Origin of the sequence: Nonomuraea indica, from assembly GCF_002850745.1 — a bacterium.
Taxonomy (GTDB): domain Bacteria; phylum Actinomycetota; class Actinomycetes; order Streptosporangiales; family Streptosporangiaceae; genus Nonomuraea; species Nonomuraea indica.
Map to the genome: position 1 here is coordinate 492,868 of NZ_KZ559467.1, position 54,787 is coordinate 547,654.

52 protein-coding genes and 1 tRNA gene (1 of these 53 cut by a window edge) are annotated in these 54,787 nt (G+C 74.0%); 26 read left to right on the top strand and 27 right to left on the bottom strand.

The features are described from left to right. Window positions 1-92, bottom strand: the 5' portion of a protein-coding gene (locus CXR44_RS06345; protein ID WP_101783926.1) for a LysE family translocator. The gene continues 535 nt to the left of window position 1, outside the view; only the first 92 of its 627 coding nucleotides appear in the window; the start codon lies at window positions 90-92; its stop codon lies beyond the left edge, outside the window. Between the two features lie 33 nt (window positions 93-125). Then, window positions 126-1,004 carry a LysR family transcriptional regulator gene (locus tag CXR44_RS06350; RefSeq protein WP_101783927.1) on the bottom strand — a complete coding sequence of 293 codons (879 nt, stop codon included), beginning with the start codon at window positions 1,002-1,004 and terminating at the stop codon, window positions 126-128. A 110-nt stretch (window positions 1,005-1,114) separates the two neighbouring features. Between CXR44_RS06350 and CXR44_RS06355 the strand changes: the two genes are divergently transcribed. Further along, window positions 1,115-1,636, top strand: a complete 522-nt coding sequence (locus CXR44_RS06355) for a cysteine dioxygenase family protein (RefSeq protein WP_101783928.1) — start codon at window positions 1,115-1,117, stop codon at window positions 1,634-1,636. On the opposite strand, the gene CXR44_RS06360 is transcribed toward CXR44_RS06355, so the two are convergent. Then, window positions 1,615-2,274: an alpha/beta fold hydrolase gene (locus CXR44_RS06360; RefSeq protein WP_101783929.1), complete on the bottom strand. Its 660-nt coding sequence runs from the start codon at window positions 2,272-2,274 to the stop codon at window positions 1,615-1,617. The genes CXR44_RS06355 and CXR44_RS06360 overlap by 22 nt on opposite strands. A gap of 112 nt (window positions 2,275-2,386) precedes the next feature. Between CXR44_RS06360 and CXR44_RS06365 the strand changes: the two genes are divergently transcribed. Continuing rightward, entirely contained in the window at window positions 2,387-2,899 is a 513-nt protein-coding gene (locus tag CXR44_RS06365; protein ID WP_101783930.1) for a pyridoxamine 5'-phosphate oxidase family protein, read from the top strand. Between the two features lie 12 nt (window positions 2,900-2,911). Here CXR44_RS06365 and CXR44_RS06370 read toward each other — a convergent pair whose 3' ends face one another. Further along, window positions 2,912-3,418 carry a DinB family protein gene (locus tag CXR44_RS06370; RefSeq protein ID WP_101783931.1) on the bottom strand — a complete coding sequence of 169 codons (507 nt, stop codon included), beginning with the start codon at window positions 3,416-3,418 and terminating at the stop codon, window positions 2,912-2,914. Window positions 3,419-3,666: 248 nt separating this feature from the next. Between CXR44_RS06370 and nhaA the strand changes: the two genes are divergently transcribed. Both nhaA and CXR44_RS06380 read left to right on the top strand, forming a co-directional pair. Then, complete coding sequence (gene nhaA, locus CXR44_RS06375) at window positions 3,667-4,983, top strand: Na+/H+ antiporter NhaA (protein WP_101783932.1); 1,317 nt, start codon at window positions 3,667-3,669, stop codon at window positions 4,981-4,983. A gap of 120 nt (window positions 4,984-5,103) precedes the next feature. Beyond that, window positions 5,104-6,276 (top strand): PucR family transcriptional regulator, encoded by a 1,173-nt coding sequence (locus CXR44_RS06380; RefSeq protein WP_101783933.1) that lies wholly within the window; start codon window positions 5,104-5,106, stop codon window positions 6,274-6,276. 102 nt (window positions 6,277-6,378) lie between these two features. Here CXR44_RS06380 and CXR44_RS06385 read toward each other — a convergent pair whose 3' ends face one another. Next, window positions 6,379-8,622, bottom strand: a complete 2,244-nt coding sequence (locus CXR44_RS06385) for a transglycosylase domain-containing protein (protein ID WP_245898888.1) — start codon at window positions 8,620-8,622, stop codon at window positions 6,379-6,381. 224 nt (window positions 8,623-8,846) lie between these two features. Then, on the bottom strand, window positions 8,847-9,491 hold the full coding sequence (gene folE / locus CXR44_RS06390) for a GTP cyclohydrolase I FolE (protein ID WP_101783934.1): 645 nt from the start codon (window positions 9,489-9,491) through the stop codon (window positions 8,847-8,849). Between the two features lie 138 nt (window positions 9,492-9,629). Between folE and CXR44_RS06395 the strand changes: the two genes are divergently transcribed. Beyond that, window positions 9,630-10,286 carry a helix-turn-helix transcriptional regulator gene (locus CXR44_RS06395; protein ID WP_101783935.1) on the top strand — a complete coding sequence of 219 codons (657 nt, stop codon included), beginning with the start codon at window positions 9,630-9,632 and terminating at the stop codon, window positions 10,284-10,286. A gap of 33 nt (window positions 10,287-10,319) precedes the next feature. On the opposite strand, the gene CXR44_RS06400 is transcribed toward CXR44_RS06395, so the two are convergent. Continuing rightward, a complete protein-coding gene (locus tag CXR44_RS06400) occupies window positions 10,320-11,675 on the bottom strand; it encodes a dipeptidase (RefSeq protein WP_101783936.1) in 1,356 nt (451 codons plus the stop codon). A 232-nt stretch (window positions 11,676-11,907) separates the two neighbouring features. On the opposite strand from CXR44_RS06400, the gene CXR44_RS06405 reads away from it, so the two are divergent. Beyond that, window positions 11,908-13,290, top strand: coding sequence for an aspartate aminotransferase family protein (locus CXR44_RS06405; RefSeq protein WP_101783937.1), 1,383 nt, complete (start codon window positions 11,908-11,910; stop codon window positions 13,288-13,290). A gap of 31 nt (window positions 13,291-13,321) precedes the next feature. Continuing rightward, window positions 13,322-14,437, top strand: a complete 1,116-nt coding sequence (gene ald / locus CXR44_RS06410) for an alanine dehydrogenase (protein ID WP_101783938.1) — start codon at window positions 13,322-13,324, stop codon at window positions 14,435-14,437. 70 nt (window positions 14,438-14,507) lie between these two features. Here ald and CXR44_RS06415 read toward each other — a convergent pair whose 3' ends face one another. The 3 genes from CXR44_RS06415 to CXR44_RS06425 form a co-directional block, all read right to left on the bottom strand. Continuing rightward, window positions 14,508-15,896 carry an SEL1-like repeat protein gene (locus tag CXR44_RS06415; RefSeq protein ID WP_101784213.1) on the bottom strand — a complete coding sequence of 463 codons (1,389 nt, stop codon included), beginning with the start codon at window positions 15,894-15,896 and terminating at the stop codon, window positions 14,508-14,510. 52 nt (window positions 15,897-15,948) lie between these two features. Then, a complete protein-coding gene (locus CXR44_RS06420; RefSeq protein WP_180903202.1) occupies window positions 15,949-16,971 on the bottom strand; it encodes an urease accessory protein UreH domain-containing protein in 1,023 nt (340 codons plus the stop codon). 169 nt (window positions 16,972-17,140) lie between these two features. After that, complete coding sequence (locus CXR44_RS06425) at window positions 17,141-17,770, bottom strand: TetR/AcrR family transcriptional regulator (RefSeq protein ID WP_101783940.1); 630 nt, start codon at window positions 17,768-17,770, stop codon at window positions 17,141-17,143. Between the two features lie 82 nt (window positions 17,771-17,852). On the opposite strand from CXR44_RS06425, the gene CXR44_RS06430 reads away from it, so the two are divergent. Together CXR44_RS06430 and CXR44_RS06435 are read left to right on the top strand one after the other, a co-directional pair. Continuing rightward, window positions 17,853-18,749: a hypothetical protein gene (locus tag CXR44_RS06430; protein ID WP_101783941.1), complete on the top strand. Its 897-nt coding sequence runs from the start codon at window positions 17,853-17,855 to the stop codon at window positions 18,747-18,749. Next, a complete protein-coding gene (locus CXR44_RS06435) occupies window positions 18,746-19,987 on the top strand; it encodes an isoprenylcysteine carboxylmethyltransferase family protein (RefSeq protein WP_101783942.1) in 1,242 nt (413 codons plus the stop codon). Before CXR44_RS06430 ends, CXR44_RS06435 begins: the two co-directional genes overlap by 4 nt. Here the strand turns inward: CXR44_RS06435 and CXR44_RS06440 are convergent. The 3 genes from CXR44_RS06440 to CXR44_RS06450 all read right to left on the bottom strand — a co-directional run bounded on the left by CXR44_RS06440 (window position 19,968) and on the right by CXR44_RS06450 (window position 22,600). Continuing rightward, on the bottom strand, window positions 19,968-20,714 hold the full coding sequence (locus CXR44_RS06440) for a methyltransferase domain-containing protein (protein ID WP_101783943.1): 747 nt from the start codon (window positions 20,712-20,714) through the stop codon (window positions 19,968-19,970). The two genes, CXR44_RS06435 and CXR44_RS06440, sit on opposite strands and share 20 nt — an antisense overlap. 132 nt (window positions 20,715-20,846) lie before the next feature. Then, complete coding sequence (locus tag CXR44_RS06445) at window positions 20,847-21,494, bottom strand: response regulator (protein ID WP_101783944.1); 648 nt, start codon at window positions 21,492-21,494, stop codon at window positions 20,847-20,849. Continuing rightward, entirely contained in the window at window positions 21,491-22,600 is a 1,110-nt protein-coding gene (locus CXR44_RS06450) for a sensor histidine kinase (protein ID WP_245898890.1), read from the bottom strand. Before CXR44_RS06450 ends, CXR44_RS06445 begins: the two co-directional genes overlap by 4 nt. A 94-nt stretch (window positions 22,601-22,694) precedes the next feature. Here CXR44_RS06450 and ggt point away from each other — a divergent pair, with 94 nt between their 5' ends. Then, window positions 22,695-24,449, top strand: coding sequence for a gamma-glutamyltransferase (gene ggt / locus CXR44_RS06455; RefSeq protein ID WP_101783946.1), 1,755 nt, complete (start codon window positions 22,695-22,697; stop codon window positions 24,447-24,449). Window positions 24,450-24,538: 89 nt separating this feature from the next. Here ggt and CXR44_RS39295 read toward each other — a convergent pair whose 3' ends face one another. After that, a complete protein-coding gene (locus CXR44_RS39295; protein WP_180903203.1) occupies window positions 24,539-24,706 on the bottom strand; it encodes a hypothetical protein in 168 nt (55 codons plus the stop codon). A 103-nt stretch (window positions 24,707-24,809) separates the two neighbouring features. On the opposite strand from CXR44_RS39295, the gene CXR44_RS06460 reads away from it, so the two are divergent. Together CXR44_RS06460 and CXR44_RS06465 are read left to right on the top strand one after the other, a co-directional pair. After that, window positions 24,810-25,589 carry an SURF1 family protein gene (locus CXR44_RS06460; protein WP_180903204.1) on the top strand — a complete coding sequence of 260 codons (780 nt, stop codon included), beginning with the start codon at window positions 24,810-24,812 and terminating at the stop codon, window positions 25,587-25,589. Window positions 25,590-25,592: 3 nt separating this feature from the next. Continuing rightward, a complete protein-coding gene (locus tag CXR44_RS06465; RefSeq protein ID WP_101783947.1) occupies window positions 25,593-25,904 on the top strand; it encodes a DUF3817 domain-containing protein in 312 nt (103 codons plus the stop codon). A gap of 33 nt (window positions 25,905-25,937) precedes the next feature. Here the strand turns inward: CXR44_RS06465 and CXR44_RS06470 are convergent, their stop codons facing one another. From CXR44_RS06470 to CXR44_RS06480, 3 genes are all read right to left on the bottom strand, one after another. Further along, a complete protein-coding gene (locus tag CXR44_RS06470) occupies window positions 25,938-26,129 on the bottom strand; it encodes a hypothetical protein (protein ID WP_101783948.1) in 192 nt (63 codons plus the stop codon). A 114-nt stretch (window positions 26,130-26,243) separates the two neighbouring features. Then, window positions 26,244-27,440: a protein kinase domain-containing protein gene (locus tag CXR44_RS06475; RefSeq protein ID WP_180903205.1), complete on the bottom strand. Its 1,197-nt coding sequence runs from the start codon at window positions 27,438-27,440 to the stop codon at window positions 26,244-26,246. A gap of 43 nt (window positions 27,441-27,483) precedes the next feature. Continuing rightward, window positions 27,484-28,464: an arylamine N-acetyltransferase family protein gene (locus CXR44_RS06480; RefSeq protein ID WP_101783950.1), complete on the bottom strand. Its 981-nt coding sequence runs from the start codon at window positions 28,462-28,464 to the stop codon at window positions 27,484-27,486. Between the two features lie 73 nt (window positions 28,465-28,537). On the opposite strand from CXR44_RS06480, the gene CXR44_RS06485 reads away from it, so the two are divergent. Genes CXR44_RS06485 through CXR44_RS06505 form a run of 5 tightly spaced genes read left to right on the top strand, consistent with a single transcriptional unit; the run spans window position 28,538 to window position 36,560 of the window. Next, a complete protein-coding gene (locus CXR44_RS06485) occupies window positions 28,538-29,221 on the top strand; it encodes a response regulator transcription factor (RefSeq protein WP_180903206.1) in 684 nt (227 codons plus the stop codon). Continuing rightward, window positions 29,218-32,664 carry a DUF4153 domain-containing protein gene (locus CXR44_RS06490; RefSeq protein ID WP_101783951.1) on the top strand — a complete coding sequence of 1,149 codons (3,447 nt, stop codon included), beginning with the start codon at window positions 29,218-29,220 and terminating at the stop codon, window positions 32,662-32,664. Before CXR44_RS06485 ends, CXR44_RS06490 begins: the two co-directional genes overlap by 4 nt. A gap of 53 nt (window positions 32,665-32,717) precedes the next feature. Beyond that, the gene (locus tag CXR44_RS06495) at window positions 32,718-34,250 is read left to right on the top strand and encodes an N-acyl-D-amino-acid deacylase family protein (RefSeq protein WP_101783952.1); all 1,533 of its coding nucleotides are present in this window, start codon (window positions 32,718-32,720) and stop codon (window positions 34,248-34,250) included. A 20-nt stretch (window positions 34,251-34,270) separates the two neighbouring features. Next, on the top strand, window positions 34,271-35,347 hold the full coding sequence (locus CXR44_RS06500; RefSeq protein ID WP_101784216.1) for an alanine racemase: 1,077 nt from the start codon (window positions 34,271-34,273) through the stop codon (window positions 35,345-35,347). Window positions 35,348-35,369: 22 nt separating this feature from the next. Continuing rightward, window positions 35,370-36,560 (top strand): hypothetical protein, encoded by a 1,191-nt coding sequence (locus tag CXR44_RS06505; RefSeq protein ID WP_101783953.1) that lies wholly within the window; start codon window positions 35,370-35,372, stop codon window positions 36,558-36,560. Window positions 36,561-36,632: 72 nt separating this feature from the next. Here the strand turns inward: CXR44_RS06505 and CXR44_RS06510 are convergent, their stop codons facing one another. Then, window positions 36,633-37,193, bottom strand: a complete 561-nt coding sequence (locus CXR44_RS06510; protein WP_101783954.1) for a TetR/AcrR family transcriptional regulator — start codon at window positions 37,191-37,193, stop codon at window positions 36,633-36,635. A 4-nt stretch (window positions 37,194-37,197) separates the two neighbouring features. Beyond that, on the bottom strand, window positions 37,198-37,815 hold the full coding sequence (locus CXR44_RS06515) for a LysE family translocator (protein ID WP_101783955.1): 618 nt from the start codon (window positions 37,813-37,815) through the stop codon (window positions 37,198-37,200). 101 nt (window positions 37,816-37,916) lie between these two features. On the opposite strand from CXR44_RS06515, the gene CXR44_RS41625 reads away from it, so the two are divergent. Next, window positions 37,917-40,715 carry a helix-turn-helix transcriptional regulator gene (locus tag CXR44_RS41625; protein ID WP_101783956.1) on the top strand — a complete coding sequence of 933 codons (2,799 nt, stop codon included), beginning with the start codon at window positions 37,917-37,919 and terminating at the stop codon, window positions 40,713-40,715. 97 nt (window positions 40,716-40,812) lie between these two features. Beyond that, window positions 40,813-42,780 carry an alpha/beta fold hydrolase gene (locus tag CXR44_RS06525; protein WP_101783957.1) on the top strand — a complete coding sequence of 656 codons (1,968 nt, stop codon included), beginning with the start codon at window positions 40,813-40,815 and terminating at the stop codon, window positions 42,778-42,780. A gap of 15 nt (window positions 42,781-42,795) precedes the next feature. Here the strand turns inward: CXR44_RS06525 and CXR44_RS06530 are convergent, their stop codons facing one another. Then, the gene (locus tag CXR44_RS06530) at window positions 42,796-43,236 is read right to left on the bottom strand and encodes a GNAT family N-acetyltransferase (RefSeq protein ID WP_101783958.1); all 441 of its coding nucleotides are present in this window, start codon (window positions 43,234-43,236) and stop codon (window positions 42,796-42,798) included. Between the two features lie 156 nt (window positions 43,237-43,392). Beyond that, complete coding sequence (locus CXR44_RS06535; protein ID WP_245898892.1) at window positions 43,393-43,779, bottom strand: response regulator transcription factor; 387 nt, start codon at window positions 43,777-43,779, stop codon at window positions 43,393-43,395. Window positions 43,780-43,893: 114 nt separating this feature from the next. Here CXR44_RS06535 and CXR44_RS06540 point away from each other — a divergent pair. From CXR44_RS06540 to CXR44_RS06550, 3 genes are all read left to right on the top strand, one after another. Next, window positions 43,894-43,965 (top strand) — tRNA-Arg (locus tag CXR44_RS06540). A gap of 428 nt (window positions 43,966-44,393) precedes the next feature. After that, window positions 44,394-44,798, top strand: coding sequence for a hypothetical protein (locus CXR44_RS06545; protein ID WP_101783959.1), 405 nt, complete (start codon window positions 44,394-44,396; stop codon window positions 44,796-44,798). 393 nt (window positions 44,799-45,191) lie between these two features. Beyond that, window positions 45,192-46,148 (top strand): SDR family oxidoreductase, encoded by a 957-nt coding sequence (locus CXR44_RS06550; RefSeq protein ID WP_101783960.1) that lies wholly within the window; start codon window positions 45,192-45,194, stop codon window positions 46,146-46,148. Between the two features lie 19 nt (window positions 46,149-46,167). Here CXR44_RS06550 and CXR44_RS06555 read toward each other — a convergent pair whose 3' ends face one another. Further along, window positions 46,168-46,524, bottom strand: coding sequence for an ArsR/SmtB family transcription factor (locus CXR44_RS06555; protein ID WP_101783961.1), 357 nt, complete (start codon window positions 46,522-46,524; stop codon window positions 46,168-46,170). Window positions 46,525-46,878: 354 nt separating this feature from the next. Here CXR44_RS06555 and CXR44_RS06560 point away from each other — a divergent pair, with 354 nt between their 5' ends. Next, a complete protein-coding gene (locus CXR44_RS06560; RefSeq protein ID WP_219601686.1) occupies window positions 46,879-47,760 on the top strand; it encodes a cation diffusion facilitator family transporter in 882 nt (293 codons plus the stop codon). Window positions 47,761-47,890: 130 nt separating this feature from the next. On the opposite strand, the gene CXR44_RS06565 is transcribed toward CXR44_RS06560, so the two are convergent. Then, window positions 47,891-48,544 (bottom strand): class I SAM-dependent methyltransferase, encoded by a 654-nt coding sequence (locus CXR44_RS06565; protein WP_101783963.1) that lies wholly within the window; start codon window positions 48,542-48,544, stop codon window positions 47,891-47,893. Between the two features lie 281 nt (window positions 48,545-48,825). On the opposite strand from CXR44_RS06565, the gene CXR44_RS06570 reads away from it, so the two are divergent. Both CXR44_RS06570 and CXR44_RS06575 read left to right on the top strand, forming a co-directional pair. Then, window positions 48,826-49,488, top strand: a complete 663-nt coding sequence (locus tag CXR44_RS06570; RefSeq protein WP_101783964.1) for a class I SAM-dependent methyltransferase — start codon at window positions 48,826-48,828, stop codon at window positions 49,486-49,488. Between the two features lie 96 nt (window positions 49,489-49,584). Next, the gene (locus CXR44_RS06575) at window positions 49,585-49,887 is read left to right on the top strand and encodes a 4a-hydroxytetrahydrobiopterin dehydratase (protein WP_101783965.1); all 303 of its coding nucleotides are present in this window, start codon (window positions 49,585-49,587) and stop codon (window positions 49,885-49,887) included. Between the two features lie 119 nt (window positions 49,888-50,006). On the opposite strand, the gene CXR44_RS06580 is transcribed toward CXR44_RS06575, so the two are convergent. The 4 genes from CXR44_RS06580 to CXR44_RS06595 form a co-directional block, all read right to left on the bottom strand. Further along, window positions 50,007-50,342, bottom strand: coding sequence for a putative quinol monooxygenase (locus tag CXR44_RS06580; RefSeq protein WP_101783966.1), 336 nt, complete (start codon window positions 50,340-50,342; stop codon window positions 50,007-50,009). Window positions 50,343-50,419: 77 nt separating this feature from the next. Further along, window positions 50,420-51,238: a hypothetical protein gene (locus tag CXR44_RS06585; protein ID WP_101783967.1), complete on the bottom strand. Its 819-nt coding sequence runs from the start codon at window positions 51,236-51,238 to the stop codon at window positions 50,420-50,422. Window positions 51,239-51,375: 137 nt separating this feature from the next. Continuing rightward, entirely contained in the window at window positions 51,376-52,068 is a 693-nt protein-coding gene (locus CXR44_RS06590; protein WP_101783968.1) for a response regulator transcription factor, read from the bottom strand. Further along, window positions 52,065-53,318, bottom strand: coding sequence for a sensor histidine kinase (locus CXR44_RS06595; RefSeq protein ID WP_101783969.1), 1,254 nt, complete (start codon window positions 53,316-53,318; stop codon window positions 52,065-52,067). Before CXR44_RS06595 ends, CXR44_RS06590 begins: the two co-directional genes overlap by 4 nt. A gap of 282 nt (window positions 53,319-53,600) precedes the next feature. Between CXR44_RS06595 and CXR44_RS06600 the strand changes: the two genes are divergently transcribed. Then, on the top strand, window positions 53,601-54,782 hold the full coding sequence (locus CXR44_RS06600) for a monooxygenase (protein ID WP_101783970.1): 1,182 nt from the start codon (window positions 53,601-53,603) through the stop codon (window positions 54,780-54,782). Window positions 54,783-54,787 lie beyond the last annotated feature (5 nt).

Consider the following 54,787-nt stretch of genomic DNA (forward strand, 5'->3'; position numbering starts at 1 on the left):
CGGGTGACGATGAACAGCACGGCGGGCCCCGGCACGACGAGCAGGGCGAGCGTGGCGGCGGCGAAGAGTGAGAGTGTCACGAGGTCTGGCATGGGGTCATCGTCGCACGGCAGCCCGCACGGCCGTCAAAAACTTTCCCGCAGCGCCGCGAGCAGGGTCCGGGTGGCCGGCGGGTGGGGCGGCTCGCCGTAGACGGCGGCGTGGACGTGCCTGGTGGAGCCGGGGATCTCGGTGGTGACCACACCCGGGTGGCGGTGCGCGCGCAGGGCCAGCCCCGGCAGCAGCGTCACCCCCATGCCGGCGGCGACCAGCGCCTGAACGGCCACGATGTCGTCGCTGGTGAACGACAGCCGCGGCGCGAACCCGGCCTTGGCGCACATGTCGAGCAGATGGCTCCGGCACCGGTCGCAGCCCGCGATCCACTGCCCGCCGGCGTGCGCCGCCAGCCCGCTCGACGGCCCGTCCTGCGGCGTGCCCGGCGACGAGACGAGGTAGCTCGGGTCGTCGAGCAGGTGGACCATGGAGATGCCGTTGTCCTCGGGAGCCGTGTCGTCGTAACGGAAGATCACCGCGACGTCGACCCGGCCGGAGCGCAGCAGCCGCAGCGCCTCGGGCGGCTCGGTCTCCGTGATGTCCAGCCGCAGGCCGGGATGGTCGCGCGCCAGCCGTGCGGCCGCCTCGGGGACGAACGTGCCGATCGCCGACGGGAAGGCCGCCAGCCGCACCCGGCCGGAGCGCAGCCCGACGTGGGCGGCCAGCTCGTCGGCGGTGGCGTCGAGGCGGGCGATGATGTCGGCGGCCCGCTCGGCGAGCAGCCGCCCGGCCTCGGTGAGCCGGATGCCGCGCCCGGCACGCTGGACGAGCTTGGCGCCGGTCTCCGCTTCGAGGCGGGCCAGGTGGTGGCTGACCGAAGGTTGTGAGTAGTGCAGCTCCTGGGCCGCCGCCGTGAGGGAGCCGCGGCGGGCGACGGCGACGAGGACGCGCAGCCGTACGACATCCAGCATCCATCAACCATATCTATGAGTGAGCCACAGAACATCTGTTGGACCTATCGGTGGTTCCGTAGCACCGTGGAAGGGGAAAGAGCCTTAGCGTCTTTTCCTAGGGGGAAACCATGAAATTGGCCATGGTCCGGCCCGGCCTCGCCGACCTCGTCGCGGGCGTCGCCGCCATCACCGGCCGGGGGCTCGGCGGCCGCGCCGCCGCGTTCGCCGTCGCCGACCTGCTCCGCGACCGCCTGCACACGCTCGATCTGCTCACCCCGCAGGAACGCGCCGGCTCACCCGAGGGATACGTCTCACAGGTGCTGCACGCCCAGGAGGACTTCTCCGTCGTGGCCGTCGTGTGGCGTCCCGGACAGGGGACGGCCATCCACGATCACGTGTCGTGGTGCGCGTTCGGCGTCATCAGCGGCGTCGAGCACGAGACCGTCTACCGCGACATGGGCGACCACCTGGCCGAGGTCGGCCGGGCCGACAACCGGCCCGGCGACGTCAGCGGTTTCGCGCCGCCCGGCGACATCCACCGGGTGCGCAACACCAGCGCCGAGGTCGGCGTCTCGGTGCACGTCTACGGCACCGACGTGAGCAGGCTCGGCAGCAGCGTCCGGCGGGTCTACGACCTGCCGGTGCGCTGACCGGCGTAGCCCGCCAGGCGGCTCGCCAGCTCGGCCGGGCGGGCCAGCATCGGGGCATGGCCGCCGTCGATCTCGTCCGGCGTGACGCCCAGCCGCTCGCGGACGACCTCGCGCATGAACGCGGGCGGGAAGAAGCGGTCGTCGCGGCAGAGCAGGAACCTGGTCGGCACGTCCGGCCACCCGTCGAGCGGCCACGGCTCCAGCAGCGCCTTCTCGGCGTGCTCCCGGCCGCCCGCCAGCATCTCGGCGGCCAGGTCCGGCGGCACGTCGTGCAGGAACACCGCGACCTCGTCGCTCATGTCGGGCCCCTGGAAGCCGGTGTTGGCCCACCAGTCGCCCGGCGGCTCGCCGGGAGCCGGGATCATCGCCGTCACCAGGACGAGCAGGTCGGCCTTGACCCGGTCGCAGACCAGCGGGCCGACGAAGCCGCCCCACGAGTGGGCCACCACGACGAGGTCGGTGCGGTCGCCGACGGCCTTCACCACGCTGTCGGCGTAGTCGCCGAGCCCCGCCGACGGGTCCTCGATCGGCAGGTCGACGGCCACCGTGTCGTGGCCCATGCGGCGCAGCTCGGTCTCGACCAGCCGCCAGTCACGGGCGCTGCCTCCGCCTCCGTGGATGAGCGCGAACGTCGCCATGTCTCCTCCTCAAGAAGTCCACGAATGCAGACCGCCGGGCGGGCGCGAACTCATCGCGCACGGCGATGATTTCCGGTCCGGAGACAGGTCTGCCCCGAGAGAGGAGCTGTTCATGAACCCGATCACCGAGCTCGACCCGCGGTACAGCGCCCCCGGCGCCACCGCCACCCCGTGGGCGGAGGCACGCGACGGCCTGGCCCGCGCCGAGACGTTCTGGCTGTCCACGATCCGCCCCGGCGGCGGCCCGCACGTCACCCCGCTGCTCGCCGTCTGGCACGACGGCACGCTCTGCTTCTGCACCGGCGTCGCCGAGCAGAAGGCTCGCAACCTGGAGGCCGACCTGCGCTGCGCGCTCACCACGGGAGGCGGCTCCCGGACCCAGGGGCTCGACCTGGTCGTCGAGGGAGTCGCCCGCCGCGTCACCGACCCGGCGCGGCTCCGGACGCTCGCCGACGCCTGGGAGGCCAAGTACGGCCCCGAGTGGCGCTTCGAGGTGCGCGACGGCGCCTTCCACAGCCACGAGGGCGGGGCGGCGGCGGTGTTCGCGGTGGCGCCGGTCCGGGCGTACGGCTTCCGCAAGGGCGACTACAGCCAGACCCGCTGGACGTTCGAGCCGGCCGGGTAGCGCGGGCGCGGGTCAGTCGCCGGTGACGCCGTCGATGCGCTCGCGGAGCAGGTCGGCGTGCCCGTTGTGGCGGGCGTACTCCTCGATCATGTGCACGAGGACCCAGCGGTGGCTGCAGTCCTGGCCGTGACGCTGCCGCTTGCCCAGGGCATCCAGAGGGAGGGCGGCCGACAGCCTGCGGGCATGCTCGATCTCCTCCTGCCAGACGGCGAACGCCTCCTCGGCCGAGGCGGTGTCCACGTCGTCGAAGTCGGCGTCGACGCGCTCGTCCTTGCCCCACAGCCGGGGTACGTCCTCGTCGTCGAGGATGTGCCGGAACCACGCCCGTTCGACGTGCGCCATGTGCCTGACCAGGCCCAGCAGCGACATCGACGACGGCGGGGCGCTGCGCAGGCGCAGCTGCTCCTCGGTCAGGCCCGCGCACTTGACGGCGAGCGTGCCGCGATGCCATTCGAGCCAGTTGGTCAGCACCGTGCGCTCGTCACCGGTGAGGGGCGGGGGAATGCGGTCGTCGGTCATGAACGGCAACGTATCCGGTGGCGGGCCGGCCACCGGCACGGGGTGTCCGTGGCGGGGTGGCCGACATGGGGTGTCCGCCGTGTCGGAGTGGGCCGGCATGGGATATCCGCCGTGGCGGGGCGGGGCGACCTTGCCGGTGACCGGCAAGCAGGCCCGCCCTGACACTGCGCGCCGGCCACGTTGTGGCGGCGGCCGGTCACCCGGCAGGCTGGTGACATCCCCTGCCACCACTCTCCCGGAGCGTGTCCATGATCAATGCTGTGCGCCGCACCCTGTTCGACCGGGGTTCCTGGGCCGAGGCCGGCCGCATCGCCGACATCCTCCGCAAGGAGACCCTCGGCGGCGCGCTCCTGCTGGCCGGCGCGGCGGCCGCACTGATCTGGGCCAACTCTCCCTGGTCGGCCGGGTACGAGGCGCTGCGCCGCGTCACCGTCGGCCCGGCGGCGCTGCACCTGGACCTCGACCTGGCGACCTGGGCCGCCGACGGGCTGCTCGCCATCTTCTTCTTCGTGGCGGGCCTGGAGCTCAAGCGGGAGTTCGTGGCCGGCGACCTGCGCCACGCGCGGCGGGCCGCCGTCCCGGTCGCCGCCGCCGTCGGCGGGGTGCTCGTCCCCGCCGCGCTCTACCTGCTGCTGACCCGCGGCACCGCCGGCGCCGCGGCCGGGTGGGCGATCCCCACGGCCACCGACATCGCGTTCGCGCTGGCGGTGCTCGCGGTGGCCGGCAGGTTCCTGCCCGCGGCGCTGCGCACCTTCCTGCTCACCCTCGCCGTGGTGGACGACCTCATCGCGATCGTCATCATCGCGGTGTTCTACACCGCTGACCTGGCACCGGTCCCGCTGCTGGCCGCGCTGGCGCCGCTGGCCGTCTTCACCGCTCTGGTGCAGCGCAGGGTGCGCTCGTGGTGGCTGCTGCTGCCCCTGGCGTTCGCCGTCTGGGCTCTCGTGCACGCCTCCGGGGTGCACGCCACCGTCGCCGGGGTGCTGCTGGGGTTCGCCGTGCCCGTCGTGCGCAGCCGGCGCGCGGGCGGCCTGGAGGCCGGCCCGGGGCTGGCCGAGCACTTCGAGCACCGCTTCCGGCCCCTGTCGGCCGGGGTGGCCGTGCCTGCGTTCGCGTTCCTGTCGGCCGGCGTGACCGTGGGCGGGCTCAGCGGTCTCGCCACCGCCCTGACCGACCCGGTCGCCCTCGGCGTCGTCGCCGGGCTGGTCCTCGGCAAGCCGATCGGCGTCATGGCGGCCACCTGGCTGGTGTCCCGCTTCACCCGGGCCCGCCTCGACGACGGGCTCGCCTGGGTGGACGTGCTGGGCCTGGCGCTCCTGTCCGGCATCGGCTTCACGGTGTCGCTGCTCGTCGGCGAGCTCGCCTTCGGCGCCGGCACCGAACGGGACGCGCACGTCAAGCTCGCCGTGCTGGCCGGGTCGCTGGCCGCCGCGATGATCGCCGCGTTCGTCCTGCGCCTGCGCGGCCGGGCGTACCGGCGCATCCACGAGATCGAGACCGCCGACCTCGACCACGACAGCGTCCCCGACGTCTACCAGGACCCGTCCCCGGCGGACCGGGCCTGACCCGCCGAGGGCGAGCCGGCGGAGCCTGACCTGGGGGCCTGCCGGGCCGGGCGGCCTGCCGGGTGGCCCGCCCGGAAGGCCGGGTTACCGAAGGCCGCGGGAACGTGCCAGCCTGGGGGCATGGCTGGTCACCGGCAAGGAGACGACCCCCGCGGCACCGCCGGGCCCGGCGTGCCCGAGGTGGCGGCACGGGCCGGCGCCGACGCCGGAGGCGTGCGTGCCGAGTGGGTGCCCGCGTACCTCGCCCTGCTCGCCGAGGTCAGCCTGACCGGGCGGGGCCCCGACGCGGCGGCCCTGGCCCGGGTGCGCGCGAGCGGTGAGGCGGCGGCCCGTGACGGCCTGCCGCTGCGCGCCGTCATCGACGCGCATCTCAGCGCCACCTGGCTGGCCTGGCCCGACCTGCCCGGCGTCGCCCGCGCCCGGCGGGTCGACCAGCTGCGGTCCGTCGGCCAGGCCGTGCTCAAGGCCGCCGACCGGTCCGCCCTCGCCCTAGTGGAGGGGTACGAGACGGCCCAGCGGCTGGTGATCCGCCGCGAGGAGGGGCTGCGGCGGGAGTTCATCGACGACCTGCTCCACGGCCGGCTCACCGCGGGCACCCTCGCCGAACGGGCCGAGCGCTTCGGGTTGCGCCCCACCGGGGGGCACGTGGTGTGCGTGGCGGAGGGCGGGCGGCCCTTCTACGACGGCGGGCCGGTCGCACGGCACGTGGAGGCCGCCCTGCTGTCCCGGTTCGGCGTGCGCGACCTGCTGGTCGCCACCAAGGAGGGGCTGCTCGTCTGTGTCGCCGACGACCACGCCGAGGGCGTCACCCGGGCGTTCGTGACCCACACCGAGGAGCTGGCGGGCGACGACCCGGCGCTGCGGATCGGCGTCGGCCGGGCTCACCCGGGCCCCGCCGGGATCATGCGCTCCTACGAGGAGGCTCGCGGCGTGGTCACCTTCGCCCGCCGCCTGGAACTGCCGGAGCGGGTGCAGAACGCCGCCGACCTGCTCGTGCTCCAGGTGCTCCTGCGGGACAACGCGGCGATCACCGAGCTCGTGGAGACGGTGCTCGGCCCGCTGCGCGCCCGGCGCGGCGGGCCGGGCGTGCTGCTGGACACGCTGTTCGCCTATTTCACCAGCGGCGGGGTGGCCACCGAGGCGGCCCGGCGGCTGCACGTGGGCGTGCGCACGGTGACCTACCGGCTCGACCGGGTCCGGACGCTCACCGGCCACGACCTGGACCACCCGATCCAGCGTCACGCGCTGGAGACGGCGACCCTGGGCGCCCGCCTTCTCGGCTGGCCCGGCTAGTCAGTCCTCCCGCGCGGGCCTCGTCGACCCGCCGCGGTCCAGCGGCCCGGCCCCGCCTCCTTACCCGCCGAGCCCCGTCATCGAGCCCCGTCATCGGCCCCGTCATCGAGCCCCGTCATCGAGCCCCGCGTCGGGTCCGGTGCCGGTCCCTCCGTCGGCTTCGGCGCCCGTTCCGGCGTCGAGCCCGTCGCCGAGGAGGCCGCCGTCGAGCTGGTCGTCGAGCTGGAGCTCGTCCCGCAGGCCGTCCGGGTCCTCGACCGCCGGCTCGTCCGGCTCCTCCCGGACGGGCGCGCAGCTCGCGGCGCAGCCCCCGAAGCGGGACGTGTTGACCGGGGTGAAGTCCCTGGCGGGCGTGTCCCTCAGCGCCGCCGTCATCGTGTCCTTCCAGATCGGGCCCGGCAGCGAGGCGCCGGCCACCGCGCCGAAGTACCGGCCGCCGATGGTGACGCCGGCGAGCTTGTGGCGCTGCGAGCCGCGCGGGTCGCCGATGCTGACCGCGCCCGCCAGGTCAGGGGTGAACCCGGCGAACCAGGCCGTCGCGTACCCGTCCGTGGTGCCGGTCTTGCCCGCCGCCGGACGCCCGATCCCGCCCACCGACCGCATCATCCCGTCGGTGAAGACCCCGGTCAGCACCTCGGCGGTGGCGTCGGCCACCTCCGCGTCCAGCGCCTGCCTGCACGACGGCTCGTAGGCGTCCGTCCTGCCCGTGGCGGTGTCGGTGACCTTGGTGATGGCCATCGGCGCGCAGTACCTGCCGCGCGCCGCGATGGCGGCGTAGGCGTTGGCCACGGTCACCGGGTCCATCTCGTTGATGCCGAGCGTGAACGTCTCGTACTCCTGCAGCGGCTTGCCGTCCGCCCGCCTGATGCCCAGCGACTTGGCCGTCTCCACGGTCTCGCACAGGCCGACCCGCTGCTCCAGAGACATGAAGAAGGTGTTCACCGACCCCCAGGTGCCGGTCTTCAGCGTCTTGAAGCCGGGCGTGCCCTCGTCGTTGGTGACGGTCCACGACGGGATGCCCATGTTCTCGCCCTCGCAGTTCCTGAACGAGGACGGGCTCGGGGCGGTGTAGCCGTTGCCGACGGTGATGCCGTCGTCGAGCTTCATGCCGTCCTTCAGCGCGGCGATCAGCGTGAAGGTCTTGAACGTCGAGCCGGCCTGGAAGCCGATGAGGCCGCCGTGCCTGCTGTCGGCCACCGGGTTGTAGGAGATCTCCTTCGCGCGCACCGAGTCGCCGAACTTCCGGCTCGCCGCCATCGCCCTGATCATCCCGGTTCCGGGCTGCACCAGCGCCTGCGAGGCGACCGCGTCGTCCGAGGCGAACACCCGCTTCCTGATGGCCTGGTCGGCCGCCGCCTGCATCCTCGGGTCGAGCGTGGTGTAGATCTTCAGTCCGCCCTGGGTGAAGCGCTGCCGCCTGATCTGCGCCGTCCCGCCGAACGCCGGATTCGTCAGCAGCTCGTACCGGACGTACTCGCAGAAGTACGGATGGCGGCCGGCCTGGCAGCCGTTCGGCTGCGGAACCCCCTTGTAACCGAGCTTGGCCTTCTTGGCCTCCGCCGCCTGCTCGGGCGTGATCCGGCCGAGCTGCGCCATCCGGTCGAGCACCACGTCGCGCCGCTCCAGCAGCAGCTCCCGCGCCTTCCTGCCCCGGCCCGGGTCGGTGCGGTTGGGGTCCTGCACCGCGCCGGCCAGCGTGGCGGCCTGCGCCAGGTTCAGCCTGGCGGCCGGGATGCCGAAGAAGCGCCGGGCCGCCGCCTCCACGCCGTTCGCGCCGTCGCCGAAGTAGACGATGTTGAGGTACTTCTCCAGGATCTGGTCCTTGGTGTACTTCTGCTCGACGGCCAGGGCGTGGCGCAGCTCGTTGAGCTTGCGGGCGTAGCTGGCCTCCAGCGCCTTGTCCCGGTCCGCGTCGGTCGTCGCCGAGTTGAGCAGCACCTGTTTGACGTACTGCTGGGTGATGCTGGAGCCGCCCTGGCTGACGCCGCCCGCGCTGAGGTTCTTCGCCAGCGCGCGGATCGTGCCCTCGATGTCGATCGCGCCGTGCTGGTAGAAGCGGTCGTCCTCGATGGCGACGATCGCCGTCCGCATCACCTCGGACACCTGCGACAGCGGCACGACCTTGCGGTACTGGTCGTAGAACTGGGCGATCTGCCTGCCCCGCGCGTCGTAGACCGTCGAGGCCTGGGCCAGCGACGGCTCCTTGAGCTCCATCGGCCTGATGTCGAGCTCCTCGGCCGCCGACACGAACACCGCCCCGCCGCCGCCCACGGCGGGCAGCGCGATGGCCGCCACCAGCACTCCGGCGGCCACGCCCGCTCCGGCGAGGCGCGCGACGCCCGCCAACCTGGAAACGGGGCCGGTACGTGAAGTCGGGTGCGAGTCGGGCATGGCGGCCATGACAGCACAGCCCGCGCCGCCCTGTCCAAGACGCTATGGAGGGCGTGCCGATATCGGACCGGATATCACGCGTGCTGGTGGCGGCCGGCCGGGGGCCGGCCGCCTTCAGCGGACGGGCGGGTGGAGCCGGGCGGCCGGGGCGTGCTTCGCCCGCGGGTCCCGGCGGTGGGTCAGTCCCCGTGGGCGCGCGAGGCGGCGGTGGTGAGGGCCATGAACTCCTGCCGGGAGCGCGGGTCGTCGCGCAGGGTGCCGAGCAGGCGTGAGGTGACGGTGCGTGCGCCGACGGCCTGCACGCCCCGCAGCGACATGCACAGGTGCTCCGCGTCGAGGATCACCCCGACGCCTCGGGGCCGCAGGCTCTCGTCGAGGAAGTCGGCGATCTGGACCGTGAGCCGTTCCTGCACCTGCATGTCGCCGGCGAAGTGCCGGACCACGCGGGCGAGCTTGGACAGGCCGACGATGCGCTCGCCCGGCAGGTAGCCGACGTGGGCGACGCCGGAGAACGGCAGCAGGTGGTGCTCGCACAGTGAGGAGAAGGCGATGCGGGTGACGAGGACCAGCTCGTCGTAGTTCTCGTCGTTGGGGAAGGTCGTCATCGCGAACGGGGCGGGCGTCAGCAGTTCGGCGTACGCGCCGGCGACGCGCCGCGGCGTGTCACGCAGATGCGCCGACCGCGGGTCGCGGCCGAGAGCGACCAGCAGATCAGCCACGGCCTGCTGCGCCGCGGGCAGGTCGATCACCGGCGCCTGCCCGGCGGTGCGGTCCAGGACGGCGGTCTCGGCGGTGTCGCTGTCGTCCCATGTCAGCAGGGTCATCGGGTCTCCTTCGGCGGCCGGAGGCGGGCTCTCCGGTGCGCGGCGATTTTCGCCAACTCCTGTGCTCAATATTCCGCCGCGACCCGAATTTAGTCAACAGTCATTGGCATAAATAGCGCGTTCGGCTACCGTGGAGCCATGGGCGCCCTGCCGGAGGACCTCGAAGCGCTCGGCCTGCTGGCCGAGCCGCAGCGGGCGCGCATCCACGCGCTGCTGACCGGCGCCCCCCGGCCGCACACCCGGCAGGAGATCTGCCAGGCCCTCGGCATGGGACGCACCCTCGTGGCCTTCCACCTGGAAAAACTCGAACAGGCGGGCCTCGTCACCGTCGTCACCGAGCCGACCGGCACCGGCCGCCGCGGCCGGCCCGCCCAGCGCTACCAGGCCACGCGGCGCGAGCTGAGCGCCTCGCTGCCGCCCCGGCGCTACGAGCTGCTCGCCGAGATCCTGCTGGAAGCCGCGCAGGAACACGAGCCGCCCGAGCCGTTCGCCCGGGCCGCCGACCGGGCGGCCGAACGGCGGGGCCGGCTGCTGGCGGCCAAGCAGCCCGGCCCCGACGCCCTCTGGCCCCTGCTCGACCAGCTCGGCTACGAGCCGGCGGCCGACGGCCGGACCGTGCTTCTGACCAACTGCCCGTTCCAGCGGATGCGCTCGGTCAACGCCGGGCTGGTCTGCTCGATGAACGCCGCCCTGGCCCGCGGCTACCTCGACGGCCTGGACGCGGCCGGCCGGTTCGCCCCCCGGCTGCGGCCCTGCCCGGACAACTGCTGCGTGATCCTCGAACCCGTCGGCTGACCCCGCGGGAAGCCCCCGCGGGGCCGGCCGGTGTCAGACGCCGAGGGCCGAGGGGAGGCTCAGCTCGTGCAGGAAGAGGGCCTCCGCCGTGGCGGTGCGGCGCAGCTCCTCCAGGTCGACGCGCTCGTTCGGCGCGTGGATGGCGGCGTCCTCGTCCTCGGCGCCGAAGAGCAGGATCTCCGCCGCCGGGAACTGCTTGAGCAGGGTGCTGACAAGGGGGATGGAGCCACCGGCGCCGACGTCGCGGGGCGGCCGGCCGAAGGCGCGCTCCATCGCGCGGTTGAGCGCCGAGCGGGCCTTGCCGCCCGAGTCGGCCTGGAACCCCGAACCCACCGTGAAGTCGCCGAATCCCACCTGCACGCCCCACGGCGCCACCTGCCGCAGGAACTCGACCACGGCGTTGACCGTCGTCTTCGGGTCGCCGGCCGGGGGGACCCGGACCGTGACGCGGGCGCGGGCCAGCGGCTGCACGGCGTTGATGGCCCCGGAGACCGTGGGCACGTCCAGGCCGGTCACCGTGATGGCGTACGACGACCACAGGCGGTCGGCCAGCGAGCCGGAGCCCACCAGCGAGACCCCGTCCAGCACCCCGGCCGTCTTCCTGAACTCCTCCTCTGTCGGCCCCTGGCCGAGGAACGCCCCACGCGGCAGACCGGGGACACGGATGTCGCCGTTGTCGTCGTGCAGCGAGGTCAGCATGCGCATCAGCGCGGCGAGCGCGTCGGGGGCGGCGCCGCCGAACGAGCCGCTGTGCACCGGCTCGCGCAGCGTGCGGACCTCGACGGTGAACGCGGCCATGCCGCGCAGCGAGGTGGTCACGGCGGGGTCGCCGATGCGCGGGTTGCCGGTGTCGGCCACCACGATCGCGTCGGCGCGCAGCAGCTCGGGGTTGCGCTCGACGAACGCCTCCAGCCGCTCGCCGGCGTACTCCTCCTGGCCCTCGATGATGACCTTGATGCCGATGGGCAGCCGCCCCTGGAAGGCGCGCAGCGCGGTGACGTGGGAGATCACCCCCGACTTGTCGTCGGCGGTGCCCCGGCCGAACAGTTGGCCGTCGATCAGCGTGGGCTCGAACGGCGGCGTGCGCCAGGCGGCGGGGTCGCCGGCGGGCTGCACGTCGTAGTGGGCGTAGAGCAGCACGGTGGGCGCGCCGGGAGGGGCGGGAGACTCGCCGTACACGGCGGGGAAGCTGCCCTCGACGGGCACCTGCTGGACGCGCGCCAGCCCGGTGCTGCGCAGCAGGTCCTCGACCATGGCCGCGGCGGCGTAGACGGGCTCCTCCGGGTGGCCGGGAAAGGCCACGGAGGGAATGGCCGCCAGCCGCCGCAGTTCCTCGACGGCCTGCGGCATCGCCGCGGCGACGGCGCTCTCGATCTGGTCAGGAGTCACGGGTCGGTCCCCCGGGTCGTTCTCGGTAGTTAGCGTCTCATTGGATCACAGACGTTCCCACAAGGTGGGAAAGGCGTATGACCTGCCGGCCAACCTACCTGCGGATTTCGTAGCCGTTACATACCGGTTCTGCGGATCTCGGATTTCTTGCATAGTGTCGCGACGTATTCCTTGGCAAACCCGAGGGCCAACATGCAGACTGTGGGAAGGCCAGACACGAGGGACGATAGCCATGACGCAGCCGGACAACGACATTCTCAAGGCCGCGCACGACCACCTGTGGTTGCACTTCACCAGGCACAGCTCCTACCAGCAGTCCGAGATCCCGACCATCGTCCGCGGTGAGGGGTCCTACATCTACGACATCCACGGCAAGCGCTACCTAGACGGCCTGGCAGGGCTGTTCGTGGTGCAGGCGGGCCACGGCCGCAGCGAGCTCGCCGAGGCCGCCGCCAAGCAGGCCCAGGAGCTGGCCTTCTTCCCGCTGTGGTCCTACGCGCACCCCAAGGCCGCCGAGCTGGCCGACCGGCTCGCGGCGCTCGCGCCCGGCGACCTCAACCGGGTCTTCTTCACCACCGGAGGCGGCGAGGCGGTCGAGTCGGCCTGGAAGCTGGCCAAGCAGTACTTCAAGCTCACCGGCAAGCCGCTCAAGCACAAGGTCGTCAGCCGCCAGATCGCCTACCACGGCACCCCGCAGGGCGCCCTGTCGATCACCGGCATCCCGGCGTTCAAGCAGATGTTCGAGCCGCTCGTGCCGGGCTCCATCCGCGTGCCCAACACCAACCACTACCGCGCCGACGAGATCACCGGCGTCAAGGGCATGACGCCCGAGGAGTACGGGATCTGGGCGGCCGACCGGGTGGCCCGCGCCATCGAGATGGAGGGCCCCGACACGGTGGCCGCCGTCTTCGCCGAGCCGGTGCAGAACGCCGGCGGCTGCTTCCCGCCGCCTGCCGGCTACTGGAGGCGGCTGCGCGAGATCTGCGACGAGTACGACGTGCTGCTCGTCTCCGACGAGGTCATCTGCGCCTTCGGCCGCCTCGGCACGATGTTCGGCGGCGAGAAGTACGACTACGTCCCCGACATCATCACCTGCGCCAAGGGCCTGACCAGCGGCTACTCGCCCATCGGCGCCATGATCGCGCACGAGCGGCTGTTCGAGCCGTTCAAGAGCGGCGAGGAGATGTTCGCCCACGGCTACACCTTCGGCGGCCACCCCGTCTCCGCCGCCGTGGCGCTGGCCAACCTCGACATCTTCGAGCGCGAGGACCTGCTCGGCCACGTCACCAAGAACGAGCCGCTCTTCCAGGCCACGCTCGACGGCCTGCGCGACCTGCCCATCGTCGGCGACGTGCGCGGCGCCGGCTACTTCTGGGGCATCGAGCTGGTCAAGGACAAGACCACCAAGGAGACGTTCACCGCCGAGGAGTCGGAGCGGCTGCTGCGCGGCTTCCTGTCCAAGGCACTGTTCGACGCGGGGCTCTACTGCCGCGCCGACGACCGGGGCGACCCCGTCATCCAGCTGGCGCCGCCGCTGGTCGCGGGTCCCCAGGAGTTCGAGGAGATCGGGTCGATTCTCCGTACCGTGCTCACCGAAGCGTGGGCTCGCCTGTAACACCCCCATCGGTAGCGAAAGGACCCTTGCGATGAAGATCGGCGTGCCTGCCGAGGTCAAGAACCACGAATACCGCGTCGCCGCCACCCCCGCGGGTGTGCACGAGCTGGTGCGTCACGGCCACGACGTCATCGTCCAGCGGGGCGCGGGCCTCGGCTCGCACATCACGGACGAGGAGTACCTCTCGGCGGGCGCGAAGATCCTCGACAGCGCCGACGCCGTGTGGGGCGAGGCGGACATGGTGCTCAAGGTGAAGGAGCCGATCGCCGAGGAGTACCACCGCCTGCGCGAGGGGCTCGTCCTGTTCACCTACCTGCACCTCGCCGCCTCCCGCCCGTGCACCGAGGCGCTGCTCGGCGCGGGGACGACGGGCATCGCCTACGAGACCGTCCAGGTGGGCAACGCGCTGCCGCTGCTCGCGCCCATGTCCGAGGTGGCCGGCCGGCTGGCGCCGCAGGTCGGGGCGTACAACCTGATGCGGTTCAACGGCGGGCGCGGCGTCCTGCCGGGCGGCGTGCCCGGCGTGGCGCCGGCCAAGGTGGTCGTCATCGGCGGCGGCGTGTCCGGCCTCAACGCGGCGCAGATCGCCGTCGGCATGGGCGCCGACGTGACCGTCCTCGACACGAACGTCGACCGGCTGCGCTTCATCGACGCCATCTACCAGGGCCGGCTCAAGACGCTGGTGTCCACCTCGTACGCGATCGAGCGGGAGGTCCTCCAGGCCGACCTCGTCATCGGCGCGGTGCTCATCCCGGGCGCCAAGGCCCCGACGCTGGTCTCCAACGAACTGGTCTCGCGGATGAAGCCGGGCTCGGTGCTCGTCGACATCGCCATCGACCAGGGCGGCTGCTTCGAGGACTCGCGGCCCACCACGCACGCCGACCCGACGTACACGGTGCACGGCTCGGTCTTCTACTGCGTGGCGAACATGCCGGGCTCGGTGGCCAACACCTCCACGTACGCGCTGACGAACGCGACGCTGCCGTACGCGGTCAAGCTGGCCGACCTGGGCTGGCGCGACGCGCTGAAGGCGGACGCCGGGCTCGCGGGCGGCCTCAACACGCACGCCGGGCTGCTCACCAACGTGCCGGTCGCGCAGGCGCTGGGCCTGCCGGTCACGCCGGTGGCCGACGTGCTCGCCGCCTGACCGGCGTCACCTCCCGAAGGGCACGGCCGTCCGGCGGTGCCCTTCGCTGTTGGTCGCCGCCAGGGCGCGGCTAGCGGACGCCGAGGCGCCGGCGCAGGTCACGGGCGGTGGCCAGGACATGGTCGATCTCCCCGGGGCTCGGCCAGGGCGAGCTGCCCGGCCTGAGCAGCGTCGCCCGCACCGAGGCGAGGTACTCGACGGCGCTCGCGTGCAGGCCGCTGCGCTCCACCAGCCAGCCGACGACGTCGGCGTGGTCGTGCAGTGGCCTGGTCACCAGGTCCCAGGTGCCGAGCAGCTCCGTCAGCTCGGGTACGGCCAGCGCGACGCCGCCCCGGCGGCCGGTCGCGGCGGCGGCCAGCTCGGCCCGCGCGGCCAGCTCCGGCTCGGCGGCCCGGTCCCAGCCCGGCGGCGGCGGGTCGGTGAGCCACCGCTGCGCCTCGGCGTGCTCCCCGGCCGCGCTGAGCAGGCCGCCCAGCTCGACAGCCGCCCGGTGGTGTCCGGCCAGCGCCGCCAGCCGGAACCAGTGCCGGCCCCTGGCCAGGTCGCCGTACTCGGCGATGAGCAGCAGCCCGAAGTTGAACATCGCCTCAGGGTCGCCGCTGGCCGCCGCCCGGCCGAACCAGTGGCTCGCCCCCGTCGCGTCGCCCAGCTCCACGCAGACGAACCCGGACATCCGCTGGTCGGCCAGCCGTCCCGCCCCGGCCGCCCGCTCGAACCAGGCCCGTGCCGTGCGCAGGTCGGCGTGGGCGAGCGCGATGCCGCCGAGCTGCGACGCGGCGCCGGGATGCTCGCTCCTGGCGGCCAGCCGGAAGTACGCCTCGGCGCCCTCGGGGTCGCGGCCCGCCTGCAGCAGCAGGCCGAGGTGGTAGGCCGCCTCGACGTGCCCGCCGCGGGTGGCGCACTCCCACCAGCGCACGGTCTCCTCCTCGTCGCCGGCCGAGTACGCCAGGAAGCCGAGGTCGTGGGCCGAGGAGGTGTCGCCGTCGGCGGCCGCCCGGCGGTGCCACTCGCGCGCCACGGGAGTCTCGCCGGCGTCCTCGCACATCAACGCCAGCCGCCGGGCCGCGACGCGCGACCCGGCGCGGGCGGCGCTCTCGAACCAGCTCCGCGCGGCGTCCGGGTCACCCCGCTGCTCCAGCAGCAGGGTGGCGAGGTTGACCGCCGCCTCGGTGTCGCCGGTGCCCGCCGCCCGCTCGTACCAGGAGACGGCCTCCTCCAGGGTGCCGTGCTTCTCGTGCCAGATGCCCAGGTTGAACGCGCTGTCGACGTTGCCCGCCAGCGCCGCCCGCTCCCACCAGTGCCGGGCCCCCGGGCGGTCACCCCGCTGCGCGCACAACCGGCCGAGCCGGTGCGCCGCCTGCGGGTCTCCGGCCTGCGCGGCCGCCAGCAGCTCGGGTTCGTCACCGACCCGTGGCGCCGGAACGGTCGCCGCCGCCACCTCACCTTGCCACCACGCCATGCGCACAGGGTGGCACGTGAACGCGTGGATGCGGAGCGTAATCGCCGAGAGGCTAGGAGAAGTTGAGGAAGCCGGTGTACATGCCCATGCCGCAGACGTACCTCAGGGTGCCGGGCGGCTGCGGGGGCAACCGGACGGTGGCGGGCAGGGCGACGTCCCGCCCGGCGATGGTGACGGTGCCGGTGCACCCGCGCTCCGCCGGCCTGAAGACGATCTCGACGGGCACGCCCGCGGGCAGCCTCACGTAGCCGGGCCGGTAGCCGTCGCGCATCGCCCAGATCGTGACGGTGGGCGGGAGCGCGGCGGCGTCGGGCCCGGTGACGGCGGCGGCCGGGGGCGTGGAGCGCGGCAGCCAGCCGCCCAGGTTGAGCCCGGTGCCGGCCGTCCACAGCCCGGCTGCGAGCGCGGCCACGCCCGCCAGCCGGGAGACGCGGGTCCGCGACAGGCGCCGCAGCGCGTACCCCAGCAGGGCGAACGCGGGCGAGCTGCCCACGACGAACCCCGCCAGCACCGCCGCGCCGCCGGCCGCCGACCGGCTGGTGACGGCCACCATCTCCATGCTCAGCGTCACCCCGCACGGTACGAGCACGGTGGCCGCGCCCAGCAGCGGAGGACTGGTGAGCCGCAACCCCAGCCGCGCCACCACCCCCCGCTCCGGAACGCACTCCCCACACCGCGTCCCCGCACGGTCGGAGACCGCACGCTCCGAGTCCGTGCGGTCGGAGTCAGCACGCTTGGAGTCCGCACGGTCGGTGTTCGTGCGGCGCAGCAGCCGGACGGCGAACGCGGCGACCAGGAGGCCCGCCGCCACGAGCAGGGCCGCCCGGGTCGCCGGGCCCGGCATGACCGCCGCGCCGACCAGTCCGAGCAGCGCTCCCACGGCCGAGTACGCGGCCAGCCGCCCCAGCAGGAACCAGCCGACCGCCCACCGCCGCCCGCCGGGCTCGCGCCCCCCGGCCAGTCCGGCGAGCAGGCCGCCCTGCACCGCGGTGCACGAGGCGCTGCCCGCCACGAAGCCCGCGGCCAGGCCGGTGACCAGCAGCCCGGCGGCGCCGGCCACCTCAGGCGCGCCCAAGGAACGGCCCCGGCCGGTCGTGCCCGCATCCGTCACAGCCGCGTCGCGCGATGCGCCGCATCCTCGACCCCCGCTCCGGAACGAACCTCTCCAGGGACGTTCTCATCCGGAAACGTAATGGCACCAGCCGGATGCGACCAGTAACAGTGCCTTCACCCCGCGGTGCCGTTCATGTCGCGGACGTCTCGCCACGGCGGCGCGGCAGCCGCATGGTGAGCAGCTTGGCCCGCGGCGCGACCCGCTCGGCCAGCGTGAACAGGGCCTCGGTGCGCGAGCGGTCGGCGTCGAGGTGGGTGAACAGGTTGACGCCCAGGTAGTACGTGATCGCCGCGTAGGCCAGGTCGCGCGGCGGCAGCAGTTTGGCCAGCGGCGAGCCGCCGATGACCCGGTCGAGGGTCTGCTCGACGAAGTCGATCCACGGATCGGAGCGTTTGACGATCTCCGCGCGCAGCTCGGGCCGGGCGATGCCGGCGCCCACCAGCTCGGAGAAGAGCGTGATGTGCCCGCCCTCCAGGTCGGCGCGGTAGATCTCGGTGGCGGCGGCCACCAGCTCCTCCAGCGTGCGCGCACCGGCCACGGCCTCCCGGTAGGTGGCCATGCGCTGCTCGGAGGAGCGGTCGAGCGCCGCGAGAAGCAGCGGGTCCACGCCGCCGAAGTGGTAGAAGACCAGCGCGGCGTTGACCCCGGCCGCCCTGGCGATGGTCCGCGCGCTGGTGCCGGCGTAGCCCTCCGTGCGCAGTGTCGCGGCCGCCGCCTCGATCAGCCGCTCGCGCGTCTCCGTCCCCGCCTGCTTCGTCATGGTTCGTCCGCCCCTTGCCGACTCGGTCAGGCTAATCATACGGTTTAATCAACTGATTAAACCGATCGCTCAAGAGGTGCGCATGACGACCGAACCCGATCCCCGCCATTGGCGCCGGGCCCGCCGGCTGCTCGCGGCGGTACTGGCGGCCCTGTTCGCGGCCCTGCTCGCTTACCGGGTGCTGCACGCGGGCCACCTGGAGCAGACGGCGCTGTTCTACGTCGGCATCCCCGCCGTCATCGCGATCACCGTGGCGCTGACCGCCCGGCCGAAGAGCGCCACCGGCCTGATCATGGCGGTGGTCACCGTCGGGCTGGCGCTGTCCGGGCCGCTGCTGGGCGAGGGCGTCGTCTGCCTGGTCGTGGCCGCCCCGCTGTTCTACCTGGTCGGCCTCGTCTTCGGGCTGCTCATCGACCGGGCGCGGAGGCGGGACGACCGCCGTGGAGCCCATCTGCTCATCGCGCCGCTGCTCCTCCTCATGGTGGCCGAGGGGGCCACGGAGGCCACCTCGCTGCCCCGCGACACCACGGTCAGCGCCGTCCGCGCCACCGCGGGTGCGGACGTCGAGCGGGCACTGGCCGGCACGCCGTCGTTCGGGCCGTTCAGGTCGGCCTTCCTGCGGGCCGGCTTCCCCGTGCCCGTGGCCGCCGAGGGCGAAGGGCTCGAGGTGGGCGCGGTCCGCCGGATCACCTTCACCCCGCGCCGGTCACTCGGCATCGGCGCCCGGCCGGAGCCGCGCTCCATGACCCTGCGGGTCAAGCAGCGCGCGGCCGGCCTGGCGGTGTTCGAGGTGGTGGCGGACACGACGCTGGCGCGGTGGCTGCACCTGCGGGAGGCCCGGTTCGCCTGGACGGACGCCGAGCTGACGGTCTCGCTGCGCTACCGCAGGACGTTCGATCCGGCCTGGTACTTCGGGCCGGTCCAGGCCTACGGGGCCGGCCAGGCGGCCGGTTACCTCGCGGAGACGTTCACCCGATGAGCGCCGCGCTGATCAGGGGGGTGGCGGTGATGGCGCCGCTCCTCGCCGTGATGGTCGCCGCGGCGCGCCGGCCGGGCGAACGGGGCGTCGCCGCCGCCCTGGTGGCCACGGGCTGGAACCTCCTCATGCTCGCCGCGGTGAACGCGCTGGCCCTGGAGGCCGGATGGTGGAGCTTCCACGCGCGGGGCGGCGTCGTCCACGGGGTGCCGGTGGACCTGCTGCTCGGCTGGGCGGTGCTGTGGGGCGCGGTCCCCGCCCTCGTCGCGCCGCGGGCGCCCGTGCCGCTGACCGCGGCCGTGCTCGCCTGGCTGGACCTGGCGCTGATGCCGCTCGCCGAGCCGGTGCTCGTGCTCGGTCCCGGCTGGCTCGCCGGGGAGTCGCTGGCCATCGCCTGCTCCCTCGTCCCCGGCCTGCTCGTGGCACGGTGGACCTGGGCCGGGCGGGCGCTGCCGGCCCGGGCGGCGGTCCAGGTGGTGCTCGCGGGCGGCTTCGGGCTGGCGCTGCCGGTGCTCGTGACCGGGGTGTGGCGGCAGCCCGCCTGGGTGCTCACCGTCGTCGCCCAGGTCATGGCCGTGCCGATGGCGCTCGGGCTGGCCGCCGTGCGGGAGTTCGCGGTCCGCGGCGGGGGCACGCCGCTGCCGTACGACCCGCCGCGGCGGCTGGTGACGGGCGGGCCGTACGCGTACGTGCGCAACCCGATGCAGGTGGCGATGACCGCCGGGTACCTGGTCCTGGGCACGCTCGACCCGGCCCTCCTGGCCGCGGCGGTGATCGCGTTCGCCTACGGGGCGGGCCTCGCCGCCTGGCACGAGGGCGAGCAGCTGGACGGCCGCTTCGGCGCCGAGTGGCACGCCTACCGCAGGGCGGTCCGGCCGTGGCTGCCCCGTATGCGTCCCGCGATGCCGCCCGTGATGCCGCCCGCCACGCTGTACGTCCGCGCCGGCTGCGGGCGGTGCGCCGCCGTCGGGCGCTGGTTCGAGCGGCGCGAGCCCGTCGCGCTGCGGATCGCCGCCGCGGAGGACCATCCGCGGGAGCTGGTCCGCATCACCTACGAGACGGCCGGCGGCGACACGGCCGAGGGCGTGGCGGCGCTCGCCCGCGCCTCGACCCACGTCCACCTCGGGTGGGCCCTGTGCGGGTGGTTGCTCATGCTGCCGGGCCTGGGGTGGTTCGTCCAGCTCTGCGTGGACGCCTTCGGCGCCGGGCCGGTGACGCCGGTCAGGCCCGCGCCTCGATGAGGAACCTGCTGGAGTGCGCCACGAACGGACCCTCGGCCTCGATGAGCTCGTGCAGGTCGCGCAGCCGCGCGAGGTGGCGGTCGACGGAGAAGCCCGGCACGATCCAGATCACCTTGCGCAGGAAGTAGACGACCGCGCCGACGTCGCGGAACTCCATCCGCAACCGCTCCGCCCGCAGGTCGGTGACGGTGAGCCCGGCCGCCTCGGCCTCGGCCACCGCCTGCCGCGGGTCGCGGGCGGAGCCGTCGAGCGGTCCGAGGAAGAACTCCGCGAGCTCGAACACGCTGCGCGGCCCCACCTGCTGGGAGAAGTAGACGCCGCCGGGCCGCAGCACGCGGGCGATCTCCGTCCACCACGTCTCCACCGGGTGGCGGCTGGTCACCAGGTCGAACGCGCCCGTCCGGAACGGCAGACGGGGCTCCTCGTCGTCGGCCACGACCGCCGCGCCGCGCGCCCGCAGCCGGGCGGCGGCCAGCGCGAGATTGGGCGGCCACGACTCGGTGGCGACCGTCACGGGCGCCAGCGTCGGCAGGCCGGCCAGGAGCTCGGCGCCGCCGGTCTGGATGTCGAGGGCGGCCGAGGCGCCGGCCATCCGGTCGCCGAGCAGCCGCGCGTAGCCCCACGACGGGCGCTCCTCGCTCGCCCGGCCGTCGAGCCACGAGAAGTCCCATCCGTCGACCGGCGCGGACCGCGCCTCGGCCACCAACTCGCCGAACGAACGTCCCATACCGCCATCGTGTCAGCGCGCCCCCGCGCCGATCAACGGGTTTTCCCGGGCCAGGTCCCGCCCGGAACCGTACATGTCGTCGTGGCCCGGCCCAGAGGCGGTCAGGCCGACGGGATTCGGTCAGTCGCGGCGTCAGTGCCAGCCGGGGCGGACGAGGCCGGACTCGTAGGCGAAGACGACGAGCTGGGCGCGGTCACGGGCGTGCAGCTTGGCCATGGCCCGGCTCACGTGGGTCTTGGCCGTGGCCGGCGACATGAAGAGCCTGGCCGCGATCTCGTCGTTGGTCAGGCCCGCGCCGACCAGCGTCAGGACCTCGCGCTCTCGGTCGGTGAGCTGCGCCAGGCGGCCCGCCTCCTGGGGTTCCTTGGCCCGGGAGGCGTACTCGGCGATGAGGCGGCGGGTCACGCTCGGGGACAGCAGCGCCTCGCCCGCCGCCACCACGCGGACCGCCTGGATGAGCTCGGCCGGCTCGGTGTCCTTGACGAGGAAGCCGCTGGCGCCGCCGCGCAGCGCCTCGAAGACGTACTCGTCGAGCTCGAACGTCGTCAGGATGATGACGCGCGGCCCGTCGGGCATCTGCCGGGTCGCGGTGAGGCCGTCGGTGCCGGGCATGCGGATGTCCATCAGCACCACGTGCGGCTCCAGCTCGCGGGACAGGCGCACCGCCTCCGCGCCGTCGCCCGCCTCGGCGACCACGGTCATGTCGGGCTGCGCGTCGAGCAGGGCGCGGAAACCGGCGCGGACCAAAGCCTGGTCGTCGGCCAGCAGAACGTTGATCATGCGGTCTCCTGGGGGAGGGGGAGCCGGGCCGACACCTCGAAGCCACCGCCCGAGGGGCCGGCGAACAGGGTGCCGCCCAGGGCGGAGGCGCGTTCGCGCATGCCCGGGATGCCGTTGCCGCCGCCCTGCCCGGCCAGGACGGGCGGCGTCGTCGGCCCGGTGTCGGTGACCTGTACGGCCAGCTCGCGCGGGCCGTACACCAGCCGGACCCGCACCTTGGCGCCGGGGGCGTGGCGGGCGGCGTTGGTGAGCGACTCCTGGACGATGCGGTAGGCGGCCCGCTCCACCTGCGGGGACAGCGGCCGGGGGTCCAGGCGTTCCAGCGTCACGTCGACGCCGCAACGTTCGGCCAGCTCGTCGAGGCGGTCGAGGCCGGCCGTGGGGGAGCGGGGGGCGCCGTCGCGCAGGACGTTCAGGACGGAACGCATCTCGCCGAGCACGTCCTTGGAGGCGGCCTTGATGGTGGCGAGCGCGGTGCGGGCCTGCTCCGGCTGGTCGTCGATGAGGTGCAGCGCGGTCGAGGCCTGCACGTGGATGAGCGAGATGTTGTGCGCCAGGACGTCGTGCAGTTCGCGGGCCATGGTCAGGCGTTCCTCGCTGGCCTGGCGCCGCATCTCCTCCTCGGCCGCGCGCTGCTGCTGCGCGCGGCGCTCCCGGACGATCGAGGCCAGCTCGGCCACCACCATGACGAGCAGGATGAACGCGGTGATGGCCAGGTCGTGGAAGATGCCCGCCGGCTTGCCGTCGCCCACGGCGCCGTAGGCGATGAACACCGCCCAGGTGACCGCGGCCAGGATCCACGCCGCCCGCCGCCGCCCGCCCATGACCAGGGTGGACAGCACGATGACCGGGGCCAGGTAGACCGGGCCGAGCGGGTAGTCGAGCCAGGTGTAGGCGTACGTCACCAGCAGGGCGGCGGCCGACGAGACGACCGGATGTCTCCGGCGGAACACCAGCGCGGCGGGCCCCGCCATGAGCAGCGTGAACGCCAGCGCGTCCAGCGGCCTGCGGTGGGCCTGCCCGTACTGCGCCGCCATGGACAGCACGACCTGCGCGACGGCGACTGCCGCCGCCGGAACCAGGTCATGACCGGACTTCACCCGCACGCCGCCCACGCTAGAGCACGCGCCGGGCGCCCGCGTCGCCCGTGGGTCGCAGGGGGCCCTACCACGATCGGCGTACCTGGGTAAGGGTGGACCCATGCGCCGTGTGCTCGTTCCCGCAACAGTCCTCGTCACGCTGGCCGCCGCCGGCACGTCCGCGGTCACGCCCGCCGCGGCGGCCGGCGGCGGCCGGTGGGCGCCGCAGAAGGTTCCCGTCGCCGAGGGGTACGGTGGCGCCGTCGCCACGGTCGACCTCGACGCCAGCAAGGCCGCCATCGCCGTCCTCAGGAAGGGCGGCAACGCCGTCGACGCCGCGGTCGCCGCCGGTGCCGTGCTGGGCGTCACCGAGCCGTACTCAGCCGGTCTGGCGGGCGGCGGCTTCATCGTCTACTACGACGCCCGCGACCGCGAGGTGCACACCATCGACGGCCGGGAGACCGCGCCGAAGGCCATGACGTCCACCTCCTTCGAGGGCGTCCCGTTCGAGGAGGGCGTCACCAGCGGCCTGTCGGCGGGCGTCCCCGGCACGGTCGCGCAGTGGGACGTGGCCCTGCGCCGGTTCGGCACGATCTCGCTGCGGCAGGCCCTGCAGCCCGCCATCGAGGTGGCGGCCAAGGGGTTCGTCGTCGACCAGACGTTCGCGGACCAGACGAAGCAGAACGAGGCGCGGTTCAAGGACTTCACCTCCACCGCGAAGCTGTACCTGCCGGGCGGCGCGCCGCCCGTCGTCGGCTCCGTCTTCCGGAACCCGGAGCTGGCAGCCACCTACCGCGAACTCGCCCGGCGCGGACCCGGCTGGCTGTACGGCGGGCAGCTCGGCCGCGAGATCGTCGCCACGGTCAAGCGGCCGCCGATCACGCCGGGGGCGACCCGCAAGGTGCGGCCCGGCCTGATGGAGCTGTCCGACCTGCGCGCCTACCGTGCGCCGCTGCGCGAGCCGACCCGCGTCGACTACCAGGGGCTGCGGGTGTACGGCATGGCGCCCCCGTCCTCCGGCGGCTCGACCGTGGGGGAGGCGCTCAACATCCTGGAAGCGCTGCCCCAGGTCGGGCTGCACGAGTACCTGGAGGCGTCCCGCCTGGCGTTCGCCGACCGCAACAAGTACGTCGCCGACGTGCCGGGCGTGCCGCTGAAGGAGCTGCTGTCCGACGGCTACGCCAAGGAACGCGCCTGCCTCGTCGGCGACCGCGCCATGGCGCACCCGGCCGCGCCCGGCGCCCCCGACGGCGACTACGGGCCGTGCGAGCGCCCGACCGGCACAACCACGCCCACCGCGGCCGAGGGACCGGAGACCACGCACCTGGTCGTGGCCGACCGGTGGGGCAACGTCGTCGCCTACAACCTGACGATCGAGTCCACCGGCGGCAACGGCATCGTGGTGCCCGGACGCGGCTTCCTGCTGAACAACGAGCTGACCGACTTCACCTTCGGCCCGGCCCCCGGCGACCCCAACCTGCCCGGCCCCGGCAAGCGGTCGCGCTCGTCGATGGCGCCGACGATCGTCTTCGACGACGGCCGGCCGGTGCTCGCCGTCGGCTCGCCCGGCGGCGCGACGATCATCACGACCGTGCTGCAGATCCTGATGAACCGCTACGAGTGGGGCATGAGCCTGCCCGAGGCGGTGGCGGCCCCCCGCGCCTCCCAGCGCAACGGCGCCCAGACCCAGGCCGAGCAGGCGTTCCTCGACGCCCACCGGGCCGAGCTGGAGGCTCGCGGACACGCCTTCGCGGTCACGCCGGAGATCGGGGCGGCCACCGCGCTGGAGTTCCTGAGCCGGACCAAGGTCCAGGCCGTGGCCGAGCCCACCCGGCGCGGCGGCGGCAGCGCGATGGTGGTCAGGCCGAGCGGGTGACGGAGCGGAGAAGGAGCGGCTGACCTGACCCCGGGCACGCCGAAAAGCGCCGATGGTCTCCGACTGTCGGCGCTGTCAGGAGGATGCGGTCAGCGGAGGAGCAGGAAGGCCGCCACGCCGATGACCACGATGGCGGCGACGACGGCGATGATCGGGATGAGGGGCGACTTCTTGGGCGCCGGCTCCTGCTCGGCCCGCTGCGCGAACGCGCGGAACGCCTGGGTGTTGCCCGCGGGGTCGATGTGCTGCTCAGACATGAGGAGCAGCCTAGCGGGATCGCCTGCGACATTTGTGCCTTTTTCCGTGATCCGCGGGTGGGCTGATTAGGGGACCGGTCAGGTCGCCGGATAGCTTTGAAGCATGTTGAGGACCCTGCTCTCACCCCGCATGCTGGGGCTGCATCTGCTGACGATCGGGGTCGTCATCGCGTTCATCCTGCTCGGCCGCTGGCAGCTCGGCGTCTTCCAGGACTCCGGCAGGCCGCAGGCGACCGCCGACCCCGAGCCGGTCGCGGTCACCGCGGTCGCGCCCGTCGGCGCGCAACTCGCGGGCGAGACGGTCGGGCGCCGCGTCACCGCCGAGGGCGTCTACGACGCGCAGCGCCAGCTCCTCGTCGCCGACCGGGTGCCCGACGTCGACGAGCCCGGCGGCAACGTCGCCCGCGGCAAGGGCTACTGGGTGCTCACGCCGCTCCGGCTCGACGACGGCACGCTGATGCCGGTCGTGCGGGGCTGGGTGGCCGAGGCCGGCGACCCGGCCACGGTGGTGCCCGAGGGCAGGGTCACGTTGTCCGGGCGGCTGCGCCCGCAGCAGGGCACCGACAGCGTGCAGCGGCGCGCCGGAGGTCTCCCCGAGGGCCAGGTGCAGACCGTGTCCACGGGCGAGCTGCTCAACCTGTGGAACGGCGAACAGGTCCGCGCCGGCTACGTCGTCGCCCAGCCGCCCTCGGGCGGGCTCACGCAGGTCAAGGTCTCACCGCCGATCGTCGGCGGCACGCTGACCTGGCGCAACCTGGCCTACGCCGCCAACTGGTGGATCTTCGCCGGGTTCGCCGTGTTCATGTGGTTCCACTTCGTGCGCGACGGCGTGCGCGAGGATCGGGGCCGTGGCAAATCCCCTGAGATGGTGCTGGAAGGTTAATCGGTGGAATCGGCTCTCAAACCCTTCCGGGTGCTCGCCTACATCGTCGGCGTGATGCTGCTCATCCTCTGCGTGGCGATGGTGCTCAGGTACGGCTTCGGCAACCCTGACCTGTCGAAGATCACCGCGCCCATCCACGGCTTCTTCTACATGGTCTATCTGGTCGCCGTGATGAACCTCGGCATGAAGGGCCGCTGGTCCTGGCCGTACATGCTGGGCATCATGCTCGGCGGCACGGTGCCGTTCCTGTCGTTCTTCGTGGAGCACCGGGTCACGCTCAAGGTGCGGGCGCAGCTGGCCGCGGCGGGCGCCTGAGACGCCCGCCGCGCGCCCCGCGGCGCGCCGGGGTCAGCGGCCGATGCCGCGCTTGCGGGCGCGCCTGAGCCGCGCCCGCTGCGAGGGGTCCAGCATCATGTAACCGACCACCGGGGCGCCGACCACGCCGAGGACGACCAGCAGGGTCACCCATCCCGGCAAGAAGATCAGGGACAGCAGCACCGCGGCGCCCGCGCCGATGGCGTACTTCTGGACTGGCGACATCCTCTTCCTCCAACGCGGAGCGCGCGCCCCGCCTCACCCACATTCTGCGTCGCCGGTCCAACGAGTGGGTGCACCCTCCCGGTTCCGTTCGCGATGTATCGCAACTCGGGGCGGTCAGGCCAGGGCGGCGACCGCCCGGAGGTCCTCCCGCAGGGCGGCGAGGTCGCCGCGCCGGGCGGGGTCGCCCGACAGCAGCCGGAACAGTACGGGAGCCAGCGCCCCCGCCCTGGTGAGAGGCGCTCCCGGAGCGGGCGGATGGCCCTCGACGGCGGCGAACAGCGTCGCCCCGAGCGACCACAGGTCGGCCGCCGGGCTCGGCGCCCCCTCGGGGGCCCGGAAGGCGGGCGCGGCCGGACCCGCCACCCGTGCCGGCACCAGCCACGCCGCCGCACGCCACGGCACCACCTGCCCGCCGGACGCCCCGCCGCCGGCGGGCGCACCTGGCGCCGGCCCGCCCGGGACGGGCGTATCCGGGGTCGGCTCACCGGGTGCGGGTGGGCGGGACGAGGGGACGTCGGGGGTGAGGACGCTGGCCGGGTGGACGGCGCCGTGGTGCTCCCCGCGGGCGTGCGCGGCGGCCAGCCGGTCGAGGACGGCCAGGCCGACGGCGGCCGCCCGCGCCGGGGGCAGCGGCCCCCACGTGGCGATCACCTGGTCCAGGGAACGCTCCACGGCGAGCCGGTCGAGCAGCTCGGCCACCATCTCGACCGGCGGTGGCCCCAGCGGATCGAGCATGGCCCTGATCAGCGCCCGCAGCGGGTCGGTGCCCGCGGCCGGCGCGGAGCCGGGCGGCCGGCCCTCGACGGCGAAGTGCAGGGTGGCCGCCAACGACCACAGGTCGGCCGAGGGCCGCAGCCCCGCCTGAGGCAGCCCGAACCCCGTCAGCAGCGCCCGCCCCGTCGCGGTCAGCAGCACGTTGCCCGGGTTGACCCGCCCGTGCACCAGACCGGCCGCGTGCGCGGTGCGCACGGCGGCCAGCACGCCCACCCCCACGCGGGCCGCCTGCAGGGACGGCAGCGGCCCGCGCGCCGCCACGGTGCCCTCCAGCGCGGCCCCCGAGACGAACTCCGTCACCAGCCACGGCACGCCGCCCTCGACGACCACGTCGAGCACCGGGACGACGCAGGGATGCCGCAGCCCGGCGGCCAGCCGCGCGTCACGCACCGCGGCGTCACGCGACTCGGGCGGCAGGCGCAGCTCGCGCACCGCGACGTCCCGGTGCGCCGCCTCGTCGAAGGCCAGCCGCACGGCGCCCCCGCCCAGGGGGTTCAGCAGCCGGTAGCGCCCTGCGAGTCTCGTGGTGTCTCCCATCCCGAAGTGCACGATAGCGGCACGACTCCGGCCGAGGCCACGGTCAGGCCGGGGACGGGGCCGGGGACGGCGCCGCGGCGGGCCGGGCGAGGGGCGCGACGGCCGGAGCCGTAGCGGACACGGTGGCGGACACGGTGGCGGGCGTGGCGGCGGGCGTGGTGGTGGGTGTGGCGGCGGCGGACGCGGCGAGCCACGTCTCGTGCGCCGCGCGCACCCGGTGGAACAGCCGCTCACGTTCCCCGGCGTCCACGTCATCCAGCGTCAGCCCGAACACGTCGGCCAGCGCCGCGTAGTAGTCGCGGGCCGTGTCCAGCGTCACCGAACGCCGCCCCTGCCCCACCCGCGTGAGCACCAGCCCGCGCAGCATGTCCACCCCGGAGGCGTCGCGCCGCTGCACGGTCGCCACCCGCACGAACCCCGACTCCGAGGAGGTGGTGAGGTGCTCGTGCATGGCGGTGAACGCCGACATCCCCGTGGCCGCCGGCCCGAAGTCCATCCCCAGGAACGAGCCGCGCGGATCGTGGTCCAGCCGCCACCCGCCCGGGGCCACCGCCGACGCGCGCAGGCCGTACACGAAGGGCCCCTGCCGGTAGGTGCCGGCCACCAGCGGGATCGGCTCGTGCAGCCCGTCGCCGAGCCCCAGGTCCACCAGCCACTCACCGCCCGGATTCCCGTCGTCCGGCAGGCCCCGCACGGTCAGGACCAGGTGGTTCGCGGTGACGCCCGGCTCGCTGTCATGGCCCTGCACGCCCCCCACGTGCCGCGTCACGTCGTAACCGAGCGTCCTGGCCAGCAGGTGGAACGCGCCGTTCAGGTGGAAGCAGTAGCCGCCCCTGCCCGCCGCGATGCGTCGCGCCGACGCGCCCGGCGCGAGGGGGGTGGCCCGGCCGAGCCAGACGTCCAGCACCTCGTACGGCACCCGTTCGACGTGCGCCCGGTGCAGCGCGCGCAGCCCGTCGGCCGACGGGGGCGCGTCCAGCAGAGCGGCGAGGCCGAGCCGACGAAGGTACCCAGACACGATCATGATCCCAGTCTGCACCGGATGTGCACGGAATGGGGAGTGCCGTCTGCACGCGACGCTCCTAGGCTTGCGGTCCGTGGCAGAGCAACGGCGTGTCCTCCTGGTCGAGGACGACGAGACGATCGCGCGGGCCGTACGCGACCGGCTGGCGGCCGAGGGGTTCGACGTCAGGGTGGCCGGAGACGGCGAGACGGCCCTGGTCGAGCACCGCAGGGCGGAGCCCGACCTGGTCATCCTGGACCGGCTGCTGCCGGGGCTCGACGGGCTGGAGGTGTGCCGCCGGATGCAGGCGGCCCGGCCGGTGCCCGTCCTCATGCTGACCGCGCTCGGCGAGGAGACCGACGTGCTCGTCGGGCTCGGCGTGGGCGCCGACGACTACCTCGCCAAGCCGTTCAGCATGCGCGAGCTGGTGGCCAGGATCCACGCGCTGTTGCGCCGGGTGGAACGGGCCGCCCAGCTCGCCGTCGAGGACACGGTGATCAGGGTCGGCGAGGTGGAGATCGACACGGCGGCCCGCCGGGTGTTCGTGCGGGGCGTGGAGGCGCAGCTCACCAGGACCGAGTTCGACCTGCTGCGCCGCCTCGCCGAGCGGCCTGGGCAGGTGTTCGAGCGCGACCGGCTGTTGTCGGACGTGTGGGGCTTCGCCGAGGCCGCCGCCACCAGGACCGTGGACAGCCACGTACGGGCGCTGCGCCGCAAACTCGGCTCCGACGTGGTGCGGACCGTGCACGGCGTCGGCTACGCCCTGGTCCGCCGGTGAGGCCGCTCGACTTCCTCGGCCGGATCAAGGTCAAGCTCGGCATCGTGATCGTGCTGGCCGTCGCGACGGCGTTCGTGGTGAACGAGGCCGGCCTCGCTGCCGGGCTGCCGGGCGAGATCCGCATCGCCGTGGCCGTGGTGCTGTCGCTGATCATGGTGCAGGTGCTGGCCAGGGGCATGACCAAGCCGCTGCGCGAGATGGCCCGCGCGGCGCAGACCATCGCCAAGGGCCGCTACACGCTGCGCGTCCGCGCCACCTCGCGGGACGAGGTGGGGGAGCTGGCCAGGGCGTTCAACGCGATGGCCGCCGACCTCGGCGAGGTGGACCGCCAGCGGCGCGAGCTCGTGGCGAACGTCAGTCACGAGCTGCGCACCCCCATCACCGGCCTGCGCGCCGTCCTGGAGAACGTCGTGGACGGCGTCTCCGCGCCCGACCCCGGCACCATGCGCACCGCCCTCGCCCAGGCCGACCGGCTCGGCCGGCTGGTGGCCCAGCTCCTCGACCTGTCGCGGCTCGACTCGGGCGCCCGGCTGATCGAGCGGGAGGACGTGGAGCTGGCGTCGCTGGTCGGGCAGGCGCTGCGGGAGGCGGCGCTGGCGCGCGAGGACGTCCGCCTCGTCGCCCCCGGCGGCGGCGGGCTCGTGGTGCGCGCCGACCCGGACCTGCTGGCCCAGGTCCTGGCCAACCTCCTCGACAACGCCGTACGGCACAGCCCGCCGGGCGGCGTGGTGACCGTGGACGCCGAACCGCGCGACGGCGGGGTGCGGATCACGGTCGCCGACCAGGGGCCGGGCATCCCGGCGTCGGCCAGGGCGCGCGTGTTCGAGCGGTTCTCGCGGCTCGATGCGGCCCGCGCGGCGGACGCCGGGGGAGCGGGGCTGGGCCTGGCCATCGTGAAGGAGATCGTCGAGCTGCACGGCGGCTCGATCCGCATCGACGACTGCGCGGGCTGCCGCATGGTCGTGGACCTGCCCGGAAGGACTCCCATGCCCTCGGAACGGCACCACCACCCGCCCACCCCGGCGCAACAGGCAGCACCCCCGACACCAGCGCCGGTCCCGGAGGCATCATCGGCACCAGAGACACCGGTGGCGCCGGCGGCGCCGGTGTCGCACGCCGCGTACGCCGCCACCCAGGCCGCCGAGCCCACCACTGAGCCCACCACCGCGCCCAAAGCCGAGCCCACCGAGCCCGCCCCCGCCACCACCCAGCCTGCTGCCCCGCCTGTCCCGACTGCCCAGGCCGCTCAGGCCGCCGAGCCTGCTGCCCCGTCCGGCCGGCCCGCTCATGCCGCCGTCCAGGCCGCAGAGGTCGCCCGGCCCGCCGAGGCCGGAGAGGCCGGGCAAGGCGAACAGGAAGCGCCTGTCCCGCAGAGGGCGCCGGCCCCGCCCGCCGGACCGGACAGGCCTGCCGCGGCTGCCGGAACCGGTGCGCCAGTCGCGGTGGCCGGGGTCCAGCAGGCTGGTCCGTATGCGGCCACGGCGCACGCGGACGCGGGTGGGCGGCTCGGCCGGATGGTGGCGGGGACCGCCATCGGGTTGTTCGCCGGCTTCATCGGCGGCGTCTTCGTCGCCGCGTTCGTCAGCGTCCTCGTGGGGGACGGGGCCGCCCTGCTCTCCCTCGTGCTCAGCACGTCCCTCTTCGGCGCCGTCGGGCTGGCCCTCGGCGCGGGCCCCGGTCGCGGCGCGGTTCCCGGCCGCGGCGTGGCGGCTCCGGGGCCGCACCATCCCCCGCCCGCGGCGGCGTACCCCCCCTCGCCCGCGGCGGCGTACCCCCCCTCGCCCGCGGCGGCGTACCCCCCCTCGCCCGCGGCGGCGCACCACCCTCCGCACCGACAGCCGCATCAGTCCCCGCACCAGGCCGCCGCGCACCAGGCCGGCCCGCACCAGCTCTCGCGCCCGGCGAGCGCGCAGCGGGCGGTGCCGCCCGGTCCGGGCGGGCAGCCGGGCGGAGGGCAGCCGCCGCCCCCCTACGTGCCGCCGCCGCTGTTCCCGCAGCCCGAGCTGCCCGAGACGCCGCGCTGGCTGCTGCCCGCCGCCGCCGGGGCGGGTGTGTTCGGGGCGGTGGCGCTGCCCGGCGCGCAGGCCGGGCTGGGCGTCGTGCTGGTGGCGACGGCACTCGGCGCCGCGGCGCTGCCCGCGCTGCTGCGGCGGATGACGCCGTGGACGCTCGCGTTCGGGCTGGCCGCGTACTGGCTGATCGCGATGGCGGCGGTGCGGGACGCCGACTGGCTCGTCGGGCTGCTGCTGACGGCCGGTGGCGCGCTCGCGGCGCTCGCCGTGTCGGGGGCCGGGCGCGGGTGGCTCGGCGTGATCAGGGGTGGCGTGTCGGTGCTGCTCGCCCTCGGGCCGGTGGCGTGGTTCCTGGGCCGCCCGCTCAAGCGGCTCACGGCCCGGCGCCGCGTCCTGCCGATGCTGGCCGGGCTGGGCATCACGGCCGTGCTGCTGCTGGTGTTCGGGCTGCTGTTCGTCTCGGCAGACGCGGTGTTCGCCGCCTACGCCGAGCGGCTGACCAGCGCCACCGACTGGGCCGCGTCGGCGCCGCTGCGGATCTTCCTGTTCGCGGCCGTCGCGGCGGCGCTGGGGGCGGTGGTGCTGGTGGCGCTCAGACCGGTCAACGAGCCGGAGGCGCCCGAGGTCAAGGTCAGCCTGGGCGGGCCGGTCTGGAAGCTGCCGCTGACCGCCGTGAACCTGCTGTTCGGAGCCTTCGTGGTGGTGCAGATCACCGTGCTGTTCGGCGGTGACACGCTGGTGCTGCGGACCCGCGGGCTGACCTACGCCGAGTACGCCCGCCAGGGCTTCTTCCAGCTCGTCGTGGTCAGCGTGTTCGTGCTGGGCATCGTCGGGCTGGCGGGTGTGGTGCTGCGCACCGGACGGCGCGACCGCTGGGTGCTGGCCGGGCTGCTCGGCCTGCTGTGCGCGCTCACCATGGTGGTGCTCGTCTCGGCGCTGCACCGGCTGCACCTCTACACCGCCGCCTACGGCCTGTCGCGGCTGCGCGTGTCCGTGGAGGCCACCGTGTGGTGGCTGGGGGCGCTGTTCGTCCTGGTGCTGCTGGCCGGAGCGGTCCGGCTGGCGGGCCGGCGGGCCGGCTGGCTGCCCCGCACCGTCGTGCTCGTCACCGCCCTCGGGCTCGGCGCGTTCGCCATGGTCAACCCCGACCTGCGGGTGGCCGAGACGCAGGTCGGCGTGCGCGGCGTGGCCAAGATCGACTCGGACTACCTGGGCGACCTGGGCGCCGAGGCGGTGCCCGCGCTGGACCGGCTGCCGGAGCCCCAGCGCAGCTGCGTGCTCGCCGCGGTGGTCTCGGCCAACGGCCTGGCCGAGCCCGACCCCTGGAACGGCTGGAACCTCGCCCGTTCCCGCGCCCGCGACGTGCTCGCCGTACGGCCGATCGTCCCGTCGCGATCCTGCTCCGGATCGGAGCCGGCGCGCGGGTCCTGAACAGGCCGCCGGCATCGGACCCGAACGGGCGCTCGATCGGGTTTAATCCTTGGGTGGCATTCGATGTGATCATCAGCGGGGGCCGGGTGCTCGACGGCACCGGCGCCCCGCCGTACCGGGCCGACCTGGCCGTCAGCGGCGACCGCGTCGCGGCGGTGGGCCGGCTCGACGGCGCGCGGGCCGGCACCGTCATCGACGCGAGCGGCCGGCTCGTCGCGCCCGGGTTCGTCGACTGCCACGCGCACGGCGACGCGGCCGTGTTCGACCCGGCGGTGCAGCGGGCGGCGCTGCGCCAGGGGGTGACGACGTTCGTCCTCGGCCAGGACGGCCTGTCCTTCGCCCCCGGCTCGGCCGCCACCGTCGGCTACGCCTCCCGCTACTTCGCGGCCGTCAACGGCGCGCCCCCGATCGACGGCCCGCTGACCGTGGGCGCGCTGCTCGACTGCTACGACGGGGCCGTCGCGGTCAACACCGCCTACCTGATCCCGCACGGCACGATCCGCTACGACGTCATGGGCCCGTCCCCGGACGCCGCCGGGCCCGGCGACCTCGCCCGCATGCGCGCCCACGTCGAACGCGGGCTGGCGGACGGCGCCGTGGGCCTGTCGAGCGGCCTGGAGTACCTGCCCGGCCGCTACGCCTCGGCGGCGGAGCTGGCCGCCCTCTGCGAGCCGCTCGGCGGCCTGCCGTACGTGACCCACATGCGCGCCTACGGCGACGGCGCCGCGGCGGGGATGACGGAGGTGACCGAGATCGCGCTCGCGTCCGGAGCCGCCGTTCACGTCTCCCACCTGCACGGGCCCGCCGGCGTGCTGCTGCCGCTGGTGGAGGGGGCGCTCGGCCGCGACGTCGACCTGACCTTCGACACCTACCCCTACCTGCGCGGCAGCACCATCCTGGCGATGGTCGTGCTGCCGCCCGACGTCCCCGGCGCCGAGCCCGACCGGGCCCTGGAGATGCTCGCCTCGGGCGAGCTCGACACCTGGTGGGCCGGCCTGGAGCAGACCTGGCCGCGGCTGACGATCTCCCACGCGCCCGGCCTGGAGTGGGCCGAAGGGCTCGGCATGGTGGAGGCGGCCGAGCGGGCCGGCGTCGCCCCGGCCGAGTTCTGCCGCCGCCTGCTCGTCGAGACGCGACTGGAGGCCGGCTGCGTGTCCGCCCGCCCCGACGAGGGTCCCGAGGGGGAGGAGTCCGTACGCCGGATGCTCCGCCACCCGGCCCAGACCGGCGGCTCCGACGGCATCTACGTGGGCGGTCATCCGCATCCGCGGGGGTTCGGGGCGTTCGCCCGGTTCCTCGGCCGCCATGTGCGGGAGCTCGGCGACTGGACGTGGCAGGAGGCGATCGTGCACCTGGCCTCGCATCCGGCGCGCCGCTTCGGGCTCGCCGACCGCGGGCTGCTGCGGCCGGGGTTCGCCGCGGACGTCGTGGTGTTCGACCCGGCCACGGTGGCCGACCGGGCGACCTACGCAGCCCCCCGCTCCCTCGCGGTCGGGGTGGACGACGTGCTGGTGTCGGGTACACGCGTGCTGACCGGCGGCGAGCCGACCGGGGCGACCCCCGGCCGGGCCCTCCGCCCTTCGTGATCGGGGTCGAAGAGATGGACATGCGGCAAGCTCTCGGACGGTCGATCTTCGACGGCGGCCTGTCGTTCCCCCTGATGGTGGTGCACCGTGAGGCGCTGGAGCACAACATCGCGCTGGTGGCCGCCTTCGCCCGCGACCACGGCATGCGGCTCGCGCCGCACGTCAAGACGCACATGTCGCCGGAGATCGCGGCCATGCAGCTAGAGGCGGGCGCGTGGGGGCTGACGGTGGCCACCCCCAGGCAGGCCATGGCGGCGCTGGAGTTCGGCGCCCGGCGCATCGTGCTGGCCAACCAGGTGGTGGACGCCGCCGGGCTCGACTGGATCGCCGCCGCCTGCGAGCGCGACCCCGGCCTCGAGATCTACAGCTTCGCCGACTCCGTGGCCGGCGTGGACATCCTCGCCGGGCACAAGCCCGCCCGGCCGTACCAGGTGCTCGTCGAGATGGGGCACGCGGGCGGGCGGGCCGGCTGCCGCTCGCTGGACGACCTGCTCGCGCTGGCCCGCCGCGTCCAGGAGACGCCCGGCGTCGAGCTGGCCGGCGTCGCCGGCTACGAGGGCGCCCTGACGACCGCGGAGGAGGTCCGCGCCTACCTGCGGGTGCTGCAGGAGGCCGTCGAGCACCTGCGGATCAGGAACCCCGTCCTGTCCGTCGGCGGCAGCCAGTGGTTCGACGTGATCGGCCGGGAGCTGGTCGCCACCCAGGCCACGATCGTGCTGCGCAGCGGCGCGTACGTCACCCACGACGACGGCTACTACCGCGAGCGCACCCCGTACAACCGGATGGACGGCGAGCTGCGGCCCGCGCTGGAGGTGTGGGCGCACGTGCTGTCCACCCCCGAGCCGGGGCTCGCCGTCGTCGGCATGGGCAAGCGCGACGCCCCCTACGACGAGGGGCTGCCCGTCCCCAAACGCGGCGGGGTCACGGTGCTGAAGATGCAGGACCAGCACACGCTCGTGCACGCCGACGGCCTGCGACCCGGCGACCTGCTCGCCTTCGGCATCTCCCATCCGTGCACGGCGTTCGACAAGTGGCGGGTGCTGCCGGTGGTGGACCGCGAGTACCGGATCGTCGGCTCCGTCCACACCCGGTTCTAGATCAGGACTGTAGGGTCGGCTCGTGGACAGTTCGGTGTACGTCTTCGCCGAGGACCTGCGCGGTGAGGGAGTCGAGCGGGTGCTCGACAGGATCAGCGGGTACGGCGTGTCGGGCGTCACCGTCGGAGCCGTGCACCACGCCACCCGTGACGTCACCCCGCACGGGCTGTCCCGGCTGACCGTCCGCCACGACGCCGCCCACTTCGCCGCGCCGCCCGACCTGTTCGCCGGGCTGCGGCTCAAGCCGGTCGCGGGGCACGCCGACGCGCTCGACGGGCTGCGCGACGCCTGCGCCGAACGCGGCCTCAGGCTGCACGGGTGGGCCGTGTTCCTGGTCAACGCCACCCTCGGCGCCCGGCACCCCGACGTGACCGTGCGCGACTGCTTCGGTGACCGGGGGGCCCCGGCCGACCTGTGTCCCGCCCACCCGGACGTCCGCGCCTACGCCGCGGCGCTGGCCCGGGCGGTGGCCCGGCTGGGCGTCGACAGCGTGGTGGCCGAGTCGCTGCACTTCGGCCCGTTCCGGCCCGAACGGTCGTTCGTGCCGCTCGGGCCGATGGACGCCTACCTGCTGGGCCTGTGTTTCTGCGACTACTGCATGACCCGCGCCGCCGACCTGGGCGTGGACGCCGAGATGGCGCGCGAGGAGTGCGCCGGCATCGTCGGGCGGGTCCTCGACGGCGACGCACCGGCGCAGGGCGAGGTGACCCGCGCCGCGCTGACCGCCTACGCCGGCCCCGACGTGGTCGCCTACGCCCGCGCGCGGTCCGAGACCGTGACGACGCTGGTGTCGGAGGTGGCCTCCGCCGTGGCCGGCGAGGGGTCGCGGCTGGTGTTCGTCGACTCGACCGGGGCGGTGAAGGGCGCCGCCGACGGGCTGCCGACCCCCGGGCTGGCCGCCCATGACGCCTGGCAGCTCGGGATCGACCTGGTGGCGCTGGGCGATCTGGTGCCCGGGTTCGGGGTGCTCGCCTACGCCCGCGACGCGGCGCGGGTGGCCGACGACGTCGGCGCCTACCTGCGTTCGGTCGGCAAGGACCGAGAGGTGCGTGCGGTGGTGCGGCCCGGCCATCCGGACAGCGACTCGGCCGACCGGCTCGCCGCCAAGGTGCGGGCGGCCAGGGCCGCGGGGGCGGCGGCGGTCGACTTCTACGCCTACGGGCTGGCGCCGCACACGGTGCTCGACCGCATCCCGGGCGCCCTGGCCCGGTGACGCCGCCTCGGGGGGCGTGGCCGGTGGTCGCAAGGCCGGGTCAGGGGGTGTGGCCGGTGGTCGCAGGCCGGGTCAAGGGGTCGCGGCCGGTGCCCGTACGCCGTCGAGCACGGCCGAGACGGCCCGCGACGCGAAGCCCTCGTCCAGCGGCAGCCCCCTGAAGACGGCGCGCAGCCACACCGCCCCGGCGAGCAGGTCCACGACCAGCATCGGGTCGGCGGTCCCGGCCAGCTCGCCGCGCCGCGCGGCCCGCTCGAAGATCTGCCGTTCGCGGGCGAACCGGTCGGCGAAGAACCTGCGCGCGTCAAGCTCCGGATGCCGTACGGCGGCGCCGAGCGCGGCCACCGCCACGTCCCGGCCGGGCGGCTCGGTGAGCAGCCGCACGACGCTCTCGACCAGCGCCACCAGGTCGCCGCGCAGGCTGCCCGTGTCGGGCGGCTCGAACCCCAGCACGTCGGCCTCCACCAGCGCCGCCCCGAGCAGCGCCGCCTTGGACGGCCACCAGCGGTAGATCGTCGTCTTGTTGACGCCCGACCGCTCGGCCACACCCTCCACCGTCAGCCCGTCGTAGCCGCGCTCCGCCACCAGGCGCAGCGTCGCATCGAAGATCTCCTGCTGCTTCCTCGGCGCCATGCGGTCATTTTCTCCCGGTGAACGCCGTCGCCACGCCGAGGCCCAGGTACACCACGCCGCTGAAGTACCGCAGCGCCCTGGCCCGCCCGGCCAGGCGGCCGCCCAGGGCCCCGGCGGTGAACGCGTACGCGATGTCCGACAGCAGCCCGAGCAGCAGGAGCGTGACCCCGAGGAGCACGATCTGCAGCGCCGGCGACCCCGCGGCCGGGTCCACGAACTGGGGCAGCAGCGCCAGGAAGAACAGCGTCACCTTGGGGTTCAGCACGTTCACCAGCACGCCTTCCAGGAACACCTTGCGCAGCGGCTGCGGCTTCAGCGCCTCGCCGCCGGCTCCGTCCCTGCCCATGAACGCCCGGACGCCGAGATAGACGAGGTAGGTGACTCCGGCCCACTTGACGATCCCGAACAGCGTCGCCGAGGTGGAGATCACGTACGACAGTCCGGCCGCGGCGGCGGCGATGTGCACGAGCGTGCCCGCCTCCACCCCGAGCGCGCTGGCCAGCGCCGCCGCCCTGCCCTGGGCGAGGCCACGCGCGGTGATGTAGAGGTGGTTGGGGCCCGGCAGCAGCACCAGAGCCAGCGAGGCCCCCACGAACACGATGAACATCGACCAAGAAATCACGCGAAGCAGCCTAGGAAGGGTTTGGTCCTGATTTGTAGGCCAATGGGACGGCCGTTTCGTGGACCAATGGAGTGCCGCCGGGTCATGGCATAGTGACTGGCGTGAACGGACTTCTCGTCGGACGCGGTGCTGAGCTGGCACGACTCGTGCGCGTGCTGGAGTCGGCCGGCGAGGGCACCGCCGGGATCGCGCTGGTCGGCGGAGACGCCGGCATCGGCAAGACCCGGCTGGCGGGGGAGCTCGTCGCGCTGGCCCGCGAGCGTGGCTTCCACGTGCTTTCCGGCCAGTGCGCCGAGCTGGGCGACGCGTTGCCCTACCTTCCGCTGGCCGACGCGCTGCGCGGCGCGGAGCCGGCGGTGCGCTCGGCGGCGGCCGCCCACCCGCTGCTCGGCCAGCTGCTGCCGGGCGTGGAGAGCGCCCCGTCGGCCGGCCTGACCCAGCAGCGGCTGTTCGGCTCGCTGCTCGGGCTGCTGGGCGAGATCCAGCCGGTGCTCTTCGTCATCGAGGACCTGCACTGGGCCGACCGTTCGACCCGTGACCTGCTCGTCTTCCTCAGCCGCATGGTGCAGACCGAGCGGGTCTGCGTGCTCGGCACCTACCGCACCGACGACCTGCACCGCCGCCACCCGCTGCGGCCCGTGCTGGCCGAGCTGAAGCGGCTGCCCACGGTGACCGGGGTCGAGCTCGGCCCGCTGGATCCCGGCGACATGTCCGACTATGTCGCGACGTTGGGTGATGTCGCCGCGCAGGATCTGGGCATGATCGTCGGCCGTGCCGACGGCAACCCCTTCTACGCCGAGGAGCTCTTCGCCGCCCTGACCGAGGGCGACAGCCTGCCCGACGGCCTGGCCAGCCTGCTGCTGTCCCGCGTCGAGGTGCTGTCCGAGCCGGGCCAGCGGGTGCTGCGAGCGGCCGCCGTGGCCGGCCGGCGGGTCGAGGACGAACTTCTGCGTGAGGTGTCGGGCCTGCCGCTGGCCGAGTTCGAGGAGGCGGTCCGCGAGATCGTCTCGCGCGGGCTGCTGCGCGTCGACGGCTACGGGTACGCCTTCCGCCACGCCCTCCTGCAGGAGGCCGTCTACACCGACCTGCTCCCCGGCGAGCGCACCCGGCTGCACACCGCCTTCACCCGGCTGCTCACCTCGCCCGCCGAGCTGGCCCACCACCACCTCGCCGGCCACGACCTCGCCGGCGCCCTGGCTGCCTCCGCCGAGGCCGGCCGGCAGGCCGAGCGCCTCGGCGCGCCCGCCGAGGCGCACCGCCACTACGACCAGGCGCTCAGCCTCTGGGAACGGGTGACCGATCCCGAGGCGCTGGCCGGCGAGAGCCGGGCCGCGCTCGCCTTCCGCAGCGCCGTCGCCGCCGCCGACAGCGGCGACCTGCACCGCGCCGCCGCCCAGCTCCGCGTCCTGCCGCAGACCTGCGAGGTCAGCGAACGGCTCGCCTACTACCTCTACGAGATGGAGGACCGGGACGGCGCCATCGCCGCCGCCGAGCGCGCCGTCGCCACGGCCACCGACCAGGCCTCCCTGGCCCGCGCCCTGGCCACCCACGCCCGCACGCTCACCTGGAGCCCCCGCCACGCCGAAGGCGAGCGGCTCGCCCGCCGCGCCCTGGAGACCGCCAGGGCCGCCGGCGCCCGCGACGCCGAGGTCGGCGCCCTGCTGAGCCTCGCCCTGCACGCCGAGGTCCAGGGTGACTCCGTCCGGGCCCGCGAGCTCGCCGCCGTCGCCACCGTCGCCGAGGGCTCCGGCGACCTCGCCATGGACCTGCGGGCCCGCTTCCAGCACGCCCGCATCCACTACGACCAGGGCGACCTCGACCAGGCGGCCGAGATCGTCGACGCGGGCATCGAGCTCGCCTTCGCCAACGGGCTCAGGTGGAGCACCTACGGCACCGACCTGAGGTTCCTGCGCCTGCTCATCCACTACGTGGCCGGCGACTGGGACCAGGCCGAGGCGGTCGCCGCCACCTTCGGCCCCCGCGTCGGCACCATCCCCGAGGCGACCCTCTCCTCGTTCGCGCTGTTCGTCGAGGTCGCACGCGGGCTGCCCGGCGTCGACCAGCGACTGGAGTGGCTGCGGCCGTTCTGGTCCGACGGTCTGGTGGCCTACATGTCCCGCGGTCTGGCCGCCGAGCACGCGCTCTGGCGGGGCGACCCCGAGTCGGCGCTCTCCCACGTACGAGCCGTGCTCGACGCGCAGCAGCCCGGTGACCCCGGCATCCTGCGCATCGCCGCCGTGGGCCTGTGGGCCCTCGGCGACCTCGGCGCGGTGGCCGACGCCGACGACATGCTCGCCGCCGCCCGGCTGGCCGTGGACGAGGGTCCCGTCGGGCAGCGCGGCGAGCTGGGCCCCGAGGGCCGGGCGTGGGCGCTGCGCGTCGAGGCCGAGTGGCACCGGGTGCACGGCCGTCTCGACCCGGCGCTGTGGCGGCGCGTCGTGGAGGCGTTCGACTACGGGTTCGTCTACGAGACGGCCCGCGCCCGCTGGCGTCTCGCCGAGGCCCTCCTCGCCGCCGGAGACCGCGACGCCGCCCACGCCGAGTGGGCGCAGGCCGGCGAGGCGGCTGCCAAACTCCGGGCCGCGCCCCTCTGCGACGCGCTGGCCGAGTTCGGCCGCCGCGCCCGCTTCGCCGGCGCGGCTTCCGCCGGCGGCACCGGCACCGGCTCGGGGTCCGGCTCGGGGTCCGGGTCCGGCTCCGGCGACGGCGGGCTGACGGCCCGGGAGGTGGAGGTGCTGCGGCTGGTGGCCGAAGGGCTGACCAACCGCGAGATCGCCGAGCGGCTGTTCATCGCGCAGAAGACGGTCAGCGTCCACGTCTCCAACATCCTGGGCAAACTCGACGCCTCCACCCGCACCCAGGCCGCCAGCACGGCCCGCCACCGCGGCCTCCTCGACTGATCTCGCTCCTCCCCGGTCGAGTCTGGGAGCCCGCTCCCAGGCGGAGTTCGGTCCGAGGGTGGAGGAAGGCGGCGGCGGTGGCGGCGAGGCTGGACGCATGAAGATCGTCACCATGCTGGCCGGGACGGTCGTGGCGGTGACCGCCCTGTCAGCCGTTCCCGCCGCCGCTGCCCGTGGCCCCGCCACGCCTCCCTCCGGCGCCCGCCCCGCCGTCCCCGCCGTTCCGGATCAGGCTGGAGACGCGGAGGGGCGCGTCACCGGGACGTTCCCGCACGAGTGCGCCGCAGCGACGAGGCGGTGCGACGGCACCCTGACGGTGCCGCTGGACTGGAGCGACCCGTCATCCGAACGCATCACCGTGGCCTTCGCCTGGCTGCCGGCGAGGAACCGGGCGAGCAACCCGGCGACGGGCCGGGCGACGGACGGGACCGCAGGCCGGGGGACAGACAGAGTGACAGGCACGATTCTGGCCAATCCCGGCGGGCCGCTGCCCGCGCTGCCCGCTGTGCCGGCCCTCCAGCGGACGCTCGGCCCGGCACTCGACCACCAGAACCTCCTGGTCGTCGAGCCGCGCGGGATGGGCAGGTCGTCGCCGCTGTCATGTCCCGGCCTCGACCTGTCGGCGCCGGACACCATCGCCGCCTGCGCGCGCCACCTCGGCCCGCGAGCCCGGTTCTTCACCGCCGACCAGGTGGTGGCGGACATGGACGCGGTCCGCCGGGCCCTCGGCGTGTCGAAGGTGACGTTCTTCGGCACCTCCTACGGCACCCTGTACGCGCAGGCGTACGCCATCCGCCACCCTGACAGCCTCGCAGCCGCCTTCCTCGACAGCAGCATGATCACCACGGCGGACGGCTACGCCCCGTGGCCCATGCGCACCCGGCTGGACAGCATGGAGCTCGTCTGCGGGCGTTCCGCGGCCTGCCGCGCGCTGCCCGGCACGCCGACGGGCACCTGGCACGCCCTGGTCGCCCGCCTGCGCGCGCAACCCGATCGTGACGTGCCGATGGCGGCCGCCCTGGCGGTGTCCAGGAACGTGTACCAGCCGGTGTTCGGCCGGGAGGCGACCGCCGCCGCCACCGCCTACCTGAGCGGCGACCCGGCCCCCCTGCGCCGCCTGGCCCGGGCGGCCGGCGCGGCCCCCGCGCCGCCGGTCACCGGACCCGACTGGGCGGGCTACCTGGCGCACCGGTGCGGCGACGGAGCCTTCCCCTTCGACCGGGACGCGGACCCGGCGGAGCGGACCCGCCAGATCGAGCGCCATTTCGCGACGGAACGTCCCCTCGCGCCGTTCGAACCGGCCGACCTGGGTGTCGGCAGCGTCGCGGCGCTGGAGTTCTGCGTGCGCTGGCCGACCCCGCGGCACAGCCCTCCGCTGCCACCGGGCGCGCCCCGCCCCGCCGTACCGATCATGGCGGTCGCCGGGGACTTCGACACCCACACCCCGGCCGACGTGGCCGACGCCCTGCGTCACTTCCCGGGCGCCGTCGTCAGCGGGGTCGTCTACGCGGGGCACAGCCTGACCTCGATCGAGGGGCCCGCCGGCGCGTGCGTGCGCGCGGCCATGCGCGCGTTCCTGTCCGACCCGGCCCACCGGATTCCCGCGGTGCGGTGCAGCGCGGAGAACTACCGCGCGGCCGGAGCCTTCCCTCCGGCACAGGCGCGCGTCCGCCCAGTCACAGCCCACGGGCTGTCCGGGCGCGAGCGGCGGCTGCTGGCCGCCGTGTTCGTCACCGCCGCCAACGCCGCCTCCCGCCGCAACCCCTACGCGCTCACCCACCTGCGGCTGCGGAGCGAGCCGGGACTGCGGGGCGGCCAGGTCCGCTTCGACGACGAGAACGCGGTCATCCACCTCGACGGCGTCCGCTTCGTGGCCGACCTCGACGTCAGCGGCCACATCCGGCTGGCCGCCGGCGGACGAGCCGAGGCGGAACTGCGCGCCGGTCCGGCCGGCGGCCCGGTCCACGACGTGGTCCTGCGCTGGACGGCGTTTACGCGGCACGAGCGCCCCCGGCTCACCGGGACGCTCGACGGCCGCCCGTTCTCCGCCCCACCCGTCCTCTGACGCGGCGCCGGCCCGCTACAGGTCGATGTCGTACTTGATGAAGCCGCGGTTCACCGCGACCTGGTCGTACAGGCGCCGGGCCACGGCGTTCGACCCCTGCGTGTGCCAGTAGAGGCGCCCGCAGCCGCGCTCCCGCGCCCAGTCCGTCACGGCGGAGATCAGCGCGCGGCCCACCCCACCGCCCCGCGCGTCCGGGGCGGTGAACAGGTCCTGCAGGTAGCACAGGTCGGTGCCGGGGGCGGACGTGCTGGGGTGGGACAGGAAGTGGGCGATGCCCACGAGCCTGCCGTCCAGCCTGGCTCCGAGCGCGTGCAGCCGCGTGCCGTCCCGGAACTCCTGCCAGGCCCGCTCGTACATCTCGTCGGGCTCGGCGCGCCCGTAGAAGGCGATGTACGCGCGGAACAGGCCTTCCCAGGCGGCCCTGTCGGACGGCAGCAGTCCGCCGATGGTGATCATCCGGTTTCTCCACGGGGCGAGGTGATGGTGTCGCGGCCCGATGCTAGGGGCGCGCGTCCTGCCGCGTTATGGCCACTACGAGGACGAAAACGGCGACCACTCCGGCCTCACAGCGAGGCGACGGCGTGACGACGGTGGGGCGACGGTGGGGCGACGTCACCCCCGCGCCGTCGCGGCCAGCTCCCCGACCACCTCGATCAGCTCCGCCGGGTCGAACGGCTTCGTCAGGTAGGCGTCCACCCCGATGCCCATCCCGCGCCGCCTGTCGTCGTCCTGCGCCCTGGCGGTGATCAGCACCACCTTGATGTGCCGGGTGGCCTCACCGTCGCGCAGCCGCTGCGCCGTCTCCCACCCGTCGAGGCGCGGCATCATCACGTCCAGCGTGATCACGTCCGGCATGACGTCGAGCACCTGATCCAGGCAGTCCTCACCGTCGGTGGCCGTCGCGACCTCGAACCCCTCAAGACTCAGGTTCACCGCGATCAGCTGACGGATGACCTCGTCATCGTCCACCACAAGCACCTTGCCCAGCACCTCACCCACGGCCGCCAAGCTACCCGTAGCGGTGCGGTCACATGCGGTTTTCGGCGATGTGTGATCAGAGGTTTATCGTGTGCGGAGTGGTGTGCGGATGCTGGTAGCCTAGTCACACGTTCGGCCCCCTTAGCTCAGGGGATAGAGCACCGGCCTCCGGAGCCGGGTGCGTAGGTTCGAATCCTACAGGGGGCACCGATCAGCTACATCGCCATTCACGCTTGGACCTGCGGAAACGCAGGTCTTTTGCGTTTCTGGGTACTTTTCCGCGATCACGTGTGGGGCCCGTAGCGATCATGGGCACGGGCAGACGATTTGGGCTCATCTACAGGTCATGCGGTAAGCGGCACAGGGGCGGAGGGTTTCCGGTTCCGGAGGGTGGGGTGGCGCGGCGTCTCGGCAGGGGCGCGGGGGTGTGTCAGGGGGCGCGTCAGGGCGGTGACGGTCCGGTATCAGGGTGGCCGGCGATGGTGGATGCCATGAGCGGTTCAGCGGCTGCGGCCTCAAGGCGCGGTGCGATCTTCTCGGCGACCTGACCTGAGAGATCTGGCACCGGGTGCCGACAGGGGCGTGCTTCGCCATCCGTTCGTTCCGTGATCCGCAGACTTGAAGGAGTAGAAACCATGTCCGTCACCCTTTCCGAGCAGGACAAGCTGACGCTGCGGCTCGCCGCGTGGGGCGCCGTCTCGCTGATGTCCGCCGCCGGCGCCGCCAGCTCGGCCCACAAGGTCGGCGTCGAGGGCTCCGTCGCCCTCACCTCCGCGACCGGCCTGGTGGGGCACGTCCTCGCCAAGGCGCCCAAGGGCGTGAAGTACGGCAGGACCGTGGCCGAACTGGCCGACCAGGTGCTGCCGGCCCTGACCGCGGCCATGAGCCTGCTCAAGCAGCAGGACCCGGCCGAGGCCGACAACTTCCGCGGCACCGTCGTCGTCGCCGTCGAGGCGGCCGCCCGGACCCACCAGGGCGAGCCCGGCCCCACCATGGCCGAGATGGCCCGCAAGATCACCGAAGCGCTCGACGCCGCCTGACCGCACAGCCGCCCCCTTGCGGCCGGGCCACGACGCCGGCCGCGGGCGCGGGGGTCTGTTCGGTAAGGGTTTCGGTGGCTGCCTGGCGCGATTGGGTGTTCGTCGTGAGCGGGTGGGCGGCTGGCGGCGGGACTGGGGTGTTCGTCGTGTACGGGTGGGCGGCTGGCGGCGGGACTGGGGTGTTCGTCGTGTACGGGTGGGCGGCTGGCGGCGGGATCGGGGTGTTCGTCGTGAGCGGGTGGGCGGCTGGCGGTGCGATCCGGGTGTTCGCGGTGAGCGGGTGGGCGGCTGCTGGACGTGGTGGGCTGGTAGTGTCGCGGTCCTGGATCCGCAACCTCTCCCGGCCACCGGGAGCGGCGCAAGATCTCCATAGTCACGTCGGAGGGTCTTGCCATGGATGGATCTGAGCGGATCACGAATGCCTCGTCTGCCCGTACGCACCTGCTGACGGCCGTCAGCGCGCGGAAGGACGCGGGCAGCAGTCCCACGGGGGTCGTCGGGCGGAGCCTTGCGCGGCAGCTGCTGGATGCGGGTGACCGGGTGCGCGTGCTGGCCGAGCCCGGCCTGGTGGACGGCTGGCCCGACGGGGTCGAGGTCGTCGAGGGGTCCATCACCCGGCCGCTGGAGCGCGCCGAGGTCTTCGACGGTGTGGACGGTGTCTTCCTGGCGGGCGCCGTGCCCGCGACGGTGCGGGACGCGCTGGAGGCCGCCCGGGGAGCCGGTGTGCGGCGGGTCGTCGTGCTGTCCTCGCACGGTCCGGAGTACGAGGAGGCCTATCCGCCGGAGACGTGGTTCTGGCTGGCCGTCGAGCGGGCCGTGGAGTGCTCGGGGATGGAGTGGACGCACGTGCGCCCGTCGGCGGTGATGGGGGCGATGATCGAGGGCACCTATCCGGCGACGGGGTCGGACTGGCCTGACACGATCAGGGGCGAGCGGGTCGTCCGGGAGGCCTTCCTGAACGGCGGCCACTATCCCTTCATCCACGAGGACGACCTGGCCGCCGTCGCGGTGGCGGCGCTGCGTGCCGACGACCATGTCGGCACCGTGCTCGAGGCGGTCGGCCTGCCGATCAGCACCCGATCGCGGATCGCGAGCATCGCCGGCGCCCTCGGATGTGACGTCGCCGCCGTGGAGGTGGAGCCTGAGGAGAGCCGCGCGAACTGGCGGCGCCGCGGCTGGCCCGACAGCGGCATCGACGTGACGCTGTACGCCCTGGAGGAGTACGGTGCCCGGCTCGCCGAGCTGACCCGGTGGACGCTCGACCAGCGGCCGTCCGTACGCGAGATCATCGGCCGCCCGCCGCGCGGGTTCGACGAGTGGGCCGCTGCGAACGTCCACCTGTTCCGCTGAATGTCCTGGCCCCGGCGGGTCAGTCGTGGCGCGGGATGCCGGAGACCTCGTGGTCGGCGTGGAAGAGCGCCTCGTGGATGAGCGCGCGTACGTGGGCGTCGCGGGCCCGGTAGAGGACGCGGCGGCCGTCCCGCCGGGTCTCCACCAGGCCGGCGAGGCGGAGCTTGGCCAGGTGCTGGGAGATCGAGGGCCTGGCCACGCCGATGGCCGCGGCCAGCGAGCCGACGTCGTACTCGCCGGAGGAGAGCAGCCACATGAGCCTCAGCCGGGTGGCGTCGCTGAGCATGCGGAACGACTCGACCGCGGTCTCCACCTGGGCGCTCGTCGGTTGCTCCTGCGATGAGGTGGCACCTGATTCGTTGTCGCGTGCGTACATGACTACCTATGATGCGAATAAAAGGGCCATATGCAAGTAGGGAGCGGCATGTCTGATCTTGGGCGCACCGACTCTTTGCCGGACAACGAGAACGGGCACGGGCATGGCCACGGGCACGGGCATGGCCACGGGCATGGCCACGGGCATGGCCACGGGCATGGCCACGGGCACGGGCATGGGCATGGCCACGGGCATGGGCATGGCCACGGGCATGGGCAGGGCCACGGCCACGGGCAGGGGGAGAGCCGCGGTTCGTCGGGAGGGCTGCTGTCGCGCGTCCGGCACGCCTTCGTTCCGCACAGCCACGACAGCGCGGACAAGACCGACGAAGCGCTCGAGTCGAGCAGTCGCGGCATGCGCGTGCTCGCGATCTCCTTCGCCGTGCTCACGGTCACCGCGATCATCCAGTCGGTGGTCGTGGCGTTCTCCGGCTCCGTGGCGCTCCTGGGCGACACGCTGCACAACTTCGCCGACGCGCTCACCGCCGTCCCGCTGGCCATCGCCTTCTCGGTGGGGCGGCGGATGGCGACGCGCCGTTTCACCTACGGGTACGGCCGCGCCGAGGACCTGGCCGGCATCGTGATCGTGCTCCTCATCGCGGCCTCGGCGGCGCTGGCGGGGTACGAGGCCGTCAAGCGCCTCGTCGACCCGCAGGACATGCGGGCGGTGGGCTGGGTGGCCGCGGCCGGCGTGGTCGGCTTCGTCGGCAACGAGTGGGTCGCCCGCTACCGGATCAAGGTCGGCCGGGAGATCGGCTCCGCCGCGCTGGTGGCCGACGGCCTGCACGCCAGAACGGACGGCCTCACCTCCCTCGCCGTGCTCCTCGGAGCCGGCGGCGCCGCGCTCGGGTTCCCTCTCGCCGACCCGATCGTCGGACTGCTGATCACGGTCGCGATCCTGTTCGTGCTGCGCGACGCCGCCCGCGAGATCTACCACCGGCTGATGGACGCGGTCGATCCCCGGCTGGTCGAGAAGGCCGAGGGCATCGTCGCCGGGGTGGCCGGGGTCGAGCGCGTCGGCGCGCTGCGGCTGCGCTGGATCGGCCACACGCTGCGGGCCGAGGTGGACATCGTGGTGGGTCACGAGCTTTCGCTGGTCCAGGCGCACGCCGTCGCCGTCGAGGCGGAGCATCGGCTCATCCACGACCTGCCTCGGCTGCGCGCCGCGACCGTGCACGCCGACCCCGGCGGACCGGAGGGCACCGACCACCACGCGGCCCTGGTCACGCACCGCTAGCTTCCCCGGCTCCTGCTGCTGCCCGCCGCCACCGCGCCCGAGACCGTCGGGCGATCATGCCGATGGTGGCCGCGCGACCGGATGGCCGCCCTCCATCCGCAGGTGACGCCCGAGGGCTCGGACCGAAGGGTCAGGCGGCCGGTCGTACGGCTCGGACGTAGGAGAGCATGGCCGGAAGGTCGCCCTGATCCACCTGGTCGAACCCGGCCCGCGGGATCAGGTCTCCGAGCAGGTCCTCGGGCCGCCGCAGCATCGCCGGGCCGGTCAGCATCCCCACCAGGCGGGCGAGCAGCGGGCCGGTCGGCGGGCGGAACTCGGCGATCAGCAGTCGCCCGCCCGGCCGCAGCACCCGGAACATCTCGGCCATGGCGGCACCGCGCTCGGCGGCCGGCATGTGGTGAACGGCCAGGCTGGAGACCACGACGTCGAACGAGCCGTCGGGCGCCTCCAACGCCTGGCCCTCGCCCACCGCGTAGGAGCAGTTGCCGGGCGCCCGCAGCCGGGCGTGCTCCACCATCGACGGTGCGGGGTCGATGCCGGTCACCTGCCCGGCCGGACCGACGACCCGGGCCAGGATCCGGGTCAGGTAGCCGGTGCCGCAGCCGACGTCGAGCACCCTGTCGCCGGGGCGGGCGCCGGACAGCGCCGCCAGGCGGGTGAACATCTCCCGACGCCGCCCGAGGAAGCCGATCGACGCCATCACCTCGTAGGCGCGCGGACGGTCGATCGTGCCGCCGGCGTCGGCGTGTTCCGCGTGATTGTGGAGCAGCTTGCCGAGTCCCATCACGTGTCTCCTCTCGAACAGTCTGTTCACTATTGGACGGTGTGTGCATGGGGTGGTCAACAACCACTTCCGCCCTGCTGTGCGATAGCGAACAGGGGTGGTGAAGTGTCCGGAAACTCCGACGGTCGCGGTCACCTCCCTGGGAGCGCGGGCGCCGGCGTCGGCCGTCCGGCCGGGCAGGCGCCGGATTCTCGTGGCGCGTTCGGGGCGGCGCGGGGAGGGGATGTGAGGGGTGAGCCCCCGCGACCGGTCACACCGGGCTGTGCAGGAGGGAGCGCACCATGGGCCTGGGGAAGCTGCACGACCACTCCCGGCAAGGGCATGCGGGGAGCACGATCAACCATCCCCGCGCGTACGACGTCCTGGCGGCCGTCGGGTTCGCCGGACGGCGGCGGGAGGTGTTCACCCGGCTGGCGGCGCTGTCCGGGGCGAGGCCGGGGGACCGGGTGCTCGACGTGGGCTGCGGCACCGGCTACCTGACCCGCGTGCTCGCTCCGCTGATCGGCTCGGCGGGGCGGGTGGTGGGCGTCGACCCGTCGCCGCAGATGGTCGAGCACGCCCGCCGCCTGGCCCCGGACAACTGCTCGTACGTCGTGGGCGCGGGGCAGGCGCTGGACCTGGCCGACGGGTCGTTCGACGTGGTGGTGACGAGCCTGGCCGTGCACCACATGCCCGAGGAGGAGCGCGGGGCCGCCGTGCGGGAGATGTTCCGGGTGCTGCGGCCCGGCGGCCTGCTGCTGGTGGCCGAGTTCCGGCGTCCCGCGAACCGCCTGCTCGCCGGGCTGCTGACCGCGCTGGGCGGTCCGGCCCACCGGCACAGCCCGCGTGAGCTGCTGGGCGACCTCATCCCGCGGGCCGGGTTCCACGTCGAGGACGAGGGGGAGCTGCCGCCTCTGCTGTTCTACGTACGTGCCAGGCGGCCCTCCATCAGCCTTACTTCGTAAAGAGGCCGTGGGGCCGCGCCGGTGCCGATGGGGTGTGAAAGGGCTGGCTCGTGGTAGCCCACCCCATGGACCGCACAGCCAACGAGGGGGGAGATCATGGCCGAACGCCTCACGGACGCCGACGTCGACACCGCACTGGAGGCCCTGGAAGCCTGGAGCAGGGAGGGCGACGCGCTGGTCAAGGACGTGCGCATCACGCGCGACAGCTACGGCTGGCTGAGCGAGGCGGTGATGAACGAGGCGAACGCGCTGGACCACCACCCCGAGATCGAGCGCACCGGCGACGGCATCAGGTTCCGGTTGACGACCCACAGCGCCGGCGGGGTGACGGCCAAGGACGTCGAACTCGCCGCCCGTATCGACCGCGTCCTCAGCGGGGCGGCCCGCGACCGCGGCTGACCGGGGCCCGGCCGTGGACCGCGCGCGGCCGCTCACGGTTCCGGGCGGCCCGCCGTGGACCGCGCGCGGCGGCTGACGGTCCCGGGCGGCCGGCCGTGGGTTGTGCGCGGGGTCGGGGGCTACGGGCGGTCGGCCGGGACCTGCATCTCCCCGAGCGGCGACCAGTCCTGCTGCGGCACGGTGGCGTTCACGATCCGCGGCGTCTCGGCGAGGTGCGGCGGAAGCGTCCGCTGGGCCTGCCTGAAGTGCTCGGACCGGACGTGGGCCGCCCCGGCCTCGTCGTCGCGGAACGCCTCCACCAGCACGTACTCGGTCGGGTCGGCCAGGCTCCGCGACCAGTCGAACCACAGGCAGCCGGGCTCGGCCCGCGTCGCCTCGGTGAACTCCCTGGTGATCTCGGGCCACCGGTCGGCGTGCTCGGGCAGGACGCGGAACTTCGCGGTAATGAAGATCATCGGTGTCGGCTCCTCGGCGGACGTGCGTGGCGAGCACTCCGAGGCTAACGCACCCCGGATCGCCGCATCGGGCGTGGTCAGGCGGGCCGGCCGAGGAAGCCGGCGGCCGGCGCGCACAGGCAGCACCGCTCGAAGTCGAACAGCTCGGCCGACGCTCGCGCCCAGTTCCGGGCGCTCGCGCTGGTGGACGCCGGGTCCACCAGCCTGGCCACCACCAGTGCCACCACCGCCGTCGCGCCCGCCCGGAACAGCGCGGCGGCGGCGCTCTGCACCCGCGCGCCCGAGACGAACAGGTCGTCCACCAGCAGGACCCGCGCGCCGCGGACCCCGCCGATGACGTGGAAGGCCCGCTCGTCGGACTCCCGCCGGGCCAGGCGGCTCAGGGCGCTCTCGCTGTCGCCCGGCAGCAGGACGGGCCGGTGCAGGCCCGTCAGCTCGCCGACCATGCCGACGACCCGCGGCATGGGGTGGAACGCCTCGACGGGCCGTTCCGTGCGTGTGCCGGGGACCGTGGTGACCAGCGTGAACTCGCCTCCGGCCGCCCGCGTCAGGCAGGCGCGGTGCGCGCGGTGGAACCGGGCGAGCGTGGCGGCGAGGAACCTGGACCGGTCCGGGCCGCCCGGCGGGGAGGCGGGGTCGCGCTGCCGGGCGACGATGTCGTACAACTGCGCGCCGTCGCCCCGGCGGGCGCACAGCGAGATCGGCACCACGTGCGGCGTGTGCCGGAAGACCCCGCCCGTGGTGCGGCGGCAGCTCGCGCACATCTCGTACGGCTCCCGCACGGGGCGGCGCTCGTTCGGCCCCCAGTGGCAGACGTGGCAGACGCCGGGACGCGCCGCCGGAACGTTCCGGAACAGCGGCAGGTAGGGCCGGGTGACCGCGAAGGCGTCACCCATGATCAGAAGGTGGTTGGTTGCCGGGTCACACTCACCAGATTGACTGCTTTGCCAGACATGTCGTCAATATCCTTAACGACAGGGAACGCTCCCTGGCGGGCCGGCCAGGGCCGGCGAGGACACGGGGCGGCCGTGCCTCACAGCGCCGGGCTGACCAGTCCCGTCTGGTAGGCGATGACGACCATCTGGGCACGGTCGCGAGCACCCAGCTTCGCCATCGCGCGGCTGACATGGGTGCGCGCGGTGGACGGGCTGAGGAACAACGCGGCGCCGATCTCGTGGTTGCTCAGGCCCTGCCCCACCAGGGCCAGCACTTCGCGCTCGCGCTCCGTCAGCACCGCGAGCCGGTCCTCCGCCGTCCGGGCGGCTGTCCGTCGCGAGGCGAACTGGCCGATGAGACGCCGGGTGATCCGCGGCGCGAGCAGGGCGTCCCCGGCGGCGACCACCCGGATGGCGTGCAGGAGCTCGGCTGGTCCGGCGTCCTTGAGCAGGAACCCGCTGGCACCGGCGTGCAGGGCGTCGAAGACGTACTCGTCGGTGTCGTAGGTGGTGAGGATGAGGACGCGGACCTGCTCCAACCCGCGCGTCGCGGCGATCCGGGCGGTGGCCTGGATCCCGTCCAGCCTGGGCATGCGGATGTCCATGAGGACGACGTCGGGGCGGGTGGCGCGGGCCTGGTCGACCGCTTCGGCGCCGTTGGTGGCCTCTCCCACCACCGTGATGTCGTCCTCGAGGTCGAGCAGGACCCTGAACCCGGATCGCACGAGACCCTCGTCGTCGGCGAGCAGCACCTTGATCGGAGGGTTGGCCGGGGCGGCGGCCGCGGTCATGTCCGGGACCCCGCCGGCGCGAGGGGCAGTCGTGCCCTGACTTCGAACCCGCCGCCCGGAAGCGGCCCGGCGTCGAGTTCGCCGCCCAGCAGCCGGCAGCGCTCGCGCATGCCGACGATCCCGCGGCCGGGCCTGGCCGCGCCGTCCGCGCCGCTCGCCTGCCGGGCCGGTGGGCGCGCCTCCGGGCAGGCCTCAGCTGAGGCGGCGCGGCGGCCCTCATCGGTCACGCGGATCTCCAACGCCTCGGTCCCGGGGTTCAGCGCCACCGTCACCCGGGTCGGGCCGACGTGGCGGACCACATTGGTGATCGATTCCTGCAGGATGCGGTAGGCGGCGCTCCCCACCGCGCTCGGCAACGGCGCCGCGGACGAGGTCTCCTCCAGCCTGACGTCGAGTCCAGCCTCGCGCGCCATGGCGGCCAGTTCGTCGATCTCTCCCAGCCCGGGGTACGGCACCCGCCCGCCGTCGTCACCGTCGCCGTCACGCAGCACCCCGAGGATGGCCCGCATCTCCCGCAGCGCCCGGGAACTGGTGTGCTCGATGGTCCGCAGCGCCTCGCGCGCCACTTCCGGCCGCTTGTCGAGCACGTGCGCGGTGACACCCGACTGCACGTTGATGATCGCTATGGCGTGCGCGACGGTGTCGTGGACCTCACGCGCGATCCGCAGCCGTTCGGCGTCCACCCGTGCCCGCGCCTCCTCCTCACGGGTCCGTTCGGCCAACTCGGCGCGCGCCTGCGCCTCGGCCGCGATGACCTGCCGGGACCGGACCGACTCGCCCACGGCGGCGCTCATGACCGCCGCGCCGATCCGGAAGTACACCCAGCCGATGGCGGCGCGTGGTTCGAGGTCGGCCGCGGCGACCAGCCAGCCGACGGCCAGCACCGAGGTGCCCACGCCGGCGATCACCAGCGACCGGCGCCCGTCCCCGTAGGCGGCGAGGGTGTACAGGGCGACGCAGAGCCCGAGCGCGGCGGGTCCGTCCGGGAAGTCGAGTCCGTAGTACACCAGGCTGGTGAGCGCGGCGACGACGAACACCGGGACCGGCCACCGTCGGCGGCCGGCGACGACCACGCCGCCGACGATCAGCAGGATGTGTCCCAGGTTCGCGAGGTCGGTGAGGGGGCGCTGCACCACTTCGCCGGCGTTGCGGACGATCGTGCCCTGGACCTGCATCACGGCGATGAAGAGCGCGAGCAGCACGTCCTGCGCCGGCGCGGGCAGGCGCAACGGCACGGCGCGGTGTCTCATGCCGCGATCCTACGGTTCCCGCGCGTGAGAGCACTTCGGCCCAGGTGCGCGACCCGCCTACGACGACGGATGTAGCCGGGCGCGAGGCGGCTACGCAGAACTGCGTACACACTGCCATCCGCTGTCGGAGGCCGTGGCCGCGCGACGACGCGACGATGGGATCGCTTCCACCAGCCTGGCGACGCCGCCGCCGGCCGTCGCAGCGCAGTTCTCTGCCGGGACGGGCGTGCCCCGCCGAGCCAGGAATCTCCTGCAAACCCCGTCGCACGTCGAAAGGTCGTCATGAGGAAACAGCTGAAGCACCGGCGGAGGATCGCCCTCTCGGCGTGTTCGGTGGCCGTGGCCGTGGGGCTCACCGCCTGTGCGCCGGACTCCGCGGACTCCGGGGCGGACGCACCGCACCCCGGCCACGGCGCCTCCTCGCCCGTGGCGTCGGAGCCGTTGCGAGCCGGCGAGCGGTTCCTGAACCTGACCATGCCGGAGTCGTACACGCCGGCCGCTCCCAACGGCGGCACCGACGACTACCGGTGCCTGCTCATCGATCCGGGCGTGACCAAGCCGATGTTCCTGACCGGAGCCCTGTTCCAACCCCAGAACGCGAAGCTCGTGCACCACGCCGTGGTCCAGGTCGTCGCCCCCGAGGCCGAGAAACAGGCGCGGGCCAAGGACGCCGAGACGCCCGGCCCGGGCTGGACCTGTTTCGGCGACACCGGCCTGGGCCCGGCAGCGGGGACCTATGCCAGCGCCTGGACCCCCAACGGCACGGAGAGCGTCCTGAGGCAGGATGTCGGCTTCCCCGTCAAGCCCGGCAGCCTGATAGTCGTCCAGGCGCACTACAACCTGCTGGCCACCGACGGCCGCGCGGGCGAGACGGACCGGTCCAGCGTCCGGTTGCGACTGACCGACGGCACTTCGGCCACCAGACCGCTACGCACGCTCCCCTTGCAGGCACCGATCGAGCTGCCCTGTGCCGAGGGGGAGTCCGGTGCGCTGTGCGACCGGGCCGCGTCGGTCGCCGACGTCACCAAGCGCTTCGGCGACCGGGTCGGGGGCATCGCGCAGCAGCTCCTTAAACTCTGCGGCGACGGCAAGCCGGTGCCCGGCGACACCCAGCGCTGTGACCATCCGGTGCGGCAGCCCATGACGGTGTACGCGGCGCTGGGACACATGCACATGCTCGGGCGCTCGATCAAGGTCGAGCTCAATCCCGGCACCGCCCAGGCGCAGACCCTGCTCGACGTGCCCGAGTTCGACTTCGACCACCAGAAGACCCTGCCCCTGCCCACCCCCGTCGACGTGAAGCCGGGAGACACGCTGCGCGTCACCTGTACGCACGACGCCGGCCTGCGGCGGCGACTGCCGGCGCTGAGCAAGCTCCCCCCGCGCTACGTGGTCTGGGGCGACGGCTCCAGCGACGAGATGTGCACCGGCTTCATGATCACCTCAGCCACCGCAGGATCATGATGCGC

What these genes read in the sequence shown, in the direction of transcription:
- CXR44_RS06480 (WP_101783950.1), bottom strand. Translation starts at nt 28,464, where the DNA reads ATGATCGTGTCTGGGTACCTTCGTCGGCTCGGCCTCGCCGCTCTGCTG.
- CXR44_RS06370 (WP_101783931.1), bottom strand. Translation starts at nt 3,418, where the DNA reads ATGACCGACGACCGCATTCCCCCGCCCCTCACCGGTGACGAGCGCACG.
- CXR44_RS06545 (WP_101783959.1), top strand. Translation starts at nt 44,394, where the DNA reads ATGTCCGTCACCCTTTCCGAGCAGGACAAGCTGACGCTGCGGCTCGCC.
- CXR44_RS06475 (WP_180903205.1), bottom strand. Translation starts at nt 27,440, where the DNA reads ATGGGAGACACCACGAGACTCGCAGGGCGCTACCGGCTGCTGAACCCC.
- CXR44_RS06525 (WP_101783957.1), top strand. Translation starts at nt 40,813, where the DNA reads ATGAAGATCGTCACCATGCTGGCCGGGACGGTCGTGGCGGTGACCGCC.
- CXR44_RS06590 (WP_101783968.1), bottom strand. Translation starts at nt 52,068, where the DNA reads ATGACCGCGGCCGCCGCCCCGGCCAACCCTCCGATCAAGGTGCTGCTC.
- CXR44_RS06570 (WP_101783964.1), top strand. Translation starts at nt 48,826, where the DNA reads ATGGGCCTGGGGAAGCTGCACGACCACTCCCGGCAAGGGCATGCGGGG.
- CXR44_RS06585 (WP_101783967.1), bottom strand. Translation starts at nt 51,238, where the DNA reads ATGGGTGACGCCTTCGCGGTCACCCGGCCCTACCTGCCGCTGTTCCGG.
- CXR44_RS06510 (WP_101783954.1), bottom strand. Translation starts at nt 37,193, where the DNA reads ATGGCGCCGAGGAAGCAGCAGGAGATCTTCGATGCGACGCTGCGCCTG.
- CXR44_RS06500 (WP_101784216.1), top strand. Translation starts at nt 34,271, where the DNA reads ATGCGGCAAGCTCTCGGACGGTCGATCTTCGACGGCGGCCTGTCGTTC.
- CXR44_RS06555 (WP_101783961.1), bottom strand. Translation starts at nt 46,524, where the DNA reads ATGTACGCACGCGACAACGAATCAGGTGCCACCTCATCGCAGGAGCAA.
- CXR44_RS39295 (WP_180903203.1), bottom strand. Translation starts at nt 24,706, where the DNA reads ATGTCTGAGCAGCACATCGACCCCGCGGGCAACACCCAGGCGTTCCGC.
- folE (WP_101783934.1), bottom strand. Translation starts at nt 9,491, where the DNA reads ATGACCCTGCTGACATGGGACGACAGCGACACCGCCGAGACCGCCGTC.
- CXR44_RS06350 (WP_101783927.1), bottom strand. Translation starts at nt 1,004, where the DNA reads ATGCTGGATGTCGTACGGCTGCGCGTCCTCGTCGCCGTCGCCCGCCGC.
- CXR44_RS06395 (WP_101783935.1), top strand. Translation starts at nt 9,630, where the DNA reads ATGGGCGCCCTGCCGGAGGACCTCGAAGCGCTCGGCCTGCTGGCCGAG.
- CXR44_RS06425 (WP_101783940.1), bottom strand. Translation starts at nt 17,770, where the DNA reads ATGACGAAGCAGGCGGGGACGGAGACGCGCGAGCGGCTGATCGAGGCG.
- CXR44_RS06440 (WP_101783943.1), bottom strand. Translation starts at nt 20,714, where the DNA reads ATGGGACGTTCGTTCGGCGAGTTGGTGGCCGAGGCGCGGTCCGCGCCG.
- CXR44_RS06565 (WP_101783963.1), bottom strand. Translation starts at nt 48,544, where the DNA reads ATGGGACTCGGCAAGCTGCTCCACAATCACGCGGAACACGCCGACGCC.
- CXR44_RS06530 (WP_101783958.1), bottom strand. Translation starts at nt 43,236, where the DNA reads ATGATCACCATCGGCGGACTGCTGCCGTCCGACAGGGCCGCCTGGGAA.
- CXR44_RS06560 (WP_219601686.1), top strand. Translation starts at nt 46,879, where the DNA reads ATGCGCGTGCTCGCGATCTCCTTCGCCGTGCTCACGGTCACCGCGATC.
- CXR44_RS06380 (WP_101783933.1), top strand. Translation starts at nt 5,104, where the DNA reads ATGGCTGGTCACCGGCAAGGAGACGACCCCCGCGGCACCGCCGGGCCC.
- CXR44_RS06415 (WP_101784213.1), bottom strand. Translation starts at nt 15,896, where the DNA reads ATGGCGTGGTGGCAAGGTGAGGTGGCGGCGGCGACCGTTCCGGCGCCA.
- ald (WP_101783938.1), top strand. Translation starts at nt 13,322, where the DNA reads ATGAAGATCGGCGTGCCTGCCGAGGTCAAGAACCACGAATACCGCGTC.
- CXR44_RS06355 (WP_101783928.1), top strand. Translation starts at nt 1,115, where the DNA reads ATGAAATTGGCCATGGTCCGGCCCGGCCTCGCCGACCTCGTCGCGGGC.
- CXR44_RS06365 (WP_101783930.1), top strand. Translation starts at nt 2,387, where the DNA reads ATGAACCCGATCACCGAGCTCGACCCGCGGTACAGCGCCCCCGGCGCC.
- ggt (WP_101783946.1), top strand. Translation starts at nt 22,695, where the DNA reads ATGCGCCGTGTGCTCGTTCCCGCAACAGTCCTCGTCACGCTGGCCGCC.
- CXR44_RS06550 (WP_101783960.1), top strand. Translation starts at nt 45,192, where the DNA reads ATGGATGGATCTGAGCGGATCACGAATGCCTCGTCTGCCCGTACGCAC.
- CXR44_RS06360 (WP_101783929.1), bottom strand. Translation starts at nt 2,274, where the DNA reads ATGGCGACGTTCGCGCTCATCCACGGAGGCGGAGGCAGCGCCCGTGAC.
- CXR44_RS06600 (WP_101783970.1), top strand. Translation starts at nt 53,601, where the DNA reads ATGAGGAAACAGCTGAAGCACCGGCGGAGGATCGCCCTCTCGGCGTGT.
- CXR44_RS06460 (WP_180903204.1), top strand. Translation starts at nt 24,810, where the DNA reads ATGTTGAGGACCCTGCTCTCACCCCGCATGCTGGGGCTGCATCTGCTG.
- nhaA (WP_101783932.1), top strand. Translation starts at nt 3,667, where the DNA reads ATGATCAATGCTGTGCGCCGCACCCTGTTCGACCGGGGTTCCTGGGCC.
- CXR44_RS06470 (WP_101783948.1), bottom strand. Translation starts at nt 26,129, where the DNA reads ATGTCGCCAGTCCAGAAGTACGCCATCGGCGCGGGCGCCGCGGTGCTG.
- CXR44_RS06575 (WP_101783965.1), top strand. Translation starts at nt 49,585, where the DNA reads ATGGCCGAACGCCTCACGGACGCCGACGTCGACACCGCACTGGAGGCC.
- CXR44_RS06445 (WP_101783944.1), bottom strand. Translation starts at nt 21,494, where the DNA reads ATGATCAACGTTCTGCTGGCCGACGACCAGGCTTTGGTCCGCGCCGGT.
- CXR44_RS06435 (WP_101783942.1), top strand. Translation starts at nt 18,746, where the DNA reads ATGAGCGCCGCGCTGATCAGGGGGGTGGCGGTGATGGCGCCGCTCCTC.
- CXR44_RS06595 (WP_101783969.1), bottom strand. Translation starts at nt 53,318, where the DNA reads ATGAGACACCGCGCCGTGCCGTTGCGCCTGCCCGCGCCGGCGCAGGAC.
- CXR44_RS06405 (WP_101783937.1), top strand. Translation starts at nt 11,908, where the DNA reads ATGACGCAGCCGGACAACGACATTCTCAAGGCCGCGCACGACCACCTG.
- CXR44_RS06430 (WP_101783941.1), top strand. Translation starts at nt 17,853, where the DNA reads ATGACGACCGAACCCGATCCCCGCCATTGGCGCCGGGCCCGCCGGCTG.
- CXR44_RS06580 (WP_101783966.1), bottom strand. Translation starts at nt 50,342, where the DNA reads ATGATCTTCATTACCGCGAAGTTCCGCGTCCTGCCCGAGCACGCCGAC.